The organism is Streptomyces sp. rh34 (genome assembly GCF_002551245.1).
Taxonomy (GTDB): domain Bacteria; phylum Actinomycetota; class Actinomycetes; order Streptomycetales; family Streptomycetaceae; genus Streptomyces.
The window spans coordinates 1-44,763 of sequence record NZ_NTGZ01000027.1; the positions used below are offsets into that span (position 1 = coordinate 1).

Consider the following 44,763-nt stretch of genomic DNA (forward strand, 5'->3'; position numbering starts at 1 on the left):
CCCGCTCAGAGATGTGTATAAGAGACAGGGCGTGGTGAGGGGGTGCTCGGCGAGGTAGGCGGCGTAGTCGCCGTATTCGCCGGCGTGGAGGCGAGCAGTGAAGTCCGCGTGAGCGCGGGTCATTTCGGCCTCGCGGTTGGGCTTGACCCAGCCTTCGGGGATGGTGGGGGTGGGGTCGCCTGCGCGGGCGGCTTTGGCCCAGGCTTTGACGAAGGCGGTCTCTTCGGGGGTCTGGCGGATGCCGACGTTGTGGGTGGCCGCGCCGATCTTGTGACCGTCGGGTGCGAAGAACATCTCCCACTCGTACTTGCGGAGTACGGCGAACTGGGAGCGGTACATGGCGCAGAGCTGCTCGGCGGTTAGGCCGAGCATGACGGCTACGAGCGCGTCGATCTCGACTAGGGCCATACGGCGGTCGTACTCGGTGCGGAGGGGTGTCGCCATTGACCAGGTGGGCTCGACGGCCTGGATCAACGGCCGAGATGACTTGGGGTCTGTCCATCGATCGCTCAGCCATCCAGGCTCGAAGATCTCCTCCCACAGTGGAGTGTAGTCACGCGTCAGGCAGTTCAGACGAAGAGTGCGAAGGAGGAGGGGGGCGGCGAGGGGGTGGGCAAGGGGCGCAGGGAAACGCTTGACCATTTCAGCCGAAAGATTTTCTGTGCCGGAAACTTTGACCAAGTAGTCGAGCACCAAGCTCGCCCACAGCCCCGAGGTGATGGCAGTTGCGCGATTCGAAGGAAAAGCCAGGCTCCCGATTCCATGGATATGCGTTGGGCCGGGCGGAAAAATTGCGGCGTTGAGTGTTCGCTCTGTGATCGGATCCACTCGCCGCCTCCAAAAGAGACGAAAGTACTCATTGAAATTCTTACCCGCCCATGTTGGCTGCTCCGCAGTGAACTGGGTTGCGGAGCAGGACCTTGCGTAATTCGTTCGCTGAATTACGCGTTCAGGTAGGGATTCTAGTGCGAGTTGCGAATAGTCCTTGTAGGAGCGGCAACCAACGTTCGGCTGCTGCGCGAACGGATTGGCCACCGAGAAGTGGGGCCCTTGAATTACTACCTCAGTGAGGTCCTCCGAGATCTCGGTTCTCCATTCAATCACCCCGTCTTCCTTGGCGATTTTCTCGTTGAGAGCATAAGTGCACCACACGCCTTCCGGAAGCCTTTGAGGGAATCGCGAAAGAGACCTAGAGGCATCACTATCCAGGATAGTCAAAGGGCGGAGCATTTGAGCTTCCCGGCCATCAGAAGTCGCCTGATCCATCAATCGCGCCCAGTCGGAAAGCACCGCGTCATCTACTATGACCACACGATCGCGGTGAGGGCGCAGGTCCCACCCTCCTTCAGCGAATTGCCGACCCGGCGTTTCCCCGGCCCCCTGATGCTCTATCGACGAATCCGAAGTCGCGGGATGCAGGAGTCCGGAAAGGTTGAGGAAACGTACGTCTTTGTTATGGCCGTAGATGTGAATTCCATAATCTCGCGTATTTCCAATTTCGAAAAGCTTAAGTTCGTTGCGGAATTGGAAGTGACGTCGTAGGTGACCGTAGGTGACGGCGCGAAGTGACCCTCCAGAGGATGCATAGAAATGCGATTCCGGGTGAATTAGGCCAATAGTGCCAGATGGTGCCAGATTCCGCCAAGTCCTTTCCATGAAATTCATGTATAGATTAGTGCGAAGTCCTTCCAAAATGGAATACTCGACTGATGACCCCAGGAAGGATGTTAGCCCGGCCCAGGAGTTCAGATCGGCAAGGTAGCCCGTCAATGCCAATGGATCTGAGAGAACCCCAACTCGACGATCGGCCTTGTCCCTCTCTGGTGCTCTTTCATTCAGTCCGAACCAGGAATCATGCTCTGCCAGCGAAACGTGGTCTTCCCAGTCGAGACGCACCCACGGAGGGTTTCCTACTTGGAGGTCGAAACCGCCCCGAGTGAATAGATGGGCAAACTCCAAGTCCCAGTGGAAGAACCCTTCCCGTCGCGAGATTGCGTCCACTTCGCCCAGCCAGGAGAACCGCACGGTCACCGATGGCAAGTCGGCGCACTGGCTCATCACTCGGTCGAACTCATCGTCCGCCGCCAACCTTTCGAACTCGCCAGTGTCGCCGAACAGTCCTAGCTCATCATCAAGGCCAGCCGCACCACCGCCGATGCGGCCGGAAGGCCTCGCCCTCGCCTTGGCGGGCGGGACTCCCAGCACTGCCTCGCAGAAGGTCAGCCACTCGTCCATGCTCGGGGGCACTGTGGTGCCAGGCTGCCCAACCGGCCAGAACCACAGGGAGCACCAGGCGTCCATGACCAGCTTCAGTCGGCCGCGCGGTGAGCCCGGCTCGTTCAGTGCGCTCTCGATCTGTTCGCGGGTCACGTCTCCCGACGCCTTCTCCAGCGGTTGGCCGGGGTCGACCTCCCACACGTCGATCTGACGCCGTACCTCCCGCTCGCTCACGATCAAGCGGCGCCGGGTCAGCTCCCAGAGCCGCTCGACTCGGGTCGCCAGTGCCAGCAGCCGCTTGCCTTGGGCCACTGATGGCGTCGATGTGACAGCCGTACGCCACTTTGCCAGGGCGTCACGTTCGTCTTTCGCCAGCTCCTTCGCCTGCTTGGCGTCGGTGACCGCGCCCCAGCCCTTGGCCGGCAGCAGGAAGTGATGGATCTCCTTGCCCGCCTGGAACTGGCCTTCCTCGGCTCCTGCCCGCAGCGGCCGGTCCGTCGGGACCGTCGTCAGCCATGCCTTCCTCTTCAGCGCCTCCGCCACGTACACGGCCCGCCGCGCCCCGATCAGCGAGTTGCCGCGACGCAAGTGCAGGCCGAACCAAGGGGCCTTCAAGCCCTCATGCATCGAGTTGAGCCACAGCGAGACCTCGGCCAGCTCAACAGCAGTCTGGTTGAGGTCGACGCCATAGCAGTTGTGCAGGGCCAGGTACGCCTTGACCTTTTGCAGCTCCGCCTCGTACCGGTCCGGAGGCAGTTGTTCACCACCCAGCTCCGCCATCCTGCGCTTCAGGTACTCCGCAGCCAGCTGATTGATGGCCTCATTGAGGAACGCGCCCGAGCCCAGGGCGGGCTCACACACCGTCAGGTCCAGGATCGCCCGCGCAGGCGTCGTCTCACCGCCCTGGTCCAGCAGCTCCGCCAGCGCGTGCTTGACCGTGCTCCGGGTCAGTACCTCCGGCGTGTAGTACGAGGCCGACCGCTGCCGTTCCCGCCCTGACAGGCGGTAGACGAAGCTGCCCTTCTTGTGCAGGACACGCTTCTTTACGCCCGTCAGCTCGTCCGTCCGTTTGACGAAGACGTCCTCGTCGTAGTTGTCGGCGTCCTTCAACGGCACGACCCAGGTTCCGCTGAGTCCGTCGGAATCCGGCTTGGCAACCTCGTACAGGTCATCCCAAGCGAAGAAACCGGTGTAGGACATCAGGCCCTCGTACACCGCACCAAGCTGGTTGATGCCAAGCTGCGCGTACGAGATGAAGCCCTTGCCGGTGCCACCGCCGGCCTTGCCGCGTCCGCTGCGCCGCCCCTGTGTGAGCATCAGCAGGTTGAGCACCCGCCACAGCACCCTGTTCCGCAGCTTCGTCTCGATCCGCTCGCCCTCGACCGACACCGAGCCGATCAGCGGTGTGGCGTCGGCCTTGAACAGGTCGCTGCGCAGGGCCTCGAAGCGCAGGCCGTCCGCGTCGAGGACGGTCACTCCGTCCTCGGTCGGCGCCGCGTCCGTGCCCAGAGGGCGGTGGCCCTGGTCAACCAGCCGGAACAGCAGGTCCAGCGAATCGGCGAAGTGGGTGCCGTCCTGAGCTTCCTCCGGAAGGTCGTAGGAGACCAGTTCGCCGAGTCGGGCCAGGCCATAGCCGTCCTGATAGGCGTCGTCCTTGCTCGGCAGAATGCCGAGCTCGGGCCGCGCCTCCGCGTAGAGCAGGAACAGGATCCGGTACAGATACCGCAGCGACTCCCGAGTGAGCCGGCTCGCCAGGTCGGCCGGGTCGCCCAGCTCCGCCGGATCGGCACCCCCCTCCTTCAGCCGGTCCAGGATCTCCTGAGCGATGAGCTCGACCGACTGCCGCAGCCCTTCCCGCAGCTCCTTCGAGACGCCCACCGCGTGCTTGCGGCCCTTGTCGACCAGACCGTCCAGGTATCCGGCGACGCCGCCCTCCGTCAGCAGTGACTCCGCGCCGAACAGCGCTGCCACCGCCTCCAGTTCCTCGCCATCCGCGCTGAGGTTGCGGTCCAGGGCCTCGTCGACGCTCACCGCGAGGAACCGGCCCTCGTGCCAGGCCGTGCGGTCGGCGAGCAGTACCGCGCCTCCCGCGAGGAGCAGGACGTAGCGCGGGGCGTAGCCGTCCTCGCAGCCGAAGAGGAAGGTGACGGCGTCGGCCGCACTGGTGATGAGCTGCTTGCCGTCGAGCTGGATCGGGGCGAGGAGCTGTGCGCCGCCGTCCTCGACGTCCGCGACGACGAGTTCGCCGTCCACCTGCCAGGTGACGTCCAGGGCGACGAGTTCCAGGCCGCCTGGGCCCGTGACGGCCAGCGTCACCGGCACCGACCGTTCCTTGTCGCCTTGCATCACACCGAAGTCGCCCCGGCGCAGTCGGGTGTGGGTGGAACCCGCGGGCTCCGGAGCGGCGGGCTTAGCGTCCTTGCCCTCGCCCTCCGGTTCGACATACGCCAGCGCCGCCAGCAGGCGGTCGTTGAGCTCCCGTACCTCGGGACCGTCGAAGGCCTTGTTCTCGGTGATGCGGACCTTGGCCTTGAAGTACTCGCGGCGCAGGCCCTTCACGCCCGAGCGGGACGACGGAGCGCCCGCCCGATCGGCGGAGGTCCAGCGCTTGCGCAGCTCGGTGAGGTCCTTGGCGAACAGCTCGGCGAGGTAGTGGGCGGAGATGTACTCACCGCGGTTGGTGATCGCTTCGAATGCCACGGTGTCACGCGCCCCTCTGCTGCTGAATCACGTTGCCGCCAGCCGCCGCGGGCGGCGCCAGGACGCCGATCACCCGCACCATCGCCTCGCCCTGCGTGGCCAGCTGCTCGATGAGCTGCTCGACCTCCACCGCGGTCTTCTGCACGCGCGTCTCCTCGTGCTTCCGCCGCATGCCGCTGAAGCTCAGTTGCTCGAACGTCGACAGGCTGGCCTTCCGCCATGCCTCCAACCGCTGTTCGTACTCGATGAGTTGCTCCACCAGCGGGGTCTCCTGCTCGTTGCGCAGCTCGCCGATGTGGTCGCGGCTCGCCCGTACCGCCGCCGGGACCAGTGCCTGGAGGGCAGTCCTGTCGCCGGTGAAGGGCCGGTTGAGCATCCCGGGCTTGACGCCGGCCCGTTCGAGTACGCCCACCAGGTCGTCGTCGAAGGTGGGCGTGCCGCTTGCCAGGCCCGTCACGCATGTCCAGGCCAGGACGGTCGGGTGGCCCTTGGCGTTGGAGTACATGCCCTGAGTGAGGAACACCGGTTCACTGACGCCCGCCGTGATGATCGGGGCGGTGTTGCGGGTGAGTCTGACGAGGACCTTGTCGGTGAGCCACTCCACCACCGGGTGCTGGTCCGTGAGGTAGCTGACGTCGGGCCAGCCGGAGGTCTCGGTGCGCTCCTGCTTGGTGATCGCGCCCTTGGCACGGTTGCCGCTGCGCTCGCGGGCGCGGTCCAGCCGGTCCTGGCCGAACTGCTTGTCGAAGGTGACCCGGAGCTGGTCCAGGACCTGCCGTTCGTCCAGGTACGACTTCGGGAGGACCAGCAGGCGGCGCTGGAGTTCCCGGTCCGGGGTGAAGACCATCATCTTGGGGTGGTCGGCGTCCCAGTGCTTGCCGATGCGCTGCTCCGGGTTGTCGTAGACCTCCTCCAGGGCCTCTTCTACGAACGCGCGCGTGGAGGCGAACAGTTGCGGCACCCGGTAGCCCGGTGATTCGCCGTCCGGGGTGTGGTCGGCGAGGAACGCCTCGAAGGGGTCCAGCGGGACCGACGGAACGGCAGTGTCGAACGGTTCCTCGTTCGCCAGGAGCCGTTCCATGATGGCGTTCGTCTCGGCGTCCTCGTCGCGCAGGCCCAGGATGGAGGCGGCCTCGCCGAGCGTGCGGTGGACCTCATCCTCACGCCTGAGCAGGCGCTCGGACACGGCTCGGTCGGCCGAGGGGTGGTCGGGATCCTCGTCAGCAGTGAGGAGCAGCAGCGCGCGGATCTCCGGGGAGTGCTGCTGGCCGTAGCGGTCGATACGGCCGTTGCGCTGCTCGATGGTGATCAGCGACCAGGGCAGGTCGTAGTGGATCATCTGGTGGCACTGGCGGTGCAGGTTGACGCCCTCGGCGGCGATGTCGCCGGTGAGCAGGACCCGCAGTTCGCTGCTCGCCAGGCCGAAGTCCTTGACGGTGCGCTGCTGTTCGTCGTCGGAGAGGCCGCCGTGGAGCTGGCGGACGGCGCCGCTGGTCTTTCCCTTGCTCGGTGCGAAGCCGAGGGCCGAGGGCAGAGTGTCCTGCAGTATCTGGAGAGTGGCGCGGCGCTCGGAGAAGATGACGACGCGGGTGTCGGAGCCGGGGCCGACCTTGATCTCCTCCTTGAGCACCTTCACCAGCTGCCGGAACTTGGCGGCGTCCTCGATGTCTGTGGCCTCGGCGATGGTGCCGAGGTTGACCAGTGCGTCGCGTTCGGCCTGGCGTTCCTGTGGGTTGGTGCTCCGGTCGATGCTGTCGATCCGGTTGTCGACCGTTTCGACGAGCGCGGAGTGGGAGGAGAGGAAGGACTTCAGCAGCGTGTAGGGGAAGAGCCGGGCGCCCTTGCCGGAGACAGGGGCCTTGCGGCCGTCCTTCGGGTTGATCCAGACGTCGTACAGCTCGTCGAAGACCCGCTGCTCGGCCGGGGTCGCCGTGCAGTCGATGGCGACCGGCGGCTTGCGCGTGGCCCACATGTGGCCGATCTCGGCCGAGACGTCGGGGGACATCTTGTGGCGCCGGATGTAGAGGTGCTGGAGCTGCGTCTCGTCGTAGTCGCTGGTGTTGGGGATGGCCGTCGGGTCGAGTAGGCTCAGCAGCTCGCCGAAGGACTCCCGCTGGCCGTTGTGCGGTGTGGCGCTGGCCAGGATCAGGGCGTCGGTCTTCGGCGCGAGGAGCTGCGCGAGGCGGTTGTTCTTCGTCCCGGTGTTGATGAGCTTGTGCGACTCGTCGATGACGACGGCGTCCCAGGTGACCTGCATGAGATGGCTGCGCCAGCGGTCGGAGCGCAGGGTGTCGATCGAGATGATCGCGCGCTTGTAGTACGAGAAGGGGTTACGGCCGGCCGGGATGTCGTTCTTGATCCGCTCGATGCCGGCCGAGTCCAGCCGCACCACCGGGATCGCGAAGCGCGTCCACAGCTCGTGCTGGAACTGTTCCAGGATGTGCTTCGGCGTCACCACCAGGATGCGCTCGCCGCGCCCGCGCCTGATCAGTTCGGACAGCAGCAGCCCGACCTCAAGGGTCTTGCCGAGGCCGACCGCGTCCGCGATCAGCAGTCGGGGGCGGAGCGCGCGCAGGGCGGCCTTGGCGGGTTCGCGCTGGTAGGCAAGGTCGTCGACGAGGTGGGTGCCCACGGTGGCGAGGCGCTGCTCAGAAAGGGGCAGCGGGGTCTTGCGGATCAACGCGTCGATGAACAGGCGCGAACGGCGGCACTCGGGGGAGTCGTCGGGGACGAGCTCGGTGTCCTCGGGGCGCAGTGGGGTCACCTGGTCGAGGCTCTCGTGCGCGAAGAAGACCGCCCGCTGGTCGCGGACCAGGGGCGAGATGCCCCGTACGTCCAGGCGGGTGCCGTCCTTGGCGGTCTCGGCGGCCTCCACGACCAGCCAGTCCTCGTCGCGGGCGCGGACCTGCATCCCGGCGGCGAACCGGACGCCACCGGACGCATCGCCCGGGACGTCGCCTGACGCACTGTCGGCGACGGTGGTCATTGGCGGGTCTCCTTCGATTGCTGCTCTGCTGCTGTGCCGTTCAAGCACTGTGCGTTTGTGGTTTGTGCGTGGGTCTGACGGGGTCAGCCGCCGTAGTCGCCGCGGCGATCCTCGATACGGCTGCGCCATCGTGCGGCCCAGCGGTCCGGGATGGCGTCCGGCTGGGGCCCGGGATCGAGCGGCCCCGCGGGCCTTGGGAACGGCGCTGCCTCGGGCACCTGCTCGGGGGCGATGTCCGGAACGTCGTCCGGCTCGGCGTCCACCGCGGCATCAGGATCCGGTAGCGCATCCGGTGCCTCGACCGGTGTGGCCTGTCGCTCCAGCACCGCCGCGAGGAACGCCTCAGGCAGCGGCGGGTACGCCTGCGCCTCCGTCGGCACTCCGAAGTCGAGCAGGCGTCCCATCGCCTCTTCCAGCACGTTCTGTGCCGTCGGCCGGTCCTCGGCGTCGAAGGCCAGTGTGTGGGTGACCAGGTCGAGCAGCGCGGGCGGGAGGCCGGTCAGGTCGGGCTGGATGTCCAGCGTCCGCTGTGCCGGCATCTGTGCGTAGAAGGGGACGTGGCCGGTTGCCGCGTGCGCCAGCGTCGCGCCGAGGCTGTAGACGTCCGATGCCTCACTGGCCTTACGGGAGTCCGCCGCCTGTTCCGGTGCCATGTAGGAGAGGGTGCCGAGGGCCGCGCTCGCCGTGGTCAGGCCGGTACCGCCGCTGACGTGGGAGATGCCGAAATCTATGACCCGGACGCCGTCCGTGGCGACCAGGACGTTGCCGGGCTTGAGGTCCCGGTGCAGTAAACGCACCGAGTGGATGTGCATCAGGGCGTCCGCGAGACCCGCTGCCAGCCACCACGCACCCAGCTCGCTGACCGGGCCGTGCTGCTCCACCAGCTCCAGCAGCGAGGGCGCGTTGATGTACTGGGTCGCGATCCAAGGCGTCGCCGCTTGCGGGTCGGCGTCCACCAGAGCGGCGGTGTGGAAGCCGCCGACGCGGCGGATCGCCTCCAGTTCCAGGGCGAAGCGCTTGCGGAAGTACTCGTCCTCCGCGAGCTGCGGTCTGACGACCTTCACCGCGACCGGGCGGGTCGAACGGTAGCCCAGGTACACGACACCCATCGCGCCTTGCCCCAGTCGGCCGACCAGTCGGAAGTTCCCGACCGTCGTCGGGTCGCCCGCTCTGAGCGGCTGCAGCACCTTTGCCCCCGTACTGTCCTGACCTGGCTGGACGAGAGCGAGGTTATCAGCGGGTCGGTTCACTGATCCTGCGCCTCCTGGGACTCGCTCTTCCCTGAAGAGGCACTGGTGGCCGACGGCGGCAGCAGGGCGCCCTTGGTCAGCCCGTCGTACGCGAGTGCGCCGACCCGGTCGCCGACGGCGGCGGCCTCGCGCAGCAGTTCCTCGAAGGCGGCCAGACGCCGGAAGGCCTCGCCGTACTCGCGCTGGCGCCCGATGTCCATCTGCGGAAGCTGCGCGCCCGAGGCGTTCAGGCGGAAGGTGCCACTGGCGGTGGTGCTGCGGCGGGTGTTGGCGGCGCTGCGCAGGAAACCGCGCAGGTAGTCGGTGTCGAGCTGGTCGGTTCGGGAGGTCGGCTCGGTGCCGTCCAGGTCGACCAGACCGCCCCGGACGAGATCGCCGAGTCCCAGCGGCGCGGCCTCGATGCAGCCGGGGCCGGCAGGGAGCTCGGGGAGCAGGTCGAGCAGGTCCCGGGCGAGGCTCTGGATGCGGTCGCGCAGGGCGGCGTACTCGACGGGGTAGTCGCCGTGATGGGGGGTGACGTAGCGGCCGGGGCTCAGGTCGACATCGTCGTCCAGGATGTCGACGGGCGGAACGTCCGCGATCTGCTCCGGCGCCGGTGCGCAGTCCTTCATGCCGATGCCGTTGCCGATGTGGTCCGGGTCGGCGGAGCTGAGGTCGATCATGCGGATGTGTGTCGGGGCGGGGTCGCCCTGGGCCGGTCGCCGCAGGATCCACAGGTGCACGGGCTGCGAGTGGCTGGACATCAGGCCGGGCGGCAGTGCCACCACGGAGGCCAGCAGTCCTCGGCGGACCAGTTCGGCCCGGATACGGCGACCGGCCTTGCGGTAGGCGACGGATGAGGGCAGTACCAGCAGCGCCCGGCCGCCGGGGGCGGTGTGGGCGTAGCAGTGCTGGACCCAGGCGAGTTCGCTCTCCGAGCGCGGGGGTACGCCCAGCTCCCAGCGGGGGTCGAGCAGCAGGTCGTCTCGCCCCCAGTCGGCCACGCCCACCGAGGGCTCGCAGACGACCAGATCGGCACGCAGGTCGGGGAAGGCGTCCTTGCGCAGCGAGTCTCCACCGGCCAGCGTGGCGGTCCTGCCGCCGAGCCGGGCGCGGAACTCGGCGATGGCGGCGGTCGCCGGATTGAGTTCCTGGCCGTACCGGTGAGCACCCGGGACGGTAGTGAGCAGCAGCGTCCCGATGCCGCACGCCGGGTCGTAGACCGTGCCGATTGTGCGGTCCGATGCTCCGGCTGCCTCGTCGGCCGGCCCGGCGAACGCCGCGACGATCCGCTCCAGGGCGAGGGTGGTCATCTGCTCACCGCCGCTGCGGGTGGTGGAGGCGATACAGCGCTCGACAAGGTCGGCGTAGAGGGCGTGCGCGCCACGCTCCGCGGACAAGGCGGTGAGGGCAGTTGCGGCGGGCTCGGCCAGCGGCTGCTCGGCGGTGGTTCCGAGCAACCGTGCGCCGACCGCGCCGAGTGCGGTGAGCAGGTCGTCGCCGTACTGAGCGCGCAGTTCATGCCACAGGTCGACCTCAGCGGAGGTTTCCCGGCCCTTGCCCTGTCGGTCCAGCCACTGCTGGACTTCCGTGAGTGCGAAGAGGGGGCTGGTCGCGGTGCCGGCGGCGGGGCGTGGGAAGTCGGGGTGACGACGGCGCCAGTTGGAGACGGCGGCACGGGTCACCCCGGCGAGGCGTGCGATTTCGGCAGCCGTAACGACCGCCGCGGGAGCGGATTCGTCGGCGGCCATGACGGGACCGTACACACCTCAGAGGGCATAGACAAGATGCCTGCGTTAACGCCGCTAACAGTGTGACGACATTCCTGCCCATTTCGGAACTCAAGGGGCGCGGAACCGCATATCAAGGGACAAACGGTCAGCCGACGAGTGAGAAGGTCAACCCTCGCTGTCGTGGCACGCGGCGAAGCCGATGAAGGCCGCCCATGCGGTGCGGTCCATGGTGAGTGCGGGACCGGTGACCGCCTTCGAGTCCCGGACGTGGACGGTCCCTGTCGAAGCCGCCACTTCCACGCACTGGCCCCCCTCCGCGCCGCTGTAACTGCTCTTGAACCACCGCAGATCCTGAGCGACGGCAGTGATCCTTCGGGTGTTCATAGCTCCCCCAGCGACTTCTCGATGTAGGCCAGCGACTCACACGGGGTGAGGGCCTGAGCACGGATGATCCCATAGCGTGAGGCGAGTGCGCGGACCTCTTCGCGATCGGTGACCAGTGTGCTACGTCCCTGCGCCTCCGTGTAGCCGATCTGTTCCCCTCCCTTGCGGGTGAACAGCGTGAACCCACCGTCCACACCGGCGTTGTCCTCCCGGTCGAGCGGCATCACCTGCACCTCGACGTTCCGTTTCTGGCCGATGAGGAGGATCTGCTCCAACTGCCCCCGCAGCACCGAGGTTCCGCCGAGCCGCCGTAGCAGTACGGACTCCTCCATGACGAAGCTGAACAGGGGCGCGGGCCACTTGTTGAAGATCTCCTGGCGGGCCAGTCGTGCCGCGACCCGCTGCTCGATCGTCTCCTCGTTCAGGAGCGGCCGACGCATGGTCAGCAGCGCCCGCGTGTATTCCTCGGTCTGCAACAGGCCGTTGACCACATGGGTGTCGTACGTCTGAAGCTCGACGGCCTCGGCTTCCAGTCGCGCCGCATCCCGGAAGAACGCTGGATAACGCGCCCGCGCCACCTCTTCCTTCATCGCCCGCAGGACGCCGCCCGCGTTCAGCACCTCGTCCGCCCTGTCGATCAGCTCGGGCTTGGGGATGCGTCGGCCGAGCTCGACCGACGTGATCTGGTCCTCCCCGTAACCGAGCCGGGAGCCCAACTCGGCCCGGGTCAGCCCGGCCCGCTCCCGAAACAGCTTCAGCTGCTGCCCGAAACACCGGAGAAAACCCGCCCCGTCGTCCTGCTCCGCCATGACCCACCTCCCGTCTCCCGCCGCCCACCAGCCCACCCGGGCCGTGCCGCAGGGAAGTTCACACGCACGCAAACCGTCACAGCAAGCTACGCGCAGTAACGGCGTCCCGCGCCGAAAACGCTCAGCAGCACCCCGTACGAGTACTCACCTCCCGCCTGTACAGCGTCCTCGACGAGCTGTACAGACCCGGCCCGTACGAGCGTCGTTGCTGGTCAGCGGCGTACCGTCGTCGGCAGGCTCGCCGGCATGGAACCCATCGAGACCACGACGGCACGCCTCCCTCAACACCAGCCGATCGAGCACGAGTTCGCCATGCGTTTCACCTCCACGTCGCGCGGTGCCCGCCTCGCCCGGCGCCTCGTCTTCCACCGGCTCGACCAGTGGGGACACGCCTACGACTCCGCCGCCAACGAGACCCTCACTCTCATCGCTGCCGAGCTCGCCGCCAATGCCGTGCGGCACGGGCATGTCCGCGGGCGCGACTTCCACCTCCGGCTGACGATGGCGGCCGACACCCTCCGTGTCGAGGTGACTGACACGCGCGCCGAGCGGGTGCCTCCGTCGTCCCCGCAGGAGCCGCCCGGTGACGCGGAGTCGGGCCGGGGCCTGCGTCTCGTCGCCGGGCTGGCCACCCGCTGGGGTAGTGGCCCGCGACTCGGCGCACCGGGCAAGACGGTGTGGGCCGAACTCGCCCCGCAATAAGGAAGGGTGACGTGGGGGCCGTACCGGACTCGTTACCGCGACGCATTGCAAACAACGTCGCCGGGGACCATCCTGAGCTGCAGTCGAGTGTGTCTCAGCCGACTCGGCGGCTGAGGCAAGAGGGGGCGACATGACCGGCTTCGGGACTTGGCCCGGGCAGACGCCGGTGATCGGCAGTCGGAGCGTCGGAGGCCCGGGGCACCGTTGATGAGGTTCGTCCCACTGGACCATCGAAGGGTCCAGACCGCGGTCATCGGAGACAAATACTCCGGCGATCCTGTGATCCTGCCCATGGATCATCACGAACTGGACCACTGGCGCAAGCTGCACCCCGACTACACCTACTGGTGCGGGATCCAGCTGGGCGGCTGCGGCGGTGAGTTGAGTGACCGGCGCTACACCGACAAGGTGTGCCACTTCGCCCACCACCCCAATGCCGTGTGTCATCGCACCGCCAACGGTGAGTCCAGCGCCGATCACCTCTTCATCAAGCGCGGTGTGGAGCGACTGCTCGAACGGCAGGGTGTGCCGGGCAAGGTCAGCATCCGGGATCTCGGCGCCGGCCCGGGGGGTGCCGTGGACCTGCTTGCTCCGGGCATACGACTCCGAGTGAGGTTCCAGCTCGGTGCTCTCGACTTTCCGGCCTGGCGTCGCGCCGCCGACGAGTTCGACGAGGACGCCGTCGGCGTGGACTGGATCCTCGCGCAGGACGGCCCCGTGACCCAGGAGCTGCTGGACCGTCAGGGTTTCCTGCTCCGGGTCCGCCTCGTCACCCACGGCGGAGAACGTCGCGTCCACATCGGCGTGCAGGAACACGGACATCCGTTGCACTGGGCGCCGTTGGAGGAGTGCACGCTGTCGCCGACGGGCCTGCTCACTCCACACCTGGAGAGAGCGCGCCCGTCCCGGCCCCATCACGAACCCGCTGGCTTCCCCGTCCAGGGTGCTCTGCTCTTCGCTCCAGTACCGGGCGGCGAGGCCACGGCAAGCGCGCCCGTCGTGGTCGGCGGGGACCGGCGTCTGCTTGCCGCTTACGTCAAGCCTGTCGGCAGCGCGGTCACCCGGGCCTTTCTCTCCGTTCCCGCGGACACCGAAATCCCGCTCGCGGGGCAGGTCTACCTCGTACCCGACGGAGCGCGTGTTCTTGTGGCGGAGGGCGGAACGGGCTGGATCGTGGCCGCTGAGCGCTACATCCGCCTGAACGCCGACGAGGCGCAACGCACCGGGCTGTGGTCACCTTCCGCTGTCCCGGCCGTTGCATGCGAACGGTCTCCTGCGGGTGGGACAGGCCAGGCCGGCGCAGTCGCGGAGAGTTCCGCCGACGCTTCGAGGCCCACGTCCACGTCCACGGCCGGGACCGCGGCTGATGACGATGGGCCTTCGGGCGGGGCGAATCACCGGTCTGGGCACAGCAAGCGGGCCAGGGACCTGATCAGTCAGCTTCGCCCGCTCGAAGGCGCTCTGGGAGAGGCGGCCGGGAAGCAGGTCACCCGGGCCATCAACGGCGCCGAGTTGTGGCTGGCCGCTGCGGCGAACGATCGTGGAGGCGCGGCGAACGAGGGTGGGCGGCATGTGCGGCAGTTGGAACTCGCGCTCAGGGCCGCGAAGCGCGACCTGCGGCTGGAACACGAGGCGCTTCCCTCGGTGCGCCCGCTCAGTCCCTGAGGGCGGCATCGGTAAGCCCTCCCGAACCGGGTGTTCCGTGCGACCCGGTCGGCACCGCAAGGGCGGAAGCGTCGAGGAATCCGGGGTTGCCGTGCGAGCCCGGGGCGAGGGTCCCGCACGTGCCGACGTTCACCGCGAGGCTGCGGGTTGGCGTGGCCAAGAGTTGACTGCCCCGGGAACAGGCGCAGTTCGAGACGCATGTCAGTGGTGCCGGATAACCTGCGGGGGTGTATGAGATGACCGACCCCGTGGCGGCCCGGCAAGCCGCCATTGCGGCTGAGAGACGTCGTCTGGCCGAGCAGAGGCAGCGACGTGAGGCTGCCCCCTCGCACGGCACCAGTGGATTCGTCGTTCGCAAGTGGCGGTGGCTCGGCGTGAACGGCGCCGAAGCCGTGAGCGCCGTGCAGGAAGTGCTGGAGGAACTGCAGCAGGCGAGCGGCGGTGAAGGTGCGGACGGCGGTGGTCGTCACAAGGAGGAGCTGCGCAAGGCGGTCGAGGGTTCTCCCGGGGCGGACACCTTGCTGCCCGCAGTCGGAGCACTGCTGACGCAGTGCACGCCCACGGACGCCCTGAGGCACCTTCGCACTCTGCACTCCGCGGGAGTGGAGTGGCTCACCCCTGAGGGGACGGACCGCCTGGCGGTCATCTGCTCGACCGCCCCCAGTCTGCTGCTGGCCCGCTCGTCCCGAAGCCTGACCGGTGGACCCGCGTACTCGCTGTTCACCTCGGTCGCCATGGGCGGAGCCGTGCCCGTGCCCAGGACACTGCTTCCCGATGTGCTCCGCTGGGCTCCACTGCCCGTCGTCGACGACCTCATCGAGCACGGCGGGATCCTGCCGGAGGACGACCCGTGGGCGTACCGGGGCGACGACGAGGCACTCTACCTGCGTGCCCGACTGGTGCCGGGGCAGGTGACGCGGGACGAGGCCCGGGCCCTGGACTGGACGTGGTTCCTGCGTCGCGAGGAATTCGTGTCCGGCGAGGAACCGGACACCGACGGGTCCGCTGTTGACGGCCGGCCGGACGTCTGGGACTTGCTGTTCGAGGCATCCGTGGGAGACGCCACGCGCCTTCAGGAGCTGGATGCCGGGCTTCCCCAGGAGCAGCGCATCCAGCTGCGCAATCTCAAGGCCGGATCCCAGGAGGGGAACTGGCCCCGGAACTTCCTTGTCGACCGCGGCCTGTGGGCGCTGATGTCCACGCTGTGGGACCCCCAGTCCACCGTCGATCCGCGGCTCAGCGACTTCCACGCCTGGACGGCCATTCGCAGAGCGTACGACCTCGTGATCGAAGGCCGGGTGGAGGAGGCGGGACGGCAGTGCGCGGCATTCGACCGCCCGTCGAAGCCCGGCAAGAAGCTTCCGCCGAGTATGCGGGGCATTCTGCCCGAAGCCCTCAACATCGCCGCCTACGCCGCTCTCGCACGTGAGGATCTGCCGGACGCCGAGGCGTTGACGGAACGCGCGGTGGCGCTGACCGACGAAGCGACGGGCAACCTCCGGCTCATACGCGTATGGCGTGCGACGCCCAAGAACAGCCGTGATCCCCTCACCAATCCGTATCTGGATCTCGGCCTGCCGCACGGCTCCGCCGACTGGGAGACCCGCTACCGCGAGCTCGTCCGCGAGTCACGCTTCGACACGGCGAAGTACGCGCGGCTCAACATGATCCGCGGTCGTCTCGACGAGGCGCGCCGGAACGAAGCCGGAGACGCGGTCTTCTTCAGGTTGCCCTTGACCCACTCGGTCTACGAGGCACCCGACGACGTGCCGCGGTCCATCGTCCCGCCGTTGGAGCCGTTGCCGCGGCGTACACCCGCCACCAGCGGGGCGGACATGGAGGCCGTGCGTGCGCGGGCCGCCGTCGAGCTCCTCCAGGACTTCCGTACCACGCCACCACGTCTTGACCGCCACCGATCCAGGTAGTGCTCGCACACGCCGTCCGAGAACACCCTTCGCCAAGAGAAGTCAGGCCACTCAGCGATGCCGCACACGCACCGACGTACCAAGATCAAGAAGCGCCCCAACAAGGCCGAAAAGCGTCTCAGGTCGCACAAGGTGTGTCCGCACTGCGGGCAGATCCGCCCCGAGGCCACGCAGAAACGTCCGAAACCCACCGCGACGGCGATACGCCGGGCGAAGAAGGCCGAACAGTCGCAGCGGACGGCATGGTCGGCCTCCGAACCACTGGACGCCACTCAGGTGATCAAGGGCATCGTGGCTGCCATACCGGCGGCACTGGCAGAACTCGGCGAGGAGCACCTCGCAGGAGGAACGAACAGCGCGCTGCCCCAGGCCGTCCGGACCGCGGTCATCGCAGAGTTCCGCACCCGCGCCCAGTTCGTCGGCAGGCTGTGCGAGATCGACGCGCTCCTCCACGCGCAGGGCGCTTCCCGAGCCGTGGCGGATGCCATGACCGAGCACCTCGGCCAGCTTCAGCTGCGTCGGGTCACGGACACCGATTCACCGGAACTGTTCGTGGTGACCGAGGGACAGGGCGAGCACTTCGAGGTCTTGCGACCCGCCTACGTGGACGAGGCCACCGGTAAACTCGCCCTCGCCGGCCAGCTGCGTCGCGTGGAGATCACCGGCGACGGAACGAACGGCACGGAGGGGGGCCGGTGACCGCGACGGGCATCGACTTCGGAACGACCAACTCGGTGGCCGCTCAGTGGAACGGCGCATACGTGGAGGTCCTGGAACTCGGCGGCTACGGACTCGACGCCGACTGGCGAAGGCCCGGCTTCGAGTGTCTCTTCCCCTCCGTGGTGGGCACCAGCTCGCTGCGTCCCGGAACGCTGTTCGGCTGGGAGGCCAAGCTCCGTTCAGAGAGCGCCGTGGAAGCGTGCAAGCGCATGCTCCGTGACGAACAACTGGTCACGATCGGCAACCGGCGCTTCGCGGCGACCACGGCTGCCGCAGGAGTGTTCCGCACCATGGCCAGGGTGGCGGAGGAGGAGGCGGCCACCGACATCTCACCGGCCGTCGTCACCGTCCCGGCCAACGCGACAGGCGCGGCGCGCTACCGGACACGCGAGGCGGCCAAGGTCGCGGGCGTCGCCGTGCAGGCCCTGCTCAACGAGCCGACGGCAGCGGCCATCGCGTACGCCCATGCCCTGGAGGAGATCGGGGAGTTCCTGGTCTTCGACTGGGGCGGCGGCACCATGGACTCCACCATCCTGCTCCACGAGGACGGATTCTTCGACGAGAAGGCGTCCCGCGGAGTCAACCGCCTCGGTGGGCTCGAAATCGACGAACGTCTCAAACGCCTGGTTCTCGAACGGGCACCGCGACGCCGTCAGTGGACCCCGTCCGAACAACGCCAGTTCGGGCTCGACATCGAGCGATCGAAGATCCTCCTGTCGCAGCAGAGCAGCGTCCACGTCATTACCCCCGACGGCAACGGAGTGGAGATCACCCAGGACGAGTTCTCCGAGGAGATCCAGGACCTCATCTCCCGTGCCCTGGACCCCGTCGAGGCCTGCTTGGAAGACCTCCGCATGGACCCGGGTGAGCTCACCGCCGTCCTGATGATCGGGGGGAGCAGTCAGATCCCGGCCGTACGAGCCGCGGTCGCCGAGGCCCTCGGATGCGTGCCGGTCGGCGCGGAGCTGTGCAACCCGATGACGGCTGTGGCGGAGGGCGCCGCGATTGCTGCCGCTTCCCTGAACGGCGAACTCGACAGTATCGTCCAGGTGGTCAACGCCCATGCCTTGGGCACGGTGACGACCGAGCGTGGTGGTCGGCGCAGCTTCAGCACCATCATCCCGCGGAACCAGCCGCTTCCGCAGATCCGCAAGAAGTCGTACACGCCGACGAAGGACAACCTGGCGTCTCTCGAGGTCGAGGTGTGGGAGGGCGATCCGGACAAGCCGGTCGACCACCCGGACAATGTCCGGCTCACCGTGCTCACCCTCGAGTACAAGAGACGGTGCTCAGCGCAGGACGGAACGTTCGAACTCGACTACACCTACACCAAGGAAGGGCTGCTCGAAGTCAAGGCGACGCTCGTCAAGACCGGCGAGGTCGTTCTCAACGAACCGGTGTCGAGCTTCGGCACCACCGGGGCATCGCCCGAGGTCGAGAAGGAACTGGCTCACCTGATGTCCCTGCGCGGGGCACCCCATCGCAGCGCCCCGCTGCCCACGCATCCTCACCGGGCCAAGCCCGACGTCCCCTCGGCACAGGCAGGCTCGACGCGCGGCAAGGCCTCCCCAGAGGTCCTGGCGCGCCTCGCCGCGACGGCGGACAACCGTCCGCTGGTGGTCGACGGCTCGAACCTCGCGTGGATCTCCAGCGCCAGCCGGGCCGCCGGCGGCCGACCGCGTTTCGCCATCCTGGAACAGGGCGTCGCCACCCTGCAGCGCCGCTATCCCAACCGGGACATTCACGTCGTCGTCGACGCTACTCTCCGCCACGACGTGGCCGAGGAGGAGCGAGCGGCAGTGCAGGCAGCGATCGACGCACGCCAGGTGGTGCAGCCGCCGGCGGGCACCGAGGGGCGTGGAGACGCACTCGTCGTCGACATCGCCAACGCCGTGGACGGGGTGATCGTCTCGAACGACAACTTCGCGCCGCTCCAAGCCTCCAATCCCTGGCTTCGAACCTCCGGGCGCATGCTCGGCGCGACGCTCTCCCAAGGGGTCTGGGTGTTCAGCTCACGGATCCCGCCGCTCAACAACAGTGCGCGCTACAAGAGATGACCACCTCGGCCGGTGCGGCCCCGGCTGATCGGCAGGGATGAGGCCCGCTTCACATCAGAGGCGGGTTCTCTGGTACCACGGCTGCATGGGAATCGAACGGTTCATAGGCATCGACCTCGCCTGGGCGCGGAGCGGAGCCCGCACCCGGCCAAATGAAACAGGCGTGGCCGCCATCGACGCGCACGGCGTCGTGATCGAATGCGGCTGGACCCGCGGCCTCGACGAGACGATGTCATGGCTGGCCAGGACAGCCGTCGACGGATCGACCCTGGCATTCGTCGACGCACCTCTGGTCGTCGACAACCCGGCCGGCCAGCGGCTCTGCGAGCGGGAGGTCGGACGACGGTACGGCCGTTGGAAGGTGAGCGCGAACAGCACCAACCAGAGCTCTCCCCGACAGGCCGGAGTGCTGCTGCTTGAACGGCTGGAGGAGTCGGGCTGGTCCTACGACGACGGCAGGGGCGGGCCGCCGACCGGGGGTCTGGTCTTCTCCGAGTGCTATCCGTACACGACCCTGGTCGGAGCCGCCGAGCTGGGCTACGACCGGGAACGCCCCACGTACAAGCGCCGACCGGCACGAGTTCCGACTGCACAGTGGCGGGCGGTACGGGCGGCGGAGTGCGACAGGCTGATCGGGCACATGACGGGCCTGGCCACCGCCGATCCGCCCCTCCTGCTCTCATCCCACCCGGTCTCCCGTCAACTGCTCTCCGAGCCCTCACCTCAGAAGACGGCTGACTACAAGCACCGGGAGGACCTCATCGACGCGCTGCTCTGCGCGTGGACGGCGGCACTGTGGTACCGGCACGGACTGGCGCGCTGCCAAGTGCTCGGAGCGGACAGTTCACTGCCCCCGGGCCAGGCTCCCACCATCATCGCGCCTGCCCGCCTTGAGCAGCGGCGTGACGGTGAGACGAGGTCGACCGGGGGAAAACAGCCGCTCGACGGTCCGTCGCCGGTGGCGTCACGGCACTGATCGCTTCTTTCCCCGTCACGTGTCGAGTGTGAACAGGCGACTGACCAACTCCGGATAGGTGAGGCCTACTTCGGCGAGAATCTTCCTGAGAGCTTCCGGTGGGCCCTTCTGCAGCGGGGCCGAGCCGATGCGGCCGGGTACCGCGGAAAGGTCGCCGCCGCTGAACCGTGATTCCGGTGTGGCAGGGGGGCGTACCTGGTAGGTGAACCAGACGCGTGCCGGGGGATTCAGCAGGACCAGGTAGGGGTCCGCCCACGCCATGAAAGCCCAGCGGTTCTTGCTGCGGGCTCGCACGAGCACGCCGTCGGCGTGGTGCCGCCCGAGTCGTTCGGCGGCCTTGGCCACGACCGGAAGCGGATTGCCGAAGGAGCCCGCGATCTCCCAGAGCCCGTCCTCGCACACGACCGACCAGCCGGCCGCCGTGAGCCCCTCGATCGCCTCCGCGTAGGGGTCGTCCGCCTGCGCCAGAGCGATGAGTCTGTCCACCTCGCTCCAGGGCGCGACGCAGGCGAGCGCCCGCTCCGGCGGGATCATCAGGTCCTCCGCCTCGGCGGGCTCGGCACGCGCGATCATCGCCTTGCCGCCGTGCCAGGCGCGGGCGGCGAGTACGTCGTGCTCGCCGCCGCCGGTGAAGGTGGCGTCCTGGACGAGCAGTGTCATCACCACGGCCGCCACCGCGTCCAGCCGTCGCAGGGTCTCGGGCGGAGCATCGTGGTCCGCGTCGCCCGACAGGTCTTCGGAACGGAGTGCTTCGAGGAGGCGGCTGAGTCCGTCGCGCCAGCTCTGGTCCTGCTCGTCCCAGACTCCGGCGGCCAGGAGCTGGACGTACAGGTTGGCCACGAGCAGCCGGACCGGAACCGGTGCCGCGGCCGAACCGTCAGGGCTCGTGAGCGCCTTGACCCAGCGCTGGGCCCAGGCGCGGCAACGGGCACGCTGCTCCGGCGCGACGTACGGGGCGAGAGGCTCGCTCGTGGTGGGGAGGTCCACCTCCTCCGTCTCGTCCTCGTGCTCCTCGTCATCCTCCTCCCGCACGCCAAGGGTGACCGCCGACACGATCCACCGCGACGAGGGTGCCTGCGGCAGTTCGAGCGGCGAGGTCCCGAACGCCAGATCCGTCAACGGCGCCCCGATCATCCGGCGGCAGTCGGCGAGGTAGGCGTCCCAGCGGTCGACGCCGCTCGATGTCACCGAGCCCGTTGTCGTGTTTCCCGCCGGGCTCACCCGGGGAGCGGACGTTCCGGCGATGAGCTCGCGCAGGCGCAGCAAATCGGCTTCGAAACGGCGTGCGGCACGCTCGTCGGCGAACAGGGTCTGCGCCGTGTAGTCGTATCTCAGCCGGGGACCGCTGTCGGCGCTGTGGCGCCGTGCGCAGTGCACGGGGCTGTACACGAAGACGACGGCGGATTCGGCTGTGGTGCCGTCAGGACGGGCGCACGTGGCGCGAACCGCCGCACCAGGAACCTCGGGCAGCGGGAAGGAGCAGGCCGCCGCCCCCGCTGGAATGGTTCCGGTCCGTGTCCAGGAACCCGGTGAACCGTCCGGAGACGTGCTGATCACCACGGGCAGGGGCTGGGGGTGCGCCAGAGAGACGTGCAGGCCTTCACTGTCCGTCTTCGCGCCCAGCAGGACGAGCGTGTGACCGGTGGACTGGAAGGGCCGGATGGTGCGGCCCGTCAGGCTCGCGAGTGAGGTGATGCGCCCCTGCTCTGGAAGCAGCGGCGCGGTGTCGGCGGCGAGTACGGCGAGCTCGCAGTTGCCGCCGTCCCGGGTGCTGGTGCACAGCGCGGCGCGGGTGAGATTCGGGCTCCCGGTGAGAGCGTATCGGCGGCCGCCGGCCTGCCACTCGACGAATTTGCCGTGCCGCATCCGAGTCTCCTCGAGGAAGCGGATATGCGCGTCGAAGCCGCCGAGTGCCCTCTTGATCGCTCCGGCGTCGTAGCTCGACCAGCGAGGCTGGAGCCCGAGGATGGTGCGGCGGGGTGTCAGACGGCCGAGCAGCCCGCTGAGGGCACCACCGGCCTCGTCGACGAACGGGGCGTACGCGTGCAGTTCGTCGGCAGGACCGAGCGGCAGTTGGTCCAGCAGACTCTCCTGGAGGTTGTGCAGAAGCCGAGCACCGGTTTCCGGACCGGCCGGGGCGTTGACATGCCGCTCGGTCAGAAGGGCAGCCAGTTCCGCCAGATGACTCGCCGACCAAGGGGCCAGTTCCACGGCGGAGGGCAGTGCCTCCAGCCAGTCGGCGAGGTCGGCCAGGAGCGCGTGGGAGTCGTCGTCCTCGGTTTCCAACACCGTCCACAGTTCGTCGTTGGCACCCCAGCCGGACAGCGTCGGGTTACCCGAACCCACTGCGAGCCGGCAGGCGTGTTCTCCGATCAGAAGGACGACCTTGGGGTGGAACGCACGCCGGCAGGAGGCCAGACCGTGCAGATAACTGCGGCCGGCCATGCGCACATCGACCGGGTCGTACAGCCCTTGGGCCGCATCACCGATCACTGCGGTGCGGGCACCCAGGCCACGGGCGACGGGTATGGCGACCTTCTCCAGGAAGGGGAGATCGACTGTGAAACCGAGGAAGAGCGCTTCGTGCAGCGCCTGCTGATCGCTGCGTTCGCTCCACTCTCTCAGCAGCGTGACGGGGGATGCGAACCGGGTGTGCTGTGCCGCGCTCATGGGTTTGTCTCCAGGATCCGCCGTCCCTCCGCGGTGACGGTGTGGCAGTTGTCGCGGACGGCGAAAAGCCCCAGCTGCGCTGCCAGGGAGCCCAGTTGGGGGATGCGCGTGCCGATGTCGGAGTCTCCTTCGTCACCGGTCTTGAAGTAACGCTCGTTGCGAAGGTGCAGACGGGAGAAGATCTTCAGCCCGCCGGTCGCGGGGTCGATGCGCAGCTTCGCGAGGGCGACTCTGCGGGACTGGGCGAGCATGTCGTCCACCAGTCGGGCGGCCAGGTCGCGTACCGGCCGGTCGGCGTAGTCGTCGATGAGGCCGTCGACCCACGTCGGGTCGAGGAACTCGGCCCAGCGCCGCTGACGGCCCAGGAAGACGGCCCGTACGTCGTCTGGCAGATGACCCTCTCGGGAGCGCAGCGCACCCACCATCAGGAGCAGCACATTGGTCATCGGGGCATCGGCACCCTGCGTCAGGAGTTGCCGTTCGACCGGCAGCAACTGACCTGCCGCGTTCTTGAGCGGAGGCAGGTCGTCCAGGACCCGCCGCACATTCGCATCCGGGGCCTGTTGCGCCAGCCAGTCACGTAGTTCCTCAGCCGACCGATCGGCCTCGCCGTCCTTGGAGCCGACACCGGCCACCAGTGCCGCCCACAGCCGACGCCAGGCGCCGACGGAGTAGTGGCGCAGCAGCACTCCCCGCCAACCGGCCGTCTCGGGAATCGCCGCCAGAACGGGATCCGTTGTCGCCTCGCCACCGAAGGCCACCGCGGAGCGCAGCGTCTCCTGATACCCGTCGCCCTCATGACCGTGGAGATCGATCGCCCGGCCGAGGATACGGAGGGTCGCACGCCGAGTGCGGTCTGACGCCTCCCAGTCCCCCTGCGCGTGGGTTCCTCCGCCGTGAGTTGCGGTCAGCACGTCCGTTAGCCATTCCCGCTCGGCCGGACACGGGACACCAAGAGCCGCCTGCCTCGCTGTCTCCAGGTCGGCGAAGGACACGACGTCCCGCTCCGCGAGAGACAGCAGAGGGGCGAAGAGCCCCGTGACCGAGGGAGGGCACGGGTGCCGGCCGGGTCTGAGCACTCCGTCCCGGACGTCCACGGTGCCGAGCACCGTGGCGGGTCCGCCGTACTGGTCCCAAAAGCCCCAGAGGCGGGGCGAGTACGACTGGCTCAGGTGCTCCTCGTCGGCGGCTCGCGCAAGTTCCAGTTCCTCTGTGCAGAAACGCCGCACCCGATCGACCCCGTGGGCAAGCCACGCCGGATTTGTCTCCGTGTGGTGCTGGAGCGCCGCCAGCAGGACCTCGCTGCGGCGGACAGCCCGGCGGCACGCGGTGATGTCCCACGCGTTCCGTTCCGCGTGCGCCGCGATCGCCGCATACAGCGAGTGGTAACGGATGTAGCGGGTCACCGTGGACACTCCAGGAACCAACCGGTCCACCGCCCGCATCACCGGGCCCTCCACCGCCAGGGGATAGCGCCCGGATCGCACGCCCAATCCCTCGAGTGCCCATGCCGGCCCACGGACATCGGCTGTCACTTGCCACCCCTTGTTGGTTGCCGGAGCGTTTCATCGGCAGGAGACACCTGACCCTGCCTCAGAATAGATGCTGATTTCGGACGAGGGGCCAGTACCGTTGACTGGATTCGGGAAGTTGCCGGGACGCGCCCGATCTCGACTCAAGGCCGTCCGCGACTTGGCTTTCGGTAACGCCCGAGTTGAGTTCGGTGCTGACGTCGGCGATCGATTCACGAACTCCATGGGGCAGCGACGACAGACAGCGCATTAACGGGCTCCGCCATGTCGTCTAAATCCAGGGCGGTTGCAAGTTCCCGGTTCCCAGATGCCCTGCGGGAGCGCTGTGGGGCAGGGCGACTCTGAGGCTGCTACGCGGCCGTCGGCGGTCCGCGATCTTTCGCAGCGTGCGATTCCCGCGTGCTCAATGGGTCTCGTCGGCCCGCACCACGAGCCGCCGGTCCCGGCCAGATCATTGCAGGTGGGCGCCGTGCCTACGTTGTGAGATCGTCAGTTCACCGGGAGACAGAGCCCGTAGCTGCATACACGAGGTTCATGCCGTTCTTGTCGGACGTCAGCCGTACGCTGTTGCTGGAAAACAAGGGGGAGACGATGACTGACCATCGCAAGGCAGCGGTTCCGGTGTGGACGCTGGCGACCGATGACGTCCGGGTGCCAGCTTTGGCCGGAGACGGGCTGATGACGGCTGAGCGCCTGGCTGAACTGCGCGGCGTGCTGGCTGCCCTGGCCGACGCGCCGATCGCCACACTTGAGGTGCATCCGCTGCCCGACAAGCTCGACCGCAGCCGAGGTATCCCGCTCGATGCCGCGAGTCCCCTGGCGCAGCACCTGTCACAGTTCATCACGCAATCGACGCGAAGTTCCCTTACGGCGGCCAGGGCGACCGCTGCAGGCGAAAACCTGTATCGCATGGTGGTTCCGGCGAAGGTTGCCGCCCAGTTCGGCCAGGGCATCGTTCGCCCGATGGCGTCGAAGGCGGCGGCCGGCGGCATCCACAGTGCACTCATGAACTCGACGGGCATCGCCGCCAATGCGACGTTTGTGCCAGTCGGTAAAGCGGCGGCAGCAGGCGCGGTCGGCGGAGCCGGTGCGACAGCTGGCGTCGCGGCCGCTGGCAGCGCGGCGCTCACCGTGGCCGCGCCGCTCGTGCTCATGGCCGTAGCGGTGGGCGTGAGCGCGCATGCCGACTACAAGCGCCAGCAGGCTATCGAGCACATCACAGAACTGCTGGAGCAGCTGCACGAACAGAAGCTCGAACAGGAGCACAGCGAACTCGACGGCTGCCGCGATGCCATCGACAAAGCCACCGCCATTCTGCTCGACCAGGGCAAGCTCGGAGCCTCCCTGGGACTGGACTCGGCAGTGCACGCCATCAACACGGCGCTGGGCGCCGCTGACCGCCGCCTTGCCCGGTGGCGGAGCGCACTCGACAAGCTGCCCGAGGGCAAGTCCGTCGAGATCAGCACGCTGGCCAAGTCATTCCCCGGCGTCGACGAGCATGGCGGCATGTTCCGCGCCCACCTCGAACTCGCTGCCCTGGCCATTGCGCTGAAGCGGCGGGTCGTCGTCCTGCAGGCTGTCGAGCATGCCCAGGACCACCCTGACAACTTGTTCGAGAACTTCACCCGCGAGCTCAAGCGCGACCAGCAGCGCCTCGACGAACTGGAGTCGAGCATTGCCGGTGTCCTGGAACGCTTGTCGGCGCTGGAGCTGGCAGGTCCGCAAGGTCTGCGCCCCGTCTTCACGACCGGTGAAGTCGATCGCCTGATGCGCGCGGCAAACCGGATTCACAGGCTGGGCGACGGCGTCATGGTCGACAGCCGCACGACCGACGTGGCGATTGAGATCGCCCGCAACAAGGACGGCTCGGTGGTCGTGTTTCCTGCGTTGTCCGCGTAGGCGTAGGCGCGCTCGCACTCACGTGGTGCGGGGTTGCCCGAAACTTCGAACGCGATGGTGGCCCCTACGGCCACGCAGTCGACGTAACTGAGGGTGATGCCGGCCTTTCGCGACCGGCCTAGCTTGGTCCAAGGCGCAATCGGGCATGGGACGCTCCAGCTCATGCTGCCTGCGCGAGCTGTGAGACGCAAAGAGTGCCTGCATGGAAGCTGCGCGGACGGGCCACCTCAGGGGCACGGTGCATCCCATCAAAACAATTGCGTGTGCATATTCTCGGGGGATGATCTTGCGACTCGCGGGAACCTCAACATCAATAAGCCCTGTTGCGGCTGGTCGAAGGATCTCGTGAACGACCCACTTGACTTGCTTTACACGGGTGCTGGCCTCTTCGGTCAGCACCCGCAGTGCTTTCCGGCCGTTTCTCCAGCTCCCCTCCAGGTCCGCCCCGGCGTATGCCGCCCGGCCCGGAATCGGACGCCGCGAGCAGTGACTGTCAGAGGCGCCTCTTACTGTGCGTACATGAAAGACAACACAAAGCAGCCTGTGGTGGCCCGGCGCGCGGCCCGCTCCGAGGACACGCAGAACGCAGCCCCTTCCGAGGGGCCGGAAGGCGATGCGAAGCCGAAGAGTATCGCGCTGTACCACGACATGCGGGTCGAAGAGGACTTCGCCAAGTGCGCCACCCGCATCTTCTCGATCCTCAAGAAGGCCGCTGCGACGAACCCCGGAGCCCCGCGCTACCTGTACCTCGACATTCAGGGACACCGCAACGCCGCCGGCGGTTACGACGCCGACGCCTTCGAGATCATCCAGGACTTCCTGATGGGATTCCTCGGCCCGTATCTCACGGAGATCAGCACACCGCTCTACCAGGCACGGAACACGAACGCGCAACGCGAGGACATCCCTGACGTCCTGAACATCCGGGACCCCGACCGTGAGCACGCCTTCGACCATCGTGAGCTGCGCGTACGCAACCGGGACAGCCATCCTGACGAGCGCCGGTCCAGGCCGCCGGTCCGGGCCATCGCTGAGTACCTCGGTCTCGATGATCCGATATGTCTGATCTGTTGGCAGGCCCCAGTGGAAAGGGCCCACGTGGTCCCGGAGTCGCTCGGCGGTTCCAACGATGTGCGTAACTTCGCTCTTCTCTGTCCGCGCCACCACCGCGAGGCGCCCGATGTCGTGGACGCCGAGGCGTTCTGGTCCTGGGTTGACTACGCCTGTGAACGCGACGGCCATATGAAGTGGCAGGGCGTGGAGCCGGAAATGGTGGCCCAGGCGGAGAGCGTCGGCATCCACATCGACACCCGTGGGCCGGTGCGGAAGAGTCTGCAGCACTTCGACCGGGTCCGTGACGAACTCGTGCGCCACTACGGCTGGTGCCCGGAGGACTTCGCCGGCGGCTCCCACTGGGGAGCGCTGATGGAAGAGTTCCACACGGTGGTGGACGCGGCGACCAGTACTCACTTCAACGTTGCCAAGAAGGCGTCCACCGAGGCGTGGGCCTTCGAAGTCGCCCGCAGGCGACTGAGGGACGGGGCTCCGAAAGGGGATACCGACGATGATCGGCCGGCGCTGTCCGGCACCCCGTCGGTCGAACTGGCGGAACGGGCGATACGCAAGGTATCGGGCAGCGGCGGTGCGCAGAGCTTGGTCGATGCCGCGCGGCGAGCCGACAGCGCGGTCGAGGCTGTGGCGCTCGTCCACAACCTCATGGGTTCGGCGGGGGTTTCCAGCGCCGAGGAGGTGCTGCGAGGCCTCAAGGAGGAGGCGGCGGACCGCACCGCGCAGTTCGAACGGCTGAACGCCGAGTTGATGGGGCATGCGGTCTGCCGGCACTGCGGCCACGCCATAGCTCGGATCGGGGACGCCGACTGGCGTCATGCCGCTGCGGCGCCCATGTCCCGCGGCTGCCGAGCCGCGAGTTTCGACCGGGACGGCACCTGGGATGACTCCCTCGACCGAGCGTGGAAGGCGAGCCCGCCGAAGACGCATCGCTGAGCCACCAGCGGCTCGCTCCTCCACCCCTGCGCCCCTCCCGTCACGATCCGGTCTCGGACGCGGGAGGGGGGCTTGTTTTTGGCCATGGAATCGATTCCAATCATCCGTGTAATCGATTCCACGGCGTCGAGCCACCGGTCCACCACGGTCGGCGCCAGAGTTTCGAGGTGTACGGAAACCACAAGGAGGTGGTCCGGACATGGCGGGCATCAAGGATGTCGCGGCCGAGGCGGGTGTGTCCGTCGCCACGGTGTCGCGCGTGCTGAACAGCCATCCGTCCGTCAGCGAAGAGGCGCGCACCCGCGTCCTCGCCGCCGTCGAGGCCCTCGGCTACCGGCCCAACGCGGTGGCCCGCTCGCTGCGCACCGCGCAGACCCGCACCCTCGGCCTGGTCATCAGTGATGTGCTCAACCCGTACTTCACCGAGCTGGCCCGCTTCGTCGAGGAGGAGGCCCGCGCGCTCGGCTACAGCGTCATCATCGGCAACGCCGACGAGCGGCCCGAACTCCAGGACCACCACATCCGCACGCTCATCGACCGCAGGATCGACGGGCTCCTCGTCTCGCCCGCCGACGGGGGCTCCCCACTGATGCGGGACGTCGCCCTGAGCGGCACCCCGATGGTCTTCGTCGACCGCTGGATCCCCGGCATCGACGTCCCCGTCGTCCGGGCCGACGGTACGGGCGCGGTCGGGGAGCTCGTCGCGCATCTGCACGGCCTCGGTCACCGCCGACTCGCCATCATCGCCGGGCCCGCCGCCACCACCACCGGCAACGAGCGCGTCGAGGCCTTCCGGGACGCTATGCGCGAGCTCGGGCTGGCCCTGCCCGACGCCTACATCGGGCAGGGCGACTTCCAGGCAGCCAGCGGCCGCCGGGCCACCGAGCGCTTCCTCGCCCTGGCCGAGCCGCCCGAGGTCGTGTTCGCCGCGGACAACCTGATGGCCCTCGGCGCACTGGACGCGATCCGGGCCCGAGGACTGCGGGTCCCCGACGACATCGCGCTCGCGGCCTTCGACGACATCCCGTGGTTCGTCCACACGGACCCACCGATCACCGCCATCGCCCAGCCGACCGCCGACCTGGCGCGAGCCGCCGTGCGCGCGCTGGCCGACCGCATCGAAGGACGGACCCCGCAGTCCGTCACCCTGCCCGCCCGCCTCGTCGTACGCCGCTCGTGCGGCGGGGCCGCACCGAACCAGAGGAGCGACCGGTGACCGCACCGGAAAAGCCACGGGTGACCGCACCGGACGAGTTGCTGCGCATCGAGGGTCTGCGCAAGACCTTCCCCGGCGTGGTGGCGCTCGACAACGTCGACTTCGACCTCCGCAGAGGCGAAGTACATGTCCTGCTCGGCGAGAACGGCGCGGGCAAGAGCACCCTCATCAAGATGCTCTCCGGCGCCTACCGCCCCGACCGCGGCCGCATCCTGGCCGAAGGGCGTGAGGTGCGCATCGAGGGTGCGCAGGACGCCGAGCGGCTCGGGATCGCCACCATCTACCAGGAGTTCAACCTCGTCCCCGACCTGACGGTGGCGGAGAACATCTATCTCGGCCGCCAGCCGCGCCGGTACGGACTCGTCGACCACCGCCGGATGCGCCAGGACGCGGCAGAGCTGTTGCGCCGGGTCGGCGTCGACGTGCGCCCCGACGCCAAGGTGCGTGAACTGGGCATCGCCCGGCTCCAGATGGTGGAGATCGCCAAGGCGCTCAGCCTGGAGGCCCGTGTCCTGATCATGGACGAGCCGACCGCCGTGCTCACCTCCGAGGAGGTCGACAAGCTCTTCGCGATCGTCCGCCAACTGCGCGAGGACGGCGTCGGGATCGTCTTCATCACCCACCACCTGGAGGAGATCGCCGCTCTCGGTGACCGCGTCACCGTCCTCCGCGACGGCCGCAGCATCGGCCAGGTCCCGGCGTCGACCCCCGAGGACGAACTCGTCCAGCTCATGGTCGGGCGCAGTATCGAGCAGCAGTACCCGCGCGAACGTCCCGACACCGGCGACGCGTTGCTGTCCGTGCGAGGGCTGACCCGTAACGGCGTCTTCCACGACATCAGCTTCGACGTGCACGCCGGTGAGGTCGTCGGCCTCGCCGGACTCGTCGGCGCGGGGCGTACGGAGGTGGCGCGCGCCGTCTTCGGGGCCGACCCGTACGACGCGGGCACCGTCGACGTACGCGGCGCACGCCTCGCCCGGCACGACGTCCCCGCCGCGATGGGCGCCGGGATAGGCCTCGTACCGGAGGACCGCAAGGGCCAGGGGCTCGTGCTCGACGCCTCCGTGCAGGAGAACCTGGGCCTGGTCACCCTGCGTTCCGCGACCCGCTTCGGGCTCGTGGACCTCAAGGGCCAGCGCACGGCCGCCGACCGCATCGCCCGGCAGCTCGGCGTCCGCATGTCCGGCCTCGGCCAGCACGTGCGTACCCTCTCCGGCGGCAACCAGCAGAAGGTCGTCATCGGCAAATGGCTGCTGGCCGACACCCGGGTGCTCATCCTCGACGAACCCACCCGGGGCATCGACGTCGGGGCCAAGGTCGAGATCTACCAGCTCATCAACGAGCTGACCGCCTCCGGCCACGCCGTCCTGATGATCTCCAGCGATCTGCCGGAGGTCCTCGGCATGAGCGACCGGGTCCTCGTCATGGCCCAGGGCCGGATCGCCGGGGAACTCCCCGCCGACCGGGCCACCCAGGACGCGGTGATGGCGCTCGCGGTCGGCACACCGGCCATCACCCCGGGCCCCGCGCCCACCGACGTACCGACGCCCACCGAACACCCCGCACCGAAGAAGGAAGAGGAGGGCCCCCGTGGCCACTGAGACAGCCAAGAGTGACGCGGGAACGGGCGGCGGTGTCTCCGTGATACGCCGCGTCCTGCTCGACAACGGCGCGCTCAGCGCCCTGGTCGTCCTGGTGGTGGCGATGTCGCTGCTCTCCGGCGACTTCCTGACCACCCAGAACCTGCTGAACGTCGGCGTCCAGGCGGCCGTCACCGCCATCCTCGCGTTCGGCGTCACCTTCGTCATCGTCTCGGCGGGCATCGACCTGTCCGTCGGTTCGGTGGCGGCCCTGTCCGCGACGGTCCTCGCCTGGTCCGCCACGTCGGCCGGCGTGCCGGTCGTCCTGGCCGTCGTGCTCGCGATCGCCACGGGCATCGCCTGCGGCTTCGTGAACGGCGCCCTCGTCTCGTACGGCAAACTCCCGCCGTTCATCGCCACGTTGGCCATGCTCTCGATCGCCCGCGGCCTCTCCCTCGTCATCTCGCAGGGCAGCCCGATCGCCTTCCCCGACTCCGTCTCGGTGCTCGGCGACACGCTCGGCGGGTGGCTCCCCGTGCCGGTCCTCGTGATGATCGCGATGGGCCTGGTCACCGCACTGATCCTCGGCCGCACCTTCATCGGCCGCTCGATGTACGCGATCGGCGGCAACGAGGAGGCGGCCCGGCTCTCCGGGCTCCGCGTCAAGCGCCAGAAGATCGTCATCTACGCGCTGTCCGGCCTCTTCGCCGCCGTCGCGGGCATCGTCCTGGCCTCGCGCCTCGTCTCCGCCCAGCCGCAGGCCGCCCAAGGGTACGAACTCGACGCCATCGCCGCCGTCGTCATCGGCGGGGCGAGCCTGGCCGGGGGCGTCGGCAAGGCGTCCGGCACCCTGATCGGCGCGCTCATCCTCGCCGTCCTCCGCAACGGCCTCAACCTCCTCTCCGTGTCGGCGTTCTGGCAGCAGGTCGTCATCGGCGTCGTCATCGCGCTCGCCGTCCTGCTGGACACGCTGCGCCGCAAGGCCGGTTCGGGAGCGGCCTCCGCCGCGGGCAGCGCCCCCGGCGCACCCGGGGCCGGGCGCAAGGGTGTACTCAAGCTGGCCGGTGCCGCACTCTGCGTCGCCCTCGTCGTCGGCGCGGTCTCCTTCTTCAACTCCGGCTCGTCCGGCGGCACGACGAAGGTCGGCATGTCCCTCTCCACCCTCAACAACCCCTTCTTCGTGCAGATGAAGGAAGGCGCACAGGCCGAGGCGGAGAAGGCGGGCATCGACCTCACCGTCACCGACGCCCAGAACGATGCCTCCCAACAGGCCAACCAGCTCCAGAACTTCACCAGTTCCGGCGTCTCCTCGATCATCGTCAACCCGGTGGACTCGGACGCCGTCGGACCGGGCGTCCGCAGCGCCAACAAGGCGGACATCCCCGTGATCGCCGCCGACCGGGGCGTCAACAAGGCGGAGACCGCGACGCTCGTCGCCTCGGACAACGTGGCGGGCGGCAAGCTCGCCGCCGACGCACTGGCCGACAGGCTCGGCGGCAAGGGCAGCATCGTCATCCTCCAGGGCACGGCGGGCACCTCCGCCAGCCGTGAGCGCGGGGCCGGCTTCGCCGAGGGACTCAAGGCGTACCCCGACATCAAGGTGGTCGCCAAACAGCCCGCGGACTTCGACCGCACCAAGGGGCTGGACGTCATGACCAACCTCATCCAGTCGCACCCCGGCGTCACCGGCGTCTTCGCCGAGAACGACGAGATGGCGCTCGGCGCGGCCAAGGCACTCGGCGGCAAGGCGGGGAAGTCCGTCTCGGTCGTCGGCTTCGACGGGACCCCGGACGGACTGAAGGCGGTCGAGGCCGGCACGCTCTACGCGTCGGTGGCCCAACAGCCCGCGGAACTGGGCAAGATCGCGGTGCGGAACGCCGTGAAGGCCGCGAAGGACGAGAAGGTGGAGAGCACGGTGAAGGTGCCGGTCAAGGTCGTCACCCGGGCGAACGTCGCCGACTTCTCCTGACCGCCACCCGGCTCGTGAACCGGCCCGATTGGCCCAGGTTTGTGAACCGGCCTGTCGAACCCGGCCCATGCACCGTCCTGTTGATCCCGGACCGATGAAAGCAGGAAGCACGCACATGCACGACAACGCCCCCGACGACCGGTACGACCTGCTGGTCGTCGGGTCGGCCAACGCCGACCTGGTGATCGGCGTCGAGCGCCGCCCCGCGCCCGGCGAGACGGTCCTCGGCTCCGACCTGGCCGTCCACCCCGGCGGCAAGGGCGCCAACCAGTCGCTGGCCGCCGCCCGTCTCGGCGCCAGGACGGCTCTGCTCGCCCGGGTCGGCGACGACGACCACGGACGCCTCCTGCTGGAGACCCAGCGCGCGGCGGGCGTGGACACGGACGGCGTCCTGGTGGGCGGGGCCCCCACCGGCGTCGCCCTGATCACCGTCGACCCCTCGGGCGACAACAGCATCGTGGTCTCCCCGGGCGCCAACGGCCGCCTCACGCCCGAGGACGTCCGGGCGGCGGCCCCGCTGCTGGCCGCCGCCCGGGTGATCTCCGTACAGCTGGAGATCCCGCTCGACACGGTGGCCGAGACGGTACGCGGCCGGGGGCCGGACGCCCGCCTCGTCCTCAACCCGTCCCCGCCCGCCCCGCTTCCCGAGGAGGTGCTCGCCGCCTGCGATCCGCTGGTGGTCAACGAGCACGAGGCGCGGTACATCCTCGGTGACGGCGCGGGGGAGGCCCCGCACGACTGGGCGCCGGCGCTGCTCGCGCTGGGCCCGCGCTCGGTCGTGATCACCCTCGGCGCGGCCGGGGCCCTGGTGGCGGACAGCCGTACGGAATCCCTGGACCACCTGGTCAGCCCGAAGGTCGAGGCCCTCGACACGACCGGCGCCGGGGACGCGTTCACGGCTGCCCTGGCCTGGCGTCTGGGCCGTGGCGACGAACTGCGGGAGGCGGCGGCCTTCGCGGTCCGGGTGGGCGCGGCGGCGGTCACGGCGCGGGGGGCGCAGGAGTCGTTCCCTACGCTGGAGGAGGTCGACGCGCTGTGAAGAAGTCGGGCATCCTCAACCGCCACCTGGCGGGCGCGCTCGCCGAACTCGGCCACGGCGACGGCGTCCTGGTCTGCGACGCCGGCATGCCGATCCCACCCGGCCCCCGCGTGATCGACCTGGCCTTCCGCGCCGGGACCCCGTCGTTCGCCGAGGTGCTGGACGGCCTGCTCGACGAGCTGGTCGTGGAGGGAGCGACGGCCGCCCAGGAGATCCGTGAAGCCAACCCGGAGGCCGCGGCGCTTCTGGACGGTCACTTCCCCTGGCTGGAACTGGTCCCGCACGACGGCCTCAAGGCGCTCACATCGGCGGCCCGCCTGGTCGTACGGACGGGGGAAGCCCGGCCCTACGCGAACGTGCTGCTGAGATGCGGGGTCTTCTTCTGAGCGCGTGCGCTCCTTCCCGACCGGTCGCGACGACGGTACGGGACCTCGGTCCGGCGGGACGGGCGTGCCTGGGGCCGCACGTTCCGCCGGGCTGAACGTCCCGTTCGTCGAGTGGTCACCCCCACCGAGAGGTGACCTGATCTGCGCGAGGTGAAGTGCGCGACGGAGAGGAGGAGTTCGGGCCGCGAGGATATTCCTGGCGCATCCTGCCGGGGCGAGCTAGGCTCCCCGCGATGACTCACTCCATGAACAGATTGGGGGACCCGTCCGCGCAAGGTGAGTGCTGATGCTCACTTCGACCGCGAACCGGGATACCCACCCGTCCCTCCCGTCCTTCTGGCCGCGCGTACGCGAGTTCGCCGTGCCGGCCCCGATGATCGAGACCGCGACCGCCCGCCGTGAGGCCGGGGACTGGGCAGGAGCGTGCGCCGCCGCAGGCGTCGACATCGATTTCCGCCTCCGGTCCGTGGCGCGCGGCCACGGCCGGGAACTCGCCGCCCGCATCCGGGCGGACCTGCGCCGGCTGGCTCCTGACCTGCTGCGCTGGCACATGCCGAGAATCGCCCCGCACGGGCTGCTGCGCCCGGGGCTGACGATCGCCCTGGCCCGCTACGACCCACCGGAGCGCGACGGGCCGGGCCCTCTGCACCTGGTCGTCCGGACCCCGCCCGCCTGGGCGGACGCGGGGCAGCGGATCAGCCTCGCGCTGTGGGACGGTTCCCCTGCCGAGCCCACCGCCCGCCGTCATCCTCACCCGCGTCCGAACCGGCGCTTCCGCTTCGATCTGCACCGCCACCTGTGGGACGCGCGCAGGACCGATGAGCTACGGATCCGCTCCGGCCCCGCCGCCCGGCCCGCCGGCCGGGAAACCGAGGCCGCCGCCCGGGACCTGTGGGGCTCCGTCCCGCCGGACCTCCCCTGCGCCGTCGACCGCTGGGCGGCGGAAGCGGCGATTCTGCTCCGCGCCGAGGGGCAGGGGTCATGCGGCACGGTGAGCGTGCGGCTGGGCGGCCGGCACCGGCTTCTCCTGGAACTGGACGCCGGCGCGGACGGTCGGGGGACGCCTGTCGCGCGGGTCGCGGCGGCGGTCCCGGGCGCGTCGGCGTCACCGGTGCTCCCGGACGCGGCCACCTGGATACTGCCCGACCTCGACCTGCTCCGCACCGGGGCGATCGAGGCCGGTCAGCTGCACCCGCTGGTCGCGCGGGCCCTCGTGCCGGATCTCCCGCCGCCCGCTCCGGCGTCGGCCCCATCACGTACCGGCGACCGGGCGGGAGCGTCACGCCTCGTGGCGTGCCGGGGAGCGCAGCACCGGATCGGCCTGGTCGAAGGGGCGCTCGCTCCGCTGGACCACGATCCGGCCGAGGTCCGCCGTGAAGAACTGCTGGTCGCCCTGACCGGCACGCCGCTGCCCTGCCTCCAGGCCATCGACGAGGCGCACCGACGTCCGGACTGCCTCACCGGTGTCCGCGAACGCCTCGACCACGGGGACATCGCCGGTGCGCTGGCCGTCGTCGAAGGGCTGCTCGGGCCTGGGGCGGTGCTGCGCGACGGTCCTCTGCGGGACGAACTGGAGGCTGCCGCGCAACGGCGGATCACCTACGGGCTGTTCCGGGCCGACCTGCTCGGTCCCGGGCCCATCCGCCACCGCTCCGACCCCCGCCGTCCCGTCGACCCCCGTCCTCGGCGAGCCCGGCGCCCGCGCCACACAGCCGTCCGCTGACCCCGGGGTTGCCGGGTCTGTCGGTCCCCGCACCGTGACCGCCCCCCGCCCGCTCCCGTACTCACCCATGCTCATTCGCCCTTCGCACACCCTCAGGTGATCACCCATGCTGATGAACACTCCGTCCGCCGTGCCCCCGGATGCCGCTCCCGTCTCCCAACTCGCCGTCGCCGACACGCTGATGAGTCTGCTCCGCGACACCACCACCGAGCCGCGTCCCGACATCCAGCTGGAGGCGCTGACCCTGGCGGTCTCCGCCGACCTGCCCGTGCTGCTCTGGGGCGAGCCGGGGATCGGCAAGACCGCGGCCCTCACCCAGCTCGCCGCCTCCCTGGACCTGCCGCTCACCACGGTCATCGCCAGCGTGCACGAGCCGTCCGACTTCTCCGGGCTGCCCATCGTCGGCGACGACCCCGCCGAACAGGGGGTGCCGATGGCCCCGCCGGACTGGGCCGTCCGCCTCGTGCGCGCGGGACGCGGGCTGTTGTTTCTCGACGAGCTCTCCACCGCACCGCCCGCCGTGCAGGCCGCGCTCCTCCGTCTCGTACTGGAGCGGCGGATCGGAGCACTGCGGCTCCCGCCCGGCGTACGGATCGTGGCCGCCGCCAATCCGCGCTCCTCGGCGGCCGACGGCTGGGAGCTGAGCCCGCCGCTCGCCAACCGTTTCGTCCACCTCCAGTGGACCCACGACCACGAGGTGGTCGTACGGGGGCTCGCCGGCACCTGGCCCCGTGCGACGCTGCCCCGCCTCGACCCCGGAAAGCTGCCCGAGGCCGTGGACTTCGCCCGGCGCGCGGTGTGCGGGCTCCTCTCCGCCCGCCCCACGCTCGTGCACCGGCTGCCCACCACGGAGACACGCCGGGGCGGGCCGTGGCCGTCGCCGCGCAGCTGGGACATGACGCTGAACCTGATCGCGTTCGCGACCGCCGCCGGATCCTCCCGGGACGTGCTGTCCTTGCTGGTCCGGGGAACGGTGGGGGACGGCCCGGGGCTGGAGCTGCTGGCGAGCCTGGACCGGATGGACCTTCCGGACCCCGAGGAGCTCCTCGCCGACCCGGCGCGAGCCGTCCTGCCCGAGCGCGGCGATCTCCGCCAGGCCGCGCTGGACGGGGTTGTCGCGGCGGTCCGTACCCGCCCGGACAGAACCCGTTGGGACGCGGCGTGGGCGCTGCTCGTCCGGGCGCTGGAGTCCGGAGCCCCGGATCTGGTGGTCGTCCCGGCGACCACCCTCGCAGCGTTGCGCCAGGAGGACTGGGACGTACCGGCCTCCATCGAACAGCTCGCAGGCGTCGTGTCGCTGTCCGGGCGAGCGGACCGCGCGGCGGCGCGGGTCACGGCGAAGGCGAAGGCGGCGGCGGGCCGATGACGACGACGGACACGTCGAGCGCGCTCGACCTGGACAAACTGTTCGCCGCCCGCCTGCAGGCGGCCCGGGTCCGTCCCTACCTGGCGACCGCGCTGTTCGCCCTGCACACCGTGGAGTCACGGCAGGTCCCGACCATGGCGGTCGACCGGCACTGGCGGTGCTACGTCTCGCCGACCTTCGTGGCCCGTACCCCCGTCGAGGAGCTGGCCGGGGTCTGGGTCCACGAGGTGTCGCACCTGCTGCGCGACCACCACGGCCGCAGCGACCGGGTCGCCCGGCAGCGCGGCCTGACCGGACCGGGGGAGCGACTGCGGATGAACATCGCCGCCGACTGCGAGATCAACGACGACGTGTACGGCGACGGCCTGGCCCGGCCGAAGGGCATCGTCTACCCGTCGACGCTGCACCTGCCACCCGGCGAGCTGATGGAGGACTACCTGTACCAGTTCCGCCTCGGCACGCGCACCCAGAACCTCGCCTGGCTGGACTGCGGAAGCGGCGCCGACGGGCTGGAGCGGGAATGGGATCTGGGGCCCGACGGCGCGCACGGGCTCAGCGCGCACGAACAGGACGCGGTCCGCTTCCGGGTGGCGCAGGGCATCACCGGCCGGCCGGGAAACGCGTCGAAGGGGTGGAAGCGGTGGGCGGAGGAGGCGTTCCATCCTCCGCAGCCCTGGCGGGATCTGCTGGGCGCCGCCGTCCGTTCGGCCGCCTCGGGGCTCGGCGCGGGGGAGGACTACACCTACGGCCGCCCGTCGCGACGAGCCACCGGACTGCCCGGTGTCGTCCTGCCCAGCCTGCGGCGCAGACCACCCCGGGTCTCCGTCGTCATCGACACCTCCGGCTCGGTCAGCGACGCCGAACTGGGCAGCGCCCTCCTGGAGGTCGCCGCCATCGCGCGTGCGGTGGGCGGCCGCCGCGACCTGGTCACCGTCCTCGCGTGCGACGCGGCGACCCGGGTCGTGCACCCGCTGTGCCAGGCCGAGGGCATCCCGCTGGTGGGAGGTGGCGGCACGGACCTGCGTACGGGATTCGCCAAGGCGCTGCGGGCCCACCCCCGGCCCGACGCCATCGTGGTCCTGACCGACGGGCAGACACCCTGGCCTGCCTCGCGACCGGCATGCCGGACGGTCATCGGCCTGTTCCCGAGGGACCACAGACACCGTTCCTGGGACGAGGACAACCCCGACCACGTTCCTCGCCGACCGCCGGCGTGGGCGCGTGTGGTGGAGATCGGGTAGCGGGCGACGCCGCTCCCCGGCGGAGCCCGTCGAGGCGTGGGCGCGTTCGTGCCGCGCCCATGGCTCGCTCCGATCCCACGGCTCGCTCCGATCCCGCCTGCGGCTGGGCCTTACTCACCGAACCGCGGGACGGCGGCAGTGGTCTTCCATCACGATGGAGGACGGGTAACCGATGGAGTGGCTGTCATCGGTCGTCGACGTGGAAGGAGCACCTGTGGAACCGATTTCGGAGGGACTGCTGATGGCGCTGGCCGGCGGGGCGGCGGGAAGCGCCGGCCAGCAGGTCTGGCATTCGCTGCGCGGCCTGGTCGTACGGAGGGACGCGACAGCGGGGGGTGAACCGTCGCGGAGTTCGATCGAGGGCGAGCTGACGCTGCTCGAACAGCGCCCGCACGATACCGAGCGGGCGCGTTCTCTGGCAGAGGCCCTCAGGGAGCGGGCCGAGCAGGATCCTACCTTCGCCGCCGCTCTCGCAGGCCTGCGGGAACAGGGCGAACGCGCGCACCGGACACCGGGGGCCGCGAGGTTCGAGATCAGTGGAGGGACCCAGCACTCCGTCGTCCAGGCTCAGAACATGCACGGTGACATCACCTTCAACTGAGAGCGGAGACACGGCGTCGCGTCATCCGGCCGGCGACGGGCCCCGCTTCGAGGTCTCGGGCGGGCGTCAGCGGAACGTGATCCAGATCGCCCATGTCGACCGGCTCGAACTGGCGGCGGTGACGGGTGGCCCGTCCGAGGGACACCGCCGACCCGGGGCGGACGCCTGGTTCGGCTGGGTCGCCGGGCTCGCGGGAGCCGCGTTCGCCGTGATCCTGCTCCTCGCCCGGCCGGACCTGCCGCTCCCGCGAGGGCTCGATCCCGGCCCCGTGGCAGCGGGTTGGCTGCTCCTGACAGGCGTCGTCGTTCTGTCCGCGGGCCGATGGGTCCTCCTCCGCGCTCGTGACCGCCGTATGCGCCGGTGGTTGTCGGACCCCCATCTGGCGCGTGCTGTCGAGGATCTCACCGAGGACCTGTCACTCCGCTACGGCGGGGACGAGCGCTGGGAGCTGATCCGCAACCCGGAGCCCATCGAGGTCCCGTGGCGGGAGGAGGAGCAGGGAGGCGGCTCCGGCACGCCCGGCAGCGGCTCGGTCGCCGCGTACTTCCGTGCGACGCCCGCCCGTCGTCTGGTGATCACGGGTGGCCCTGGTGCGGGGAAGTCGGTGTTGGCCCTGCGCCTGGCGACCGAACTGCTCCAGGAGCGGCAGACCCGTGAGGGGCGGGAAGGACCCGTACCGGTCATCGTTCCCCTCGCGTCCTGGGACCCCCGGGAGGGCCTGTACCCGTGGATCGCGCGGCACGTGGCGGCCGAGCACGCCCGCGCCTGCACTCCCGTGACGGGTGCCCCACCGGTGGCGGTCGCCCTGGTCCTCCTGCGGACGAGGCGGGTCCTGCCCATCCTGGACGGCTTCGACGAGATCCCCGCGGATGTGCGCAAGCGCGCCATGCGCCGGCTCAGGGAAGGCACGAAGGGCGGCTTCCCGTTCGTGCTCACGAGCCGCCGGGACGAATACCACGAACATGTTCCTGAACAGAACGTGTTCTCGCGCACGGAGATCACCCTGTGCCCCCTGGCGGACAGCGCCGTGGCCGCGTATCTGAATCCCGGCGGACGGCCGGGGTCGCGCTGGACCGAGGTGCTCTCCCGGTTGGAGGGGGCCGCCGACGGTACTCCGGAGGACCGTTTGCTCAGCGTGCTCCAGGTGCCGCTGATGGCGAACCTGGCCCGCGAGGCGTTCAGCGAGGAGGGCGCGGACCCTCGCGAACTCCTCGCACCGGGTGCCTTCGCCGACACCACCGCCATCGAACGTCGCCTCTACGACGCCTATCTCGATGCCATCTACAGCCCGTCCCACGAGGAACGAACGGGCTGGGATCCACAGACCGCACGCGGCTGGGCGGGCTTTCTGGCCGCACGGATGAAAGCCGACAGCCTGGAGTACCTCGCGTGGTGGCGTCTCGACGAGCACGTGCCCCGGCACGTCCGCGTCCTCGCTCTCGTTCCGGCCTTCACGCTGAGTGTCGCGCTCATGGTGCGACTCGATCTGGGGTCGTGGGGCTGGCCGGGCAGCATCGGCCTCTCGCTGTGGCAGGCGTACGCGATCGTGTGCGCGCTCGCCCTTCTTCACACGGCGCTCTCGGCGGCGGACGAGGAGCACCGTCCGCCCCAGCAGATCGTCCGCCCCACCGGTACGCGCCTGCGCGGGGCGGTGAGGGGGTGGCGCGGCACGACCCTGGCGGTCTTCACCGCGGCCTGTCTCACGGCGGGTTGGTCGACCGCGGTCTCCACACGCTCCGGACTGTGGCTGTGGGCCATGACGGCGATCAGCTGGGTGACGGTGCGATGGTGCGGCCGACGACTGTTCCTCGCCGCCGACGACCCGTTCCTGGCGCGCTCGCCGGGGGCACTGCTGCGGTCGGACCGGCGCTCCACGTTCGCCCTCGGCTGGCTCTTCACCGCCGGGCCACCGGCTCTGACCGTCCTGTGCGGCCTGCCTCTTCTCCTGCTGGGGTTCTGGTTCGCGGCCAGGGCCGTAGACGCTTCCGCCGGATCCAGCGCCGACGAGAGCGCGGTGGGGTTTCTTGTCGATGTGCTGACGGAGTCTCCGTTCATCGTCGTGATCGTCGCGTTGAACGGAGCCTGGTCCTACCGCGACCGGCTGGTCCCGCTCACGCTCGTGCTGCCGTTGATCATGCTGGCCCTGTATGCCGTCACCCCGGCGGCGCGGGGCGCCGTCACCACCGGCGACTGGGCCTTCACCGTGCTGGCAGCCCTGGTCTGCTGGCTGCTCCACGGGACGGCCGTCTCGGCGTGGGGCCGGTTCCAGGTGGCCCGTCTGTACCTTGCGGCTACGGGCAGCCTGCCCCTGGGACTCATGGCGTTCCTGAAGGACGCACACCAGCGCGGTGTGCTCCGTCAGTCCGGAGGCGCCTACAGCTTCCGCCACATCGAACTGCGGGACCGTCTGGCGCAAGCAGTGGCCGAGGAGACGCGGAGAGAGGTCCGACATCCGTTGCCGGGGCGACAGCTGATGTCCGGAGCGTTCGCCCTCGCGCTCATCGTGGGAGGCTACGCGGTGACGCTCCAGGGCGCCGCACAGGCTGCGCCCGGCTCCGGACCGGTACGCTCACTGCCCGCCGCGTGCCGTCTCCTCGACGCTGAGCACGTCGCCGAACTCACCGGCGGTGCGGACACCTCCCCGTCGACGCCGACGACGACGTACGTGCTGAGCCCGTGGGAGCCGGGCTGCGTCGTGACTGAGCAGCCGTCGTTCCCGCGAGCAGTACGCATCGAGGCCGGCACGCGGATATTCGAGCCCCTCTTCGACCAGAGCGCGGTGATCCTCGCGTCACGTCAGTTCGCGTCCTGGCGGAGTTCCTCCTTCCGGTTCGGGCTGGTCACGGACGGGGATCCGCGAAGCCTGGAAGGGCTCGGGGACGAGGCACGCCTGCACACGGGACGCCACTTGTTCGACGACGTCGGCCGGCAGATCCTCATGGCCGCTGTGGTGGAAGTGCGCAAGGACAACGCGGTACTCACCGTTCGCTACACGGAGGAGCACGCGGACCGGGAGCGAGTCGCCACGGTGGCACAAGCCCTCGCCCGCACCGCGCTGCGCAGGGCGGGGCTCGCTCCCGCACCCGCTGACGGCGGGACGCCCACGCCGCAGGCGTCACCGGCCGTGGGCGCGGGGGAAGCAGCCCCGGTGGCCGACCGGGGCGGCGACGAGGAGAAGCCCCCGGCCGCCTTCCCGTCGGCCGACGGATCGTCGAGCATGGGCGGTTCGTCGGAACAGCCCGAGCGGAAGGGAAGGCGAGCGGAGGGGGACGGCGGACCGGATGGTGCGGCTACTGGCCGGAGCCGACCACCGGGTAGTGGTCGGAGAGGTTCGTGTAGGTGTAGCTCTTGCCCCAGCTGGACACCGTCCAGGGTGCGCTCCGCTCCTTGATCACGTCGTTCTTCCAGCCCGACGGCTTGGCGTGGCCCGTGCGGTGCAGGACGTGGTCCAGGTCCTCGCGCGGGTCGTCGGGGTAGCGCTCGGACGCTATGGAGTTGTCGCGGGTGTCGAAGGAGTACGGGTGGCCCGTCCGGGCCTCCGGCGCGGTCAGGCCGGCGTCGGAGAGGAACGACGCGTACTCGGCCGAGTGCCCGTCGACGTTGAAGTCGCCCGCCACGACGACCTGTTCGGAGGCCGGGATGTTCTTCGCGTCGAGGAACGCGTCCATCTGCCGGAACTGCCGGCTGCGCATCTGTGCGGCCTCGCCCGCCGAGCAGCCCGGGTCGGTCGACTGGGCGTGGGTGCCGACGACGTGGACCCGGGCGCCGTTGACGTTCAGCACCGTGTAGGCGAAGCCCTTGTTCGAGAACCAGTCGCCGCCGCACGCGTCCTTGAAGACGAACTGCTCCTTGCGCACGATCGGCCACTTGCTCAGGATCGCGACGCCGCCGTCCTCCGGCGTCGCCGCCGCGTACGAGCCGCCTGTCGCGTCCCAGCCGCTCTTGCTCCGGCCGACCACCGGGGTCTGGTACGGGTACTGGGACGCGGAGTTCCGCAGCAGCGCGTCGGAGGCCCCGTTGTCGAAGGCCTCCTGGATCACCACGACGTCATTGCCCTGGAAGAACGACGTCTTCGGGATCTCGGCCGCTCGGTGGTCCTGACCCCAGTTGGGGTAGAGGGACTTGCTGAAGATGAACGCGTTGTACGAGAGCACCCGCAGGGACGGGGTCTCGGCAGCCGCCGCCTGCGGAGCGTTCACGGCGAGGGTGACGGTGGCGAGGGTGGCGGACAAGGCCACGCCGGTCAGGCGGCGGAACGCGGTGTTCGGCACGAGGTCTCCTGTGGTCGAGTGGGGGGCGTACCGGGCGACCCCCATCCAAGCAGCGGCAGTTACCCACGGGTAGACATCGGGTGGCACGAGTCTGTCCGGTCGGCTGCCATCCGGGTTCCCGGGCGGGGCGCCGCTTCGCCGCCGAGCACACCGATGCTCAGGCGAGTGCGCCGTACACGATGAGGTTGTCGACCGTATGACCCCGGGAGTCGAACTCCCCGTCGCAGGTGATGAGCCGCAGGGTGCTGCCCTTCGTCGCGCCGTAGACCTTCTCGGTGGGGAACGCCTTCTTGCTGACCGCTTCCTTGCCCGTGACCGTGAAACGCAGGGTCTTCCCCGCCCCGTCGCGGACCAGTACCTCGGCACCCTTGCGGATGTTCTTGAGGTCGTGGAAGACGGCCCGGCCGAAACGGGTGTCGTTGTGGCCGATCAGCACGGCGGGGCCCGGCGCCCCGGGCACGGACCCGCCGGTGTACCAGCCCACCGTCATGCCCTTGTCCGGCGGCGGGACCTCGACCGTGCCGTCCGTGTTGAGCCCCAGCTCCATGAGCGCGCTCCGTATGCCGATCGAGGGAATGGAGACCTCCGTGGGAGCCTGCCGGTCCGGCTCATCGGTCCCGGTGGATCCGCTCGCCCCGGACGCCGACCCGCCTTGCGCGGAAGAGGCGGAAGAGGTGGAAGAGGTGGAGGGCGCGGCGGACGTGGCGGCGGGGGAGGACGCCGAGGGCTCGGCGGACGAGCACGCGGCCAGGGCGGCGCAGGTCGCGAGGGCGGTCAACAGGGCGGCGGTCCGCCGGAGGCGGCGGGGTGTACGGGACGGCACAGAGGACTCCGGAATCGGTGCGGTGCGGGGAGGGCGGCGAGCAGGCGTGGCGCCGCCCCGGTGCGGGGCGGCGCCACGGTCAGCGGTGGTGAGCGGTGCGGGTCAGCCGTTGAGGCCGGCCGCCGAGCGGCGGCGCAGCACGATCGTGCCCACGCCCGCGAGCAGCACGGTCCCGGCCACCGAACCGGCCAGCACCGCGGTGCTGTTGTCGCCGCTGCCGACGGGACGTTCACCGGCGGCGACACCGCCGCGCGGGGTGACCACCGGGGCGGCCTCCTTCGTTGCGGGCGTGGGCGTGGGCGCGGGGCCCTCGCCCTGTCTCTTATACACATCTCTGAGC

28 protein-coding genes and 1 pseudogene are annotated in these 44,763 nt (G+C 69.5%); 18 read left to right on the forward strand and 11 right to left on the reverse strand.

Annotated elements, in window-relative coordinates:
• The 6 genes from CR470_RS08445 to CR470_RS08470 all read right to left on the reverse strand — a co-directional run.
• Positions 1-4,917: type II restriction endonuclease subunit M (locus CR470_RS08445; protein ID WP_107489455.1), on the reverse strand; the 4,917-nt coding region annotated here is incomplete at its 3' end.
• Between the two features lie 4 nt (positions 4,918-4,921).
• Positions 4,922-7,903, reverse strand: coding sequence for a DEAD/DEAH box helicase (locus CR470_RS08450; protein ID WP_097866940.1), 2,982 nt, complete (start codon positions 7,901-7,903; stop codon positions 4,922-4,924).
• An 83-nt stretch (positions 7,904-7,986) separates the two neighbouring features.
• A complete protein-coding gene (locus CR470_RS08455) occupies positions 7,987-9,090 on the reverse strand; it encodes a serine/threonine-protein kinase (RefSeq protein WP_257138512.1) in 1,104 nt (367 codons plus the stop codon).
• Between the two features lie 59 nt (positions 9,091-9,149).
• Positions 9,150-10,883 (reverse strand): N-6 DNA methylase, encoded by a 1,734-nt coding sequence (locus CR470_RS08460; RefSeq protein WP_097866942.1) that lies wholly within the window; start codon positions 10,881-10,883, stop codon positions 9,150-9,152.
• 147 nt (positions 10,884-11,030) lie between these two features.
• Positions 11,031-11,249 (reverse strand): DUF397 domain-containing protein, encoded by a 219-nt coding sequence (locus tag CR470_RS08465; RefSeq protein WP_097866943.1) that lies wholly within the window; start codon positions 11,247-11,249, stop codon positions 11,031-11,033.
• Positions 11,246-12,058: a helix-turn-helix domain-containing protein gene (locus tag CR470_RS08470; RefSeq protein ID WP_097866944.1), complete on the reverse strand. Its 813-nt coding sequence runs from the start codon at positions 12,056-12,058 to the stop codon at positions 11,246-11,248. Before CR470_RS08470 ends, CR470_RS08465 begins: the two co-directional genes overlap by 4 nt.
• A gap of 246 nt (positions 12,059-12,304) precedes the next feature.
• Here CR470_RS08470 and CR470_RS08475 point away from each other — a divergent pair, with 246 nt between their 5' ends.
• The 6 genes from CR470_RS08475 to CR470_RS08500 all read left to right on the forward strand — a co-directional run bounded on the left by CR470_RS08475 (position 12,305) and on the right by CR470_RS08500 (position 20,103).
• Entirely contained in the window at positions 12,305-12,760 is a 456-nt protein-coding gene (locus CR470_RS08475; protein WP_257138513.1) for an ATP-binding protein, read from the forward strand.
• 291 nt (positions 12,761-13,051) lie between these two features.
• A complete protein-coding gene (locus tag CR470_RS08480; protein WP_143663791.1) occupies positions 13,052-14,425 on the forward strand; it encodes a hypothetical protein in 1,374 nt (457 codons plus the stop codon).
• Positions 14,426-14,799: 374 nt separating this feature from the next.
• A complete protein-coding gene (locus CR470_RS08485) occupies positions 14,800-16,350 on the forward strand; it encodes a hypothetical protein (RefSeq protein WP_257138514.1) in 1,551 nt (516 codons plus the stop codon).
• Between the two features lie 57 nt (positions 16,351-16,407).
• A complete protein-coding gene (locus CR470_RS08490; protein ID WP_257138515.1) occupies positions 16,408-17,049 on the forward strand; it encodes a hypothetical protein in 642 nt (213 codons plus the stop codon).
• The gene (locus CR470_RS08495) at positions 17,046-19,127 is read left to right on the forward strand and encodes an Hsp70 family protein (RefSeq protein WP_097866946.1); all 2,082 of its coding nucleotides are present in this window, start codon (positions 17,046-17,048) and stop codon (positions 19,125-19,127) included. Before CR470_RS08490 ends, CR470_RS08495 begins: the two co-directional genes overlap by 4 nt.
• A gap of 85 nt (positions 19,128-19,212) precedes the next feature.
• Positions 19,213-20,103, forward strand: a complete 891-nt coding sequence (locus CR470_RS08500) for a DUF429 domain-containing protein (RefSeq protein WP_097866947.1) — start codon at positions 19,213-19,215, stop codon at positions 20,101-20,103.
• A gap of 15 nt (positions 20,104-20,118) precedes the next feature.
• Here the strand turns inward: CR470_RS08500 and CR470_RS08505 are convergent, their stop codons facing one another.
• Together CR470_RS08505 and CR470_RS08510 are read right to left on the reverse strand one after the other, a co-directional pair.
• The gene (locus CR470_RS08505; protein ID WP_097866948.1) at positions 20,119-22,773 is read right to left on the reverse strand and encodes a hypothetical protein; all 2,655 of its coding nucleotides are present in this window, start codon (positions 22,771-22,773) and stop codon (positions 20,119-20,121) included.
• Positions 22,770-24,260 carry a hypothetical protein gene (locus CR470_RS08510; protein WP_097866949.1) on the reverse strand — a complete coding sequence of 497 codons (1,491 nt, stop codon included), beginning with the start codon at positions 24,258-24,260 and terminating at the stop codon, positions 22,770-22,772. The genes CR470_RS08505 and CR470_RS08510 overlap by 4 nt, the downstream gene beginning before the upstream one ends.
• 636 nt (positions 24,261-24,896) lie before the next feature.
• On the opposite strand from CR470_RS08510, the gene CR470_RS08515 reads away from it, so the two are divergent.
• From CR470_RS08515 to CR470_RS08570, 12 genes are all read left to right on the forward strand, one after another.
• Positions 24,897-26,204 carry a hypothetical protein gene (locus tag CR470_RS08515; protein ID WP_097866964.1) on the forward strand — a complete coding sequence of 436 codons (1,308 nt, stop codon included), beginning with the start codon at positions 24,897-24,899 and terminating at the stop codon, positions 26,202-26,204.
• A 345-nt stretch (positions 26,205-26,549) separates the two neighbouring features.
• Positions 26,550-28,208 (forward strand): HNH endonuclease, encoded by a 1,659-nt coding sequence (locus CR470_RS39455; protein ID WP_179892185.1) that lies wholly within the window; start codon positions 26,550-26,552, stop codon positions 28,206-28,208.
• A gap of 199 nt (positions 28,209-28,407) precedes the next feature.
• Entirely contained in the window at positions 28,408-29,424 is a 1,017-nt protein-coding gene (locus tag CR470_RS08525) for a LacI family DNA-binding transcriptional regulator (protein ID WP_097866950.1), read from the forward strand.
• Complete coding sequence (locus tag CR470_RS08530; protein WP_097866951.1) at positions 29,421-31,025, forward strand: sugar ABC transporter ATP-binding protein; 1,605 nt, start codon at positions 29,421-29,423, stop codon at positions 31,023-31,025. The genes CR470_RS08525 and CR470_RS08530 overlap by 4 nt, the downstream gene beginning before the upstream one ends.
• A complete protein-coding gene (locus CR470_RS08535) occupies positions 31,015-32,973 on the forward strand; it encodes an ABC transporter permease/substrate-binding protein (protein WP_097866952.1) in 1,959 nt (652 codons plus the stop codon). The genes CR470_RS08530 and CR470_RS08535 overlap by 11 nt, the downstream gene beginning before the upstream one ends.
• A 115-nt stretch (positions 32,974-33,088) precedes the next feature.
• A complete protein-coding gene (locus CR470_RS08540; RefSeq protein ID WP_097866953.1) occupies positions 33,089-34,012 on the forward strand; it encodes a ribokinase in 924 nt (307 codons plus the stop codon).
• Complete coding sequence (gene rbsD / locus CR470_RS08545) at positions 34,009-34,398, forward strand: D-ribose pyranase (RefSeq protein WP_097866954.1); 390 nt, start codon at positions 34,009-34,011, stop codon at positions 34,396-34,398. The genes CR470_RS08540 and rbsD overlap by 4 nt, the downstream gene beginning before the upstream one ends.
• Positions 34,399-34,684: 286 nt before the next feature.
• Positions 34,685-36,121 (forward strand): hypothetical protein, encoded by a 1,437-nt coding sequence (locus CR470_RS08550; RefSeq protein ID WP_097866955.1) that lies wholly within the window; start codon positions 34,685-34,687, stop codon positions 36,119-36,121.
• Positions 36,122-36,227: 106 nt separating this feature from the next.
• Complete coding sequence (locus CR470_RS08555) at positions 36,228-37,487, forward strand: AAA family ATPase (protein ID WP_373561394.1); 1,260 nt, start codon at positions 36,228-36,230, stop codon at positions 37,485-37,487.
• The gene (locus CR470_RS08560) at positions 37,484-38,728 is read left to right on the forward strand and encodes a vWA domain-containing protein (RefSeq protein ID WP_097866956.1); all 1,245 of its coding nucleotides are present in this window, start codon (positions 37,484-37,486) and stop codon (positions 38,726-38,728) included. The genes CR470_RS08555 and CR470_RS08560 overlap by 4 nt, the downstream gene beginning before the upstream one ends.
• A gap of 214 nt (positions 38,729-38,942) precedes the next feature.
• Positions 38,943-39,329, forward strand: a complete 387-nt coding sequence (locus tag CR470_RS08565) for a hypothetical protein (protein ID WP_097866957.1) — start codon at positions 38,943-38,945, stop codon at positions 39,327-39,329.
• 76 nt (positions 39,330-39,405) lie between these two features.
• On the forward strand, positions 39,406-42,720 hold the full coding sequence (locus tag CR470_RS08570; protein ID WP_097866958.1) for an NACHT domain-containing protein: 3,315 nt from the start codon (positions 39,406-39,408) through the stop codon (positions 42,718-42,720).
• On the opposite strand, the gene sph is transcribed toward CR470_RS08570, so the two are convergent.
• The 3 genes and pseudogenes from sph to CR470_RS39085 form a co-directional block, all read right to left on the reverse strand.
• Entirely contained in the window at positions 42,620-43,600 is a 981-nt protein-coding gene (gene sph / locus CR470_RS08575; protein WP_097866959.1) for a sphingomyelin phosphodiesterase, read from the reverse strand. The two genes, CR470_RS08570 and sph, sit on opposite strands and share 101 nt — an antisense overlap.
• A 157-nt stretch (positions 43,601-43,757) precedes the next feature.
• A complete protein-coding gene (locus CR470_RS08580) occupies positions 43,758-44,423 on the reverse strand; it encodes a class F sortase (RefSeq protein ID WP_097866960.1) in 666 nt (221 codons plus the stop codon).
• A 102-nt stretch (positions 44,424-44,525) separates the two neighbouring features.
• Positions 44,526-44,763 (reverse strand): annotated as a pseudogene (locus tag CR470_RS39085) (hypothetical protein); the annotation flags it as partial.

Coding starts and splice junctions, on each gene's coding strand:
- CR470_RS08460 (WP_097866942.1), bottom strand. CDS start 10,883: ATGGCCGCCGACGAATCCGCTCCCGCGGCGGTCGTTACGGCTGCCGAA.
- CR470_RS08555 (WP_373561394.1), top strand. CDS start 36,228: ATGCTGATGAACACTCCGTCCGCCGTGCCCCCGGATGCCGCTCCCGTC.
- CR470_RS08450 (WP_097866940.1), bottom strand. CDS start 7,903: ATGACCACCGTCGCCGACAGTGCGTCAGGCGACGTCCCGGGCGATGCG.
- CR470_RS08490 (WP_257138515.1), top strand. CDS start 16,408: ATGCCGCACACGCACCGACGTACCAAGATCAAGAAGCGCCCCAACAAG.
- CR470_RS08475 (WP_257138513.1), top strand. CDS start 12,305: ATGGAACCCATCGAGACCACGACGGCACGCCTCCCTCAACACCAGCCG.
- CR470_RS08525 (WP_097866950.1), top strand. CDS start 28,408: ATGGCGGGCATCAAGGATGTCGCGGCCGAGGCGGGTGTGTCCGTCGCC.
- CR470_RS08470 (WP_097866944.1), bottom strand. CDS start 12,058: ATGGCGGAGCAGGACGACGGGGCGGGTTTTCTCCGGTGTTTCGGGCAG.
- CR470_RS08505 (WP_097866948.1), bottom strand. CDS start 22,773: ATGAGCGCGGCACAGCACACCCGGTTCGCATCCCCCGTCACGCTGCTG.
- CR470_RS08480 (WP_143663791.1), top strand. CDS start 13,052: ATGGATCATCACGAACTGGACCACTGGCGCAAGCTGCACCCCGACTAC.
- CR470_RS08550 (WP_097866955.1), top strand. CDS start 34,685: ATGCTCACTTCGACCGCGAACCGGGATACCCACCCGTCCCTCCCGTCC.
- CR470_RS08465 (WP_097866943.1), bottom strand. CDS start 11,249: ATGAACACCCGAAGGATCACTGCCGTCGCTCAGGATCTGCGGTGGTTC.
- CR470_RS08560 (WP_097866956.1), top strand. CDS start 37,484: ATGACGACGACGGACACGTCGAGCGCGCTCGACCTGGACAAACTGTTC.
- CR470_RS08515 (WP_097866964.1), top strand. CDS start 24,897: ATGACTGACCATCGCAAGGCAGCGGTTCCGGTGTGGACGCTGGCGACC.
- CR470_RS08540 (WP_097866953.1), top strand. CDS start 33,089: ATGCACGACAACGCCCCCGACGACCGGTACGACCTGCTGGTCGTCGGG.
- CR470_RS08500 (WP_097866947.1), top strand. CDS start 19,213: ATGGGAATCGAACGGTTCATAGGCATCGACCTCGCCTGGGCGCGGAGC.